The sequence below is a fragment of the Roseovarius sp. genome, from assembly GCF_027019125.1.
In the GTDB taxonomy this organism is placed as follows: Bacteria; Pseudomonadota; Alphaproteobacteria; order Rhodobacterales; family Rhodobacteraceae; genus Roseovarius.
Map to the genome: position 1 here is coordinate 1 of NZ_JALUXE010000027.1, position 56,232 is coordinate 56,232.

Consider the following 56,232-nt stretch of genomic DNA (forward strand, 5'->3'; position numbering starts at 1 on the left):
CCGCCCCCGGCGTGATCCCGATATCGTCCAGTTGCTCGCCCACGATAAAGCGGAAATCGGCATTGGTCAGCACCATGGGGGCGGCAAAATCCGGCCCCGACAACCGCTGCGCCGAGGCCTGGAACAGTGTCACATCGCCCAAAAGTGCCACGAATTGTTTCGGATAGGACTTGCGCGACAGAGGCCAAAGCCGCGTGCCAGACCCGCCACAAAGAAGAACCGGAGTAATCATAGGATGTCGTCTCAACCCCGCAATAAATCACCAGAGGTATCCCCAATCGGGCGCGTGTTATCAAGGTAAAACTGGAATGAAATCATGATCCGGGCGGGGCGACCATGCCTTCGGTGTTGGCTTTGTCCCCTCGGCCCGATCCAGTTTGAGGTAGCCTCTGGCCCAACCGGGAGGACCAGAGATGAAGCGCCGCACGCTCGCCCGAGACCGGATTATCGCCCGCCGGTCAGGAGAGCGGTGCCAATGAATAAGGCGATTGCGCCCCATAGGCGCGGCAGGTGTTGCATCCGAGATGTAACTGCCGTCAGTCCCTGCGTCGAAGCACCATGCCGGTCTGATACCCTTTGAGATTGTCGATGATGCCGACGCATTCAAAGCCCAGCGACATTCTGCGTATGAAGAAATCTGTGTGATACAGGGCCGCCAGTTGCCAGGGGGAAGACTGCAACGTGACGAAACCACGCTTGCGAAGATAGGCCTCGTCGACATTGTTTTCGACGACAAATTGGGGAACCTTCTTTGCCTTCTGCACATCGGCCGCGGCAACCTTGGCCAGGGCTGGAAGGCTTCTCTCCGAGGTGATTGTCAGTATCGCCAATCCATCGGGCGACAGGCACCGTGCCAGCTCAAGCCCCCAGGCCGCGCTCATATCCTTGATATGCGTAAAGACGGACCCCGCGAATATGAAATCGAAATATCCGTCCCGGACCGGCAGGTGAGGCGCCGTGGTATTCGGCGACACATGTCCCTATGAACCCTGATCCAATAATGTCGGACTGGAAAATTACTTTAGGGCATCGCAAAGCTGTTCAAGGACAATATCTCCGTAGTCAGCATTCATATGCCAAGCATCGTTGGCCATGCAGTACTCTACAGGCGTGGAGCCTGCCTTGACCCACGTTGGGTTCGGAGTGTCCAACATCGTGATATCCGAACTGATTTCATCCAAAATTGTGCGAATAATCCTAGGTTGCGTCTCCGCGTGCCACCGAAGGAATGAAAGGATTTTGTCACCGTATATATTAACGAGAGGGTTGTCTGCCTCTAACTTCGCGACGGCAGGTAGTGGGCGTGTCGCGCAAACAATCTGACCCGCAAAAGCATCTGCAAGTTGACGGACCGCCTTTATTCCAGCCTGCTGCCTAATGTTAGCAGTTGTGGCGATTTCCACCATATCGGCGGACAGTGGCATCGCATCCGGATCAAGCGGCACGCCTAATCCAGCAACGACAAATTGGCGGTAAGGGTGTGAGAAGTCTGCTCGGACGGCAGCGACGCCAAGGCTCGCCACAAGCACATAGTCATAACAAGATAAGTCTAACCCATCGACTTCCGCATTGCCAATGTTGCTATGAACAGCCGCAAGTTTCTGATCGGAAAATAACCGCCCTTGATCAATGCGGATCCTAGGACCTACGCCGCCAGGTATCGCAAAAAAATCTAAATCGAGACGTTGGTTCCTAGAGAACGCCGCACGTAAAGCGGCAACATGTGAGTTGCCAAGTATCAACCCTTTCATTTGCTGAATGCCTCCAGCAACGCTTCCTCGCAGCGAATGTCATCAATTTCTTCAAAATTGCGTTGCAGAGGGGCCTCCTTCGGGCAATCTTTTGATGATTCCAGTTGATCCACCCCGCTTAGCTTCAGACCAGCAAAGAAGTGCCGCATAACGAAATCAACCCCTGCAGTCGAGACTTCGCGCTGGTTCGGCATGAAAAAACTACCACGAAAGGGGTGGGTGCTGATGATCTCGTATGATGGAAAATACTCGACATCCTCAAATACGGATTCGAGATCTCCGGCTACCGCACGAAGAACCGACTTTGAATATGTCGTGGATACTAGCACGTGGTGCTTGTCCGCCGTGGCGACAAGCGGTACTGGCGAAACGGTCAATAGGAATTTAACGCCCTTATTGTGACGCCTGATGAGGTCAAATGCAGCCTCAATGTCTTGCAGGATTTCATTGTAGGTCTGATTGTGAAAAACGTGAAAGCGGGTGTCAAAAGTACCTGCTAGAGTTCCTGGACACGCAGCATATGTGAAACCAGTCTCTTTGTTCTTCCAGCATTCCGTCAATCCCAAGGTAAAAACAAAAAGGTTAACTTCGCTAAAGGTCTTTCGCATTGCGCTCAGCGTGTGTTGCCGAAGGGCACGGCATTCCTCAGCACTCGAAAAGCCATTCGGTTCAATCGCTGGGCGAAGCGGGTCATAATATCGACCGTTTGACTCCCATATCTCATTCGACAAAGGTGTTACATCAAAGGCTGCTTCAACCCACTGACGCAACGCCGCAGCTGTATAGATGTTTCCGGTTCGGAACGAGAATACGCCATATCCGTAGTCTCTTGCTATTTCTGAGGGAATTCCCGCTGGAGCGGGTTCAGAGTCCAGCCATGAGAAACCATTGCGCATCAATGCACGGCTTATGTGTTGAGCAAAGCATGACCCCGCAGTGGCGATGGTATTATCTTGGCTAATCGTGATCTTGGGCTGCCAAAGCTCGCTTATCTCGAGCATGTTCCGGTCCGCGATGGCGGGCCGCCAAAAAGACTTCTGGGGCAGCTTTTCATATGGATTTGTCATCGTCGACTCCGGTTTCAGTTGTCGCAACACACCAATGTCGATCAAAACTGCTCGCTGCCTAGGTGCAAGAGCTAAGTGTGCGCTGGTGCCGCGCGCTTAAACGCTGTTCTTCTTAATGCTCGGCTTTCGTCTGATTGGCACAAAAGAAGGCTCTTTTAGACTTTTTTAGAGAGAATCGAGCAAAAGTTCAACTATAGCAAAGCGGAAACCAGAACTAATAATTGGTTCTGAATTCAAGGCTTTGGCCTTGACTTAGACCGCAAGAAAGTCGCAGTTCTCTCTGTCGAAGACGCCCTGTTCTTCGTAGCCAATCCACGCTGACAAAATGCAAGACTTGTTGTGCTGAATTCTCTTGGATTGTGTTACAGTACTCGTGTCCAGCGTTCGCGTTCGGCCAGGAGCTCATCCAGTGACATATGCTCGATCAGGGACTGGCCAAGATCGAAGGTGCGCCCCGTGTTGAAACGCAATTCCCGCGTGATCAGGTCCCGCACCGGATATTGGTCGCCCCAGGCCTCTTCCAGCATGTCGAGCCGATCCTTGAGGCGGTCGGTGAAATCCGAAGAGGCCCCGACCGCGAAGGGTTTGCGGGCAATGACCATGTCGTCATAGGTGAACCGCGCGCCTTGCTGGCGGGCGCGGGTGAAGAAATGCAGGTCGCCCGAAATCTTGTACCGCGTGTCATATTCCAGTGCCTGCATCAGGTTTGTGCGAATGAAAGCGGCCTGGTGGTCGAACGTGGACCCTGCCCAGAACTGATCAGGGGGCCTATAATTGTGCACATTCCCCGTCTCGTCGCTGAGCGCCTTGCCTGACCAGATGTCGTCCGTCTGGGGATTGATCCTCTCGGCGACGCGACCCAGAACGCCATTGTCGACAAAGAAATCCGCCGCGTTCATGAAGATGCAGTAATCGCCCGTGGCCCGTCGCAGCGCCCGGTTCATCGCGTCGTAGATGCCGCCATCGGGCTCGATCGTCAGGCTGTCGATCAAACTGCCGAACCCTCGCAACACATCGGAGATGTGGTCGGTCGAGGCCCCGTCCTGCACGATGATCTCGAAATTGCCATATGTCTGGGCAAAGACGCTCTGCAAGGTGCGGATCACGCCGGGGGCATCGTTGCGCACAATGGTGATGACCGAAAAACGGATCATGCGGTGACTTCCTCTCGCAGGTTTTCTGCAACAAACTTGTCCAGAGCGAGGGAGTAGTCCGCATTGTCCATGGCGCAGGTATCCCTGCGCGAAACATGCTCGGCGAGACGCGCCAGATCCAATCCCCGCGCGATAAAGGTCTCAAGTGCATGGCGGCTGCGGACAGCAATATTGCGCTCTGCGAACCGGCCAATCATCGCGTCATACGCCGGCAGGAGCGCATCTTTCGGTGCGTTTGCCTGCGCAAGAGCGGACAGGAAAGTCTGCGACAGTGCCCGGGCATGACGCCCGTCCTCGACCCCGGACAATCCCGGGCTCAGGCGGTTATAGACGGTGCCAGCCGTGCCGCGTGCGCGAATCCACGTCCGGCTGCGCGCCGCGAGCCGCAGCTTGAGTTCCCAGTCCTCGTAAAGATGACGGGTCATGTCATAGCCACCCGCCTCGAAATAGAGCTTGCGCGACAGGGTCATGTCGCGCGGGATCTGTGGGGTGCGCGCCATCAGGGCCGCCCATGCCTCGGGGCCGGTCCGGCCGTTGTAGGCGGAGACACTCTGGACAAAGCTCTGGCCGGGCCGCACCAGCAGGATATCGCTGAAGGCGACCGCGCTTTCGTCTCCGGCGAGGGCGGCAGCCTCCTGAGCGTTCTTGCTCGGCCAATAGAGATCGTCGCCATCGAGCTGGGTCCAGAAATCCGTCGTCAGCTCCCGGATCCCGAGATCGCGGGCCGCCGAGGGGCCGAGATTGGACGGCAGGGCAAGCACGCGCACGCTGCTGTAGCGCGCTTCCAACTCGCCCAGAATCTGCCTTGAATTGTCGGTCGAGCGGTCATCGACCACGACGATCTCGTCAAAGGGCAGGGTCTGGTTCAGGCAGGACAGGACCGCGTCGGCGACGGTGCTCTGGTTGTTGTGGCAGGTGATCACGGCACCGAACCGCTTGCCGCCCTTGATCGCGTCCACGGTCTCGGCGGGTTTGCACAGATCCTCCGGGTCTCCCTCGTGATGCTGGGCGATCACCTCCGCGAGCGCGACCGGATGGGCAGGCCGCTTCGCCAGTGACAGGAACGGGCTGCTGGCCCCGTTGAGCATCATGCCGCGCAACTGGATCGGGCATTTGCGCCCCAGGTCGCTGCCGGCGAGAGGAAAGGAAAAGCGCCCGCCCAGATACCGCGAGACGGTCTTTTTCGTACGCGCGAGCGCGGTCTGCGCGCCGAGGCGCGGCACCAGCACCTGATCGGTGTAATAGTTGATCTGCGGTGCGAGAACGCGGATGTCGTGCTGGGTCAGGCTGGTGGCCTTGATGGTCGGGCCCGCGGGTTTGCTCAGCCCCATGAACATGCCAAGATTGCGCAGGCCCACGAAATCCATCAGCGCCTCGAGCATGGCTTCGGGCGTCTCCTGAAAGGCCTCGTAACAGAAGGCAAAGACATTCTCGGGATAGTCCTGCGCCACCGCGAGGGTCTCTTCGGTAAAGGCCTGCCACCACTGCGCATACCACTCGATGCTCAGATCCGGCTGGCCGAGGCGGGTCACATCCGCGCCGCGCGCAGCCAGCTCATCGCGGAACCGGGGCCGGTCATCGGGGTGAAATTCCTCGCCGAAGAACGAAAACATGCCGAGGCTGGAATTGATCGTGTCGACCGGGTTGCGCAGGCAGGCGACGATCCGCAGATCGGGAAAGCGCGCAAGATAGCTGCGCAGACGCCCCGAGCCGCGGATCACCTTGGTCAGATGCGCGTCCGGTGCTTGCTGCGGGTTGCGGTCCCAAGGGGCGTCGAAGAGGTGATCGGCAAACGGATCATGCAACGGATGCCCGCCCTCAAGAAACAGCGGCACGCCGGTATGCACCATCAATCCGAAATGGTGCAATTGCGACATGTCAAAGGGATTGCCCTTGGCCTCGGGGCTGCGGATGTTCCACAGATAGGGCTCATAGCGGAAATTCACCCGACGGTCGGCAAGCAGCAAGAGTTTGGCGAGTTGCTGATAAATCAGCGTTGTCCCCGAACGCCCGATGCCGCTGACCACGATCCGCTGCACGGCCGGGGGCATGCTGGGCGGGTCCTCCGGCAGATCTTCGTGGCCCGGGGCGATGGTCCTGAAGAGCGCACGCAGCAATGCCGTGCGCTCTTCGGAAAGATGCCCGCCGCTCTCGACCGCCGCGCGCCGCGCCGCCATCAAGGCGTCGATCGCGCGATCCTTGTCTCCTGACAGTGCGTGCTCCTGAGCCGCGGTCACAGCGTCCCAGAATGGCATCTTACGGTCTGACAACGCCATTTTCCCTTCCGTCCTTACGATCAAACTAAATTTAGAGTCAAATTACGACGTAAACATTTCGCCCACAGTGAAAATGGAATTTTTCTGCAGGTGCAACATGATCCTGCCAATAAACACAAAAACCGCCTGAATCGAGGGAACTCTGCGCCAGTATCCCAAAAAACTGCTATAATTTCAGCGATTTTTTGCCACCACATCTCCGGAAACGGGACGCGGTCCCGTCGATTGCGGTCCAGATCTGACAGGGTGCACACCCGCCTAAAAGGGCATCGCGACGGGCCAAAGTCATGTCGATTGCATCAATCAGAGGCGAAGATGTCCTCACCAGAGGTTAACGTGTTGGCTGGATTTGGCAGAATGTCATGTCCAACCTGTTGGTTCCAAGGTCGGTCGGCCTGCGGCGTTGAGGTCCATCTGCCTGACGGGCCAAGTCGCGCCTGATCGGCGGACATCCGCTCGCTTCTTGCTGCCAAGCTGACCACGCAACCGGGTTCACGCCCCACGCGGCGCAGAAACCGCGGTGGACTCCCGCGCCACACCGGCCAAGCCGGTGTCAGGCGGCTGTAAATTCGCGCACGAAATCGCTGGCGGGCTTTGCGCGTATGTCGGCGGGTTTGCCCACCTGCTCGATGCGCCCCATCGACATGACGACGACGAGATCGGCCAGTTCCATTGCCTCCTCCTGATCGTGGGTCACGAACACGGTGGTCAGGCCGGTGCGATCGTGGATCTCGCGCAATCCCTGCCGCAATTCCTTGCGCACCTTGGCGTCGAGCGCGCCAAAAGGTTCGTCGAGCAGCAGCATCCGCGGCTCGATGGCAAGCGCGCGGGCCAGTGCCACCCGCTGTCGCTGCCCACCCGAGAGCTGATTGGGATAGCGGGGGCCGATGTCGGGAAGCTGGATCAGGTCGAGAAGCCGGTCCACCCGACGCCCGATCTCGACCTCGGTCGGGCGCTCCTTGCGCGGCCTGGCGCGCAGGCCATAGGCGATGTTCTCGAACACCGTCATGTGCTTGAAGAGCGCGTAGGACTGAAAGACGAAGCCCGCCCGCCGTTCCTGCACCGACAGGTCGGTGGCGTCCTGTCCGCCAAAAAGCACCCGGCCCGAGGTCGGGAATTCCAGACCGCCGAGGACGCGCAACAACGTGGTCTTGCCCGACCCCGACGGCCCGAGCAGCGCCACCAATGCCCCCGACGGGATGAACAGCGACACCGGGTGCAGCGCCCGCGTGGTGCCGAATTCCTTGGCCAGGTCTTCGATCTCGATGTTCATGGCAATGTCCTTTCTCAATGACGCCGCGTGGCTGCCAGCAGGTCCGCATGGCGCCATTCGAGCAGGGATTTCAGCAGAAGGGTCAGCAGCGCCAGCATCGCCAGCACGGCGGCCAGCGAGAAGGCCGCGACCGATAGGTACTCGTTGTAGAACATCTCGACCATGGTGGGCATCGTCGCCGTCTCGCCCCGGATCTTGCCCGATACAACGGCGACCGCGCCGAACTCGCCCATGGCCCGCGCATTGCACAAAAGCACGCCATAGAGCAGCGCCCAGCGGATGTTGGGCAGCGTGACGGTAAAGAAGGTGCGCCATCCGCTCGCCCCCAGCGTCAGCGCCGCCTCTTCCTCGGCGGGGCCCTGTTCGATCATCACCGGGATGAGCTCGCGCGCGACAAAGGGAAAGGTTACGAAGAGTGTGGCCAACAGGATGCCCGGATAGGCAAAGACGATGGGCATGTCGTTGGCGATAAACCATCCCCCGAGCGTGGAGTTCGCCCCGAACAGCAGCACCAGCATCAGGCCCGCGACGACCGGCGAGACCGAGAATGGCAGGTCGATCAGCGTGATGAGGAACGCCTTTCCCGTAAAGTCGAATTTCGCGATCGCCCAGGCGGCCGCGATGCCGAAGACCGCGTTCAAAGGCACGGCGATGGCGGCGATGGTCAGCGTCATGCCGATCGCCGCCCGTGCGTCGGGCAGCGACAAGGCCGCGCGTACCCCGCGCCAGCCCTCGGCCAGTGCCTCCGCAAAGACCGTGACGAGCGGCGCAAAGAGAAAGAGCGCCACGAACAGGATGGCGAGACCGATCAGGGCGGCGCGCGCGACCGGCGGTTCGGTCGTGACGGGCACAGGGCGGGACAGCGTGTTGTCAGACAAGACCGATCCTCCGTCTGCTCCAGGTCTGGATGATGTTGATGACAAGCAGCATGGCAAAGGAGATGACCAGCATGGCGATCCCGATCGCGGCAGCCGCGTCGTAATTGTATTCCTCGAGCCGGATCACGATCAGCAGCGGCGCGATCTCGGTCAGGTTCGGGATGTTGCCCGCGATAAAGATGACCGAGCCGTATTCGCCGACCGACCGCGCGAGCGCGAGGGCAAATCCGGTCAGCAGCGCAGGCGTCAGCGTCGGCAGGATCACCCGGCGTAGGGTATACATGCGGCGGGCGCCGAGCGTGGCGCTGACCTCTTCGAGGTCCGGTTCCAGTTCCTCGATCACCGGCTGCACGGTGCGCACGACAAAGGGAAACCCGATGAAGACGAGCGCGACCCAGATGCCCAGTTCGGTATAGGCAACCGTGATCCCAAGCGGTGCCAGCGCCTGCCCGAAGACGCCGTTCGGCGCGTAGAGCGCGCTGAGCGCGATGCCCGCAACAGCCGTCGGCAGGGCAAAGGGCAGGTCCACTGCTGCGTCGACAAGGCGCCTTCCCCAGAAGCGGTAGCGCACCAGCACCCAGGCCAGCAAAAGTCCGAAGACCAGATTGAACAGTGACGCAATCAGCGCCGCGCGGAACGAGAGCGTCAGCGCCGACCAGATCCGGCGGGAATTGACCATGTCCCACACGTCACCCGGGCCAATCATCAAGCCACGCCCCAGCAACGCGCCGATGGGAAGCAGGACCACGATCGACAGCACCGTCACCATGATCCCAAAGCTCAGCCCAAACCCCGGCAGGGGTGAGGGCGAGCGCAGAATACCCGCCCTCATGTCTCACTCCTCGTAGATCTGGTCAAAGATGCCGCCGTCGCCGAAAAACTTGGGCTGAACCTCGGGCCATCCGCCAAAATCCTCGACCGTGACGAAGTTCACTTCTGGAAAGCGCGCCACGTCCTCGGGGGCTGCCGCCGAGGTGTCCCAGGCGCGGTAAAAGTGCTTCAGCGCCAGCGCCTGCGCTTGCGCGCTGTAAAGATGTTCCAGATAGGCTTCTGCCGCCGCACGCTGCGCGTCCGAGGTGATGTTGCCATCGACCAGCGTCACAGGCGGTTCGGCCAGAATCGAGACCGAGGGCACGACGATGTCGAAGGCATCTTCTCCGAGGCTCTCGAGCGCAAGAAACGCCTCGTTCTCCCAGGCCAGCAGCACGTCGCCGACGCCGCGTTGGGTAAAGGTCGTGGTCGATCCCCGCGCTCCGGTGTCGAGCACCGGCACGTTCTTGTAGAGGTCGCCGACAAACTCGGCTGGATCAAGCCCCTTCTGCTTGGCATAGCCCCAGGCCGCGAGGAAATTCCACCGCGCGCCGCCCGATGTCTTGGGATTGGGCGTGATCACCTGAACATCCCCTGTCACCAGGTCGTCCCAGTCCTCGATCCCCTTGGGGTTGCCGTCGCGCACGAGGAACACGATGGTCGAGGTGTAGGGCGAAGAGTTGTGCTCTAGCCGTGACTGCCAGTCGGCGGGGATCTTGCCGGTGCGCTCGGCGATCTGGTCGATGTCAGCCGACAGCGCCAGTGTCACGACGGTCGCTTCCAATCCGTCGATCACGGCGCGCGCCTGTGCCCCGGCACCCCCATGGGACTGGCGGATGGAAACGGGCGCGTTGCCCTGCGCGGTCCACCAAGCGGTGAAGAGCGCGTTGTATTCCCGATAGAACTCGCGGGTCGGATCGTAGGAAACATTGAGGATTTCGACACCATCCTGTGCAGCAGCCGGGCCCGACCCAGAGAAAGTCAGGCCAAGCACCGCGACCGCGGCCAGAAGACCGCCGCGCAGTTGCCCGCCGGTCAGGGTCTTGCGGAACGCGCTTTGAATATTGACCGTCTCACTCGTATTCCGGGTCGCAATCGGGCGACCGGACAGGCGCGCGTGGCCTGCGTCGATCTCGATCCGGCCATCGCCGAGACTTCGAACGAAGGTTCCCTGGGCAAGCGTATGCCCGCTGATCTGAATGGTGCGATACATGGTCTGTCCTTTGCCGATCCCTGTCGAACTCTGGTGTCAGGTCGGCGGGGAGGGCAGTCCGGGAGGGATCACCCCGACCCGTAAACGCCGCCAGCGCCACCTGACACCAAAATAACGACAGACTTGCTCGTGATTAGCAAAGGAAGAATCACGCTCTTTTTGGTCGTGATTTTAGAAGATCATTCTCCGGCACCGGGCTCCGAATAGCCAAAGCTTTCCAGCGGCCGTGCATCCTCTTGCAGATCGGCAACCGTGAGCGATTCGATCATCAGGATGTAAGTGGCGTAGAAGCCGCCAAAGACGGCGCGCACCCTGCAGCTCTGCTCGTCCTTGCAATCCTCGCAACGCTGGTAGGCCTTGCGCGACAGGCAGGGTAGCGGGGCCATCGGCCCGTCGATCAGGCGCAGAACCTCGGCCAGCGACACCCGCCTCGGCTCCTTGATCATCTCGTAGCCACCCTTGCGGCCACGCCTGCTGCCGATCAGACCGGCACGCTTGAGATCGAGCAGGATGTGTTCGAGAAATCGCTTGGGCGCGCCCGACCGATCCGCAATCTCCTCGATACGCAGCGCCTCGGCCTCTCCGGCCTTTTCGTCGGCGAGCACCATGAGGGCTTTGAGCGCGTACTTGGTCTTGTGGGTGATCATCGGCCCTAAATGGTTCTAGAAACTGCGACTAACAAGATCAACATTATCAGGTTTTGAGCACAATGCGAGGGCGAACATATTAACACGATAAATATGATCGACATTTTGTAGAATTATGGCATCCTTGTCCCGACTCGGTGGTGACGGCCTGTAAGGGCCAGAGAGGGGGCGCGATGACATTCGACCGGATCGACCTGAAAATCCTCGACATCCTGCAGCGGGATACGACCATTCCGGTCGCCCGCATCGCCGATCAGGTGGGGCTGTCGCAGACGCCCTGCTGGAAGCGTATCCAGAAACATGAGGACTCCGGCGTCATCCGCGCCCGCGTGGCCCTGCTGAGCCCTGAATTGCTCGGGCTGTCGCTGACCGCATTCGTGATGGTGGAAGCCATCGAGCATTCGACGGAATGGCGCGCCGAATTCCTTGCCGTCACCGAGACACTCGAGCCGGTGCGCGACATCTATCGTCTTGCCGGAACCCATGACTTCATGCTGCGTGTCGTCGTGCCCGACATGCCGGCCTTTGACCACTTCTACGAAACCCTGACGTCGAGGATCCGGTTGCGCAGCGTCAGCTCGGTCTTTGCGATGGAGCAGGTCAAATGCAGCACGGCATTGCCGCTGTCGGGTTTGATCGCAGACCCGCATTGGCGGCGGGGTCAGGCCTGACCCGCTGCACACCCGGCCTCAGGCGGCACGATGCCGATGCCCCGCAAACAGCACCTTCGCGGTCGTCCATCAAGCATCGCTGCGCGCAAACCGCTCTGACAAGAGCGCCCGGACTCCGCGGTATTTTTACGAGCTATTGTCCAGCAGCGGACAATTTTCAACGCTTTGGCGTGTCACAGTCTTTCTGCAGGCGAGGCGCAGACAACGGGTCCGCCTGCACAGATAGGCTGCAAAAGGATCGCGTCGGGCATGGTGGGCACTCTCGGAATTCAAGAAAACCTCGCCGCGCGCGACATGGCTGCAAGATCGGCGATGACCACCCCCTCATGGCGTGCCGCGCTGATCGGGGCGCTGGGCCTCGGTCTTGCTGGTCCAGCCGTTGCAGGCGAACTGGAGACCCGCGCGACCCTCTATCTCTGGGCCTCCGGCCTCACGGGCACCCAGGCTCTTGCCGGGCTCCCGCCCACGGATGTGGATCTGGGCTTTGACCAGATCCTCGACAAGGTCGATATGGCGGCGGCTGGGCTTGTCGAAGTCCGGGGCGACCGGGCCGGTTTCCTGGGCGAATTGAATTACGTCAAGCTCAGCGCAAAGGCGGCAGGCCCGGGCGGGGCACTCACCGGAGATCTCACGTCCAAAGCCACCTTCGCCCTTCTGGCCGGCACCTGGAAGGTCGACGAGACCCCCGCGCGGCGGGTCGATCTGATCGGCGGCGTCAAGTATTTCCGCTTCAGCAATGCGCTCACCCTTGCTCCGGGGCCGGTGGCGGCCTCCGGCCATGCCGACTGGGTCGACGCGACGGTCGGCGTCAAGGCGTCCTTTGCCCTGTCGGACACTTGGTCGCTCAAGACTTGGGCGATGCTTGGCGCGGGCGGATCAGACCTCAGCTGGGATGTGCTGGCGGCCTTCGACTACCAGATCAACGACACATGGTCCGCCTCGCTGGGATATCGTGCCACGGGGGTGGATTACGCCTCGGGCTCCTTTTCCTATGACATGCGCCAATACGGGCCGATCATTGGCTTGACGCGGCGGTTCTGACGGGCCGCCCGCGCTGGGCGCGTGCGGCACTCTCTCGCGCCGCCGCCTCGGGTTCTGCCTCACCGGAGCACGCAGCGGAACCCGATATGCGTTGTCGCGGTGTCGATCGCCTCGGGCTGGCGGGCAGCGGGGCGGTAGCGGCGGCAATAGTTCGGTGCACAGAGATGCGACCCCCCCTTGAGCACCTTGCGCGGCATGCGGGCGGGGTCGTCCGGATCAATACTGTCCTCGCGAGAGACCTTCGCCGCGCTGCCCGGCCCGCAGCAGGCCTTGCCGGTCGTCGTGGCTGCAGGCTCGGCATACCAGTCCGCGGTCCATTCCCAGACATTGCCGATCATGTCGTAAAGCCCGTATCCGTTGGGCGGAAAGGCCCGCACCGGAGAGGTCCGCGCATAGCCATCCTCGCGCAGGTTCTCCACGGGGAATCGCCCCTGCCAGGTATTCGCCATGTGTCGCCCGCCGGGGGTCAACGATCCCGGCCAAGCAAATTCCGCGCCCTCCAGCCCGCCGCGCGCCGCAAACTCCCATTCCGCCTCGGTCGGCAGCGCCTTTCCGGCCCAATCCGCATAGGCCTGCGCATCGGCATGGGTGACCTGCACGACCGGGTGATCCCCGAGCCCCTCGATAGAGGAGCCGGGACCGTAAGGATGGCGCCAATCGGCCCCGACCACATAGCGCCACCACGACATCGACCTTGCCGCCAGGGCCGGCGCGGCCGGCGGCACAAAGACCGCCGAGCCCGGTTTCAAAAGCTCCGGCAGCGCGCCGGGATAATCCTCGGCGCGGGGCGGGCGTTCGGCGGCCGTGACATAGCCTGTCGCCGCCACGAAAGCCGCGAACTGATCATTCGTGACAGGCGCCACATCAATGGCGAACCCCTCGACATGCACGGTCCGGGTGGGGGCCTCCTCGGGATAGTGATCGTCCGAACCCATGCGGAAATCACCGCCCGCAAGACAGACCATATCCGTCAGTGGCACCCGTGGCCCCGATGCGTGCGGCGACAGACCGGCCCCGTCCTGCGGCTCTCCCGCGTCCGGACCGCGTGTCAGTCCCATTTGACGATGATCTGCTGCGGCTCCGCCGCATTCGGCGGTGTTCCGAAGGTGAGCTTGATCGCCTCCGGGATAAGCATCGGCGGGACCATCTCTCGCGCGATCTGCAACACCTCGCCCTGCATACGCGCCACGACCCCCGGCATCTGCTCTGCGAGGTTCGTGGTCTCGCCGGGATCGGTGGACAGATCGAACAGTTCGACACGCGGCGGAAGTCCCGCAGCCCAGACAAGTTTCATATTGCCGTCGCGGATCGTGCCGCTGCCGGGATCGACGTTATAGACAAGCGTGCTGCGCGGGGTCTCTCCACTCTCCTTGATCGCTGCCCACATATCCATCCCGTCGAGCCGCGCGCTCTTTTCAAGCGACGCGCCCGCGACGGTGGACAGGGTCGGAAGCATGTCGACCACATGCATCATGCCGGTCACCTCTCCGGCGGGAATGACACCGGGCCAGTTCATCAGCGCCGCCACCAGCGTGCCGCCCTCATAGGTCGTGCCCTTGCCGTCGCGGTAGGGGCCATTGTCGGCGGGCAGCTTGCCAACAACCTCGGACTCGCCCGCGAAGGCCGCCGTGGTGACGCCGCCATTGTCGCTCTGGAACACGATCAGGGTGTTCTCGCGCATGCCCTTCGCCTTGAGCACGGCAAGCAGGCGACCGATCTCGTCATCCATGGCAGAGATCATCGCCGCATAGGTCCGGCGCTGCTCGTCCGCGATGTTCGGATAGCGGTTCAGATATTCCTCGGGCGCCTGGAACGGGGTATGAGGCGCGGTGAAGGCGAGGTAGAGGAACAGCGGGGCGTCGCCGTCATGGGCCTCGACAACCCGGGCGGCTTCCTGCCCGAAGAGCGTGGTGGCAAAGCCGTCCTCGTCGATCAATTCCTCGTTGCGATACCAGTCCTTGATCCCGTGCGACTCGTGCTCGAAATGGTCGATCTCACCGACCAGCGCGCCATAGAAACTGTCAAAACCCCGGCTGCGCGGCCAGTATTTTATATCGGCATGCCCAAGATGCCATTTGCCGACCATGGCTGTGCGATACCCGGCCTCTTTCAGGGCCTGCGGCAATATGTATTCCTCGGTGGGCAGGCCGTAGCTGCCGCCCGACGGGATAACGCCAAGTTGCAGGCCATAGCGCAGCGGATAGCGCCCGGTCATAAGCGCGGCCCGTGTGGGCGTGCACATGGGCTGGGCATAGAATTCGGTCAGCCGCGCGCCACCCGTGGCAAGCGCGTCGATGTTCGGGGTGAGAATGTCAGAGCCGTGATAACCGACGTCCTTCCACCCCTGATCATCAGAGATGATGTAGATGATGTTGGGTGGGGTCTCGCCAGCGGCGATGGCGCGCTGGGACACGCCCAGGGTTGCCGCGGCGGTCATGGCGGCCCCGCCCGCGAGGAACCCACGGCGGCTCACACGGGCCTGTCCGGCTCTGTGTTCGGGCGCTCTCGTCCCGTCAGCGTTTTGTGTCATGGTCATGTGCTCCCCTGTCGGTTTTCATGGGTCGAGACGAGGCCGCGCCCGGTATGGGCAACAGCGCTCAGGTGAATGCGGATAATCGTTCTTCGAGCCGGGCAGGCTGAAGCACCGTGATGGTCCCGTAGCCGGGCTCGATCAGCCCGTCCTTCTTCAGCCCCGCGAGCAGGTTGGCCAGAAGCGAGCGCGAGACATTGCAGAGCTCGGCAAGCTCGCTCTGGCTGATGTCGATGGTGACGGGCGTGTTGTCGATGCCTTCGGCGATGGCGGGCCCGCCCCAATGCGGCGAGAGCATCCGGTTCAACGAGGCCAGCACACGGGCTTCGGGATCGCGCAGGCAGAGGTCCTCGCGCAGGCCCAGAGCCCCAACCATGTGAAAAAAGGTCAGCAGTCCGACCCAACGCCACGCGTCGGGCAGTTGCGCGGCAATGGACAGAAAGGCCCGCCCGGGCAGATGTACCATCTGCGTGGTCCGCGTTGCGCGCAGCCCGACGGTGCGCGGCTCGCGGGCAAGCATGGAGCCTTCCCCGACCCAGAACCCGGTCGAGGCAAAGACCCCGGCGCGCGGGCCGTTCACGCCATGGGTAAAGATGACGTGCAGCCCGCCTTCGACCACGCCCCAGAGCCCGTCGCCGGCATCGCCCGGGCGATAGATCCACTTGCCCTTCTCGAACTCATAGAAATTCACATTGCGCAACACAGCGTCCTGAAACTCGACCGGCGTTGCCGCGAGCCATCCACATTGCCTCAAAAGGGCAAATCCAACCTTGCGTCCGAGCATCTGCAATCCCTCTTCTGCTATGAAATTATGGAAAGTCTTACGCGCGACTGTCCGCCCGTGCACATTCCCTCAAAAAAAATCCTGCAAACATGGATCCTACGCTAGACTGCTGCGCACGGGGAACACCGCGCACAATAAGGGACAGGGACACATGACGCTCGAAATCATCGGGGCCGGTTGGGGCCGCACCGGCACAACCTCGCTCAAAATGGCGCTCGAACGCCTCGGCTACGGCACCTGCCACCATATGTGGGAAGTGGCGCAGGATCAGGCCCGGCTCGTGCCGCTGTGGAATGCGGCGCTTGATGGCACTCCCGACTGGACATCCTTGTTCGAGGGCAACCGCGCCGGGGTGGACTGGCCCGTCGCGGCATTCTGGCGCGAACTGGCCGACGTTTACCCCGAGGCCAAAATCATCCTGACCACCCGCAGCGCCGAAAGCTGGTATGCGAGTTTTTCCAAAACCATCCGCAATGTGTTGGACAATCCCGAGGAGATGCCCGAGGCGGTCCGTCCCGGTTTCCGGATGGCCCGCCGGTCCGTCTTGCTCAGCCTCGGAGAAGACTGGTCCAAAGACACCCTCATCGCCCGCTTTCTCGCCCACGAGGCCGCCGTCAAGGCAAGCGTGCCACCAGAGCGCCTGCTGGTGTTCTCGTCGCAGGATGGGTGGGACCCCTTGTGCAGCTTCCTTGGCGCTGCTGTCCCGGCCGAGCCATATCCGAGAACCAACAACGCCGAAGAGTTTGTTTCAAGAGTCGGCGAGATCAGGCAAATGGATGATCCCGGCACCGCAAAGAGCTGACAGACCGCGACCGGGCTGTCAGCCGCCTCACCCAGATGCGAGAACCGCGCGACAGAACCGGCGCGTTCCGGGCGCCCTTCACATACGTGAAAGGCCACGCCTCATCTCAGGATGACCGGGCACTTCCGAAATCCGAAACCGCAAAGTCGATCAGCGCGCGCACTTTGCGGGGCAGCGTTCGGCCCTCAAGGTAAACGGCAGCGATGTCACCGCGTTCCCCGAGAAAATCGTCAAGAAGCCCCACCAGGTCGCCGTTGTCGAGCGCACCGCGCAAGGTGAAACTCGGAACATAGGCGATCCCAAGTCCACGGCGTGCCAGCTCAATCGCGGCACTTGCCGAATTGACGTGAAACCGGCCTTCGACCTGCGCCAGAACCTCCCCGCCACTGTTCTCAAAGACCCAACGCTTGGGGTTCTTGCGGTTGGTGTCGATGATGCAACTGTGTTCCGAGAGATCTCTTGGGGTTTCGGGCCGCCCGACCCGCGCAATATAGGCCGGGCTGGCGACAGGCAGGCTTTCGAACGTGCCCAGTCGTCGGACCTTGAGAGAGGATATGTCAAAACGACCAATCCGAAACGCAAGGTCGATCCCCTCTGCGGCAAGGTCGCTAAAGGCATCGCTCAGCCTGAGGTCAATGGTGATCCCGGGGTGAATCTCGGCAAACCGCGCCAGCATTCCCGCAATGTAGACTTCGCCAAAGGTGATCGGCGCGGAAATCCTCAGAACGCCTGACAACCCCTTCGAAGAGTCCGTGACATCGGCCAGCAAGTCGTCGAGATCGTCCAGCAGGGCAGGGGCGCGGGCCAGCAGATCCGATCCGGCCGGGGTCAGGCCCACCTTGCGGGTGGTGCGCTGAAAGAACCGCACGCCGAGGCGCTGCTCGAGTTCGGCCACATATTTCGAGGTCAGTCGGTTCGAAATGCCCAGCTGCGTTGCCGCTCCCGTGAAAGAGCCGGACTGCGCGGTGGCGACGAATGCGCGGAGCTGATCAAGAAGGTCCATCTGGATATTGCGAACAGAACGTGGAATGTCATTCTCTATATTCACCATTTTGTGGGTTATCTGCAAGGCGTATGCTCCTTCACAGACAGGCTGTCCCCGGACGGCTTTCAACGAAAGGATACGGATATGACCACGCGCACGAACTCCGACTATGCCGCCTTCGCCCTTCGCATCGCGAGCGGCTCCCTCTTTGTCGCCCATGGCTGGCTCAAGGTCAGCGTCTTCACTGTCGCCGGAACCGTCGGCTTCTTCGAGAGCCTCGGCCTGCCGGGGCTTCTGGCCTATTTCACCATCGCTGCCGAAATCGTCGGCGGCATCGCCCTGATCCTCGGCATCGGCACGCGTCTTGTCTCGCTGGCTCTGATCCCGGTGCTTCTGGGCGCCACCTGGGTGCATTCCGGCAACGGCTGGCTGTTCTCGTCCGAGGGCGGCGGCTGGGAGTTCCCGGTCTTCTGGGCCGTGGTGCAGGGGGCGATCGCATTGCTCGGGGGCGGAGCCTTCGCGCTGAAAATCCCGGCGCTGCAAAGGGCACTGGGCCAGTTCGCCTGAACTCTCCATAAATGCCGGGCGGCCAACAGGCCGCTCGGACAACAATCGAAAGCGGCCCGCCATGCGCACACACAGCTTGCAAGATCTCAAGGATCGTTTCGCCCCCTCTGACCGGATGCCGGTCGTCTTTCTCGGGCATGGCAGCCCGATGCATGCGATAGAGGACGGCCCGTTCAGCCGGTCCTGGGCGCTTTTGGGTCAGAGCCTGCCGCGACCCAAGGCGATCCTTGTCGTCTCTGCGCACTGGATGACCAACGGCACGACACTTGTGGATGTCTCTGCCATGCCACGCACGATCCACGATTTCTACGGGTTTCCCGAGGCGCTGTATCAACAGCGGTATCCGGCCCCCGGACAACCCGATCTGGCGCGCGACGTGATATCGCTTCTCCACAGCCACCGCGCCGTCGGGGACGATACCTGGGGCCTCGACCACGGCGCCTGGGCTGTCCTCAAATATCTCTATCCCGAAGCCGACGTTCCGGTCTTTCAGGTGTCAATCGACATGGGGCGGGGGCTAAAGCATCAACTGGAGATCGGTCGCGATCTGTCTGAGCTGCGGGACCGGGGCGTTCTGATCCTCGGTTCGGGCAATATCGTCCACAATTTGCGGGCCATGCGCCGGGACGGCGCGCCACTGGCCTTCGCGCAGGATTTCGATGCGCTTTTCTCTGACCGCCTCGTAGAGCGGGATTTCCGCGCGCTGGCGGATGCAGAAGGGATGGGCGCCCTCTTTACGGCGGCACATCCCAGCGTGGATCATTACCTGCCAGCGCTGACAATCGCCGGTGCGTCAGACGCGCGCGATGAGCTGACTTTCATGACCGATGCCATCGACCTCGGATCGGTGTCGATGCGGTCCTTCATCTTTCACGCGACCTGAGAGGACTGGCCATGCTGGTTGACGGCAAATGGATTGAAAACTGGCAGCCGGTGCAAAAGGCCGACAAGGACGGCCGCTTCGTGCGCCAGACCTCCAGCTTTCGCAACTGGATCACGCCAGACGGCGCGCCCGGACCCACCGGCAAGGGCGGGTTCAGGGCCGAACCCGGCCGCTACCGGCTCTTTGTGGCCCTGATCTGCCCCTGGGCGTCGCGCGCGCTGATCGCGCGCAAGCTGAAGGGGCTTGATGACATGATCCCGGTGACGGTGGTGAACCCGACCTTGACCGACCAGGGTTGGCGTTTCGGCGACTATCCCGGCACCGATGCGGACCCGCTGTTCGGGTCGCGATTCATGCACGAGATTTACACCCGGGCCGATCCCCATTTCACCGGGCGCGCGACCGTGCCGGTGCTCTGGGACACGGCGCTGAACGTGATGGTGAACAACGAAAGCGCGGACATCCTGCGCATGTTCGACATGGCATTCGAACATCTCGTCCCATCCGACCTGCGGCTCTATCCCGCAGAACTGGCCGCCGAAATCGACGCTCTGAATCCCCGCCTCTACGACCTGCTCAACAACGGCGTCTACAAGGCAGGGTTCGCATCCTCCCAGCCCGCCTATGAAGAGGCGCTGGAGGGCGTGTTCACCATGCTGGACGAGCTTGAGGGCCGACTGACCGGCGACTACCTGTTCGGGGACAGACTGACCGAGACGGACATTCGCGCCTTCGTGACGCTGATCCGGTTCGACGCGGCGTATCATGGCCTGTTCAAGACCAACTGCCGCTCCATCAAGGATTATCCGCGCTTGTCTGCCTATGTCTCGCGGATACTCGCCCTGCCGGGCGTGTTGGAAACGGTGAACATGGATCACATCCTGCACGGCTACTATTCGATCAAGGCGCTCAATCCCAACGGGATTGTGCCCAAGGCGCCCGATCACATCGCGAACCTGTTGCGCCTCTGAGGGCACCACCTGACAATGGCAGCGGGCGAGGGTTTCCCCCGCCCGCTGCTTTTCAATTCGGCGCGCCGCGTGCCCTCAGCCGACGGTGCTTCCAAGCCAGAGCGTGATCGCCGGGAAGGCGACCAGTATGGCAAGACGCACCACATCGACGGCGATAAAGGGCACGAGACCCTTGAAGATCCGAACAACCGGAACTTCGGGCAGAACGGCCTTGAGAACGAACACATTCATGCCGACGGGCGGCGTGACCAGTGCGATTTCGGTCACGACGATCACGATGATCCCGAACCAGACCAGATCGAACCCCTGCGCCACGACAATCGGCGCAAAGAGCGGCACGAAGATCAGGATGATCGCCATCGAGTCCATGACGCAACCCAGTACGAGAAACACGAGCATGATCGCGAAGATCAAGCCATAACCCTCAAGGCCCGTGGACTGCACAAGAGCAAGGATACCTGCCGCAAGCCCGGACAGGGTCAGCAGTTTGGACAGCATCAGCGCCCCGAACAGCACCGTGTAGAGGGACACGGATGTGTAGGCCGTGTCGATGATCACCCGGCGCAACATCGCCCAGCTCAACCGCCCGTGAAAGGTGGCAATCAGGATCGCAAGGCCCGCACCCATGCCGGCGGCTTCGGTCGGGGTAAAGAGCTTGGCATAAAGGCCGCCGATGATCAGGCCGAACAGCAGGACAAAGGGCCAGATCCCGGACAGAGCGCTGAGTTTTTCCGGCCAGGGCGTCTTTTCACCCTGTGGGGCATGGCTGGGGTTGCGGGCCGCGACGAACCGGATCGCGATCATGTAGAATGCAAGCCCGAGCAGCCCCGGGATCACACCCGCGATGAACAGGTCCCCGATATTGGTCTGGGTCAGGATGCCATAGACCACCATGATGATCGACGGCGGGATCAGAATTCCCAGCGTGCCACCGGCGGCGATGGTGCCCGAGGCAAGCTCGTCTGAATATCTGTACTTCTTCATGCTGGGGTAGGCGACCTTGGCCATGGTGGCCGCAGTCGCATAGCTGGAACCGCAAACCGCCGAGAACCCGGAACAGGCGACCATCGTCGACAGGGCCAGACCGCCCCGCACATTGCCGACAAAGGCATAGGCCGCGCGGAACAGATCATGGGCGATCCCGGTCTTCGAGATCACGTTGCCCATCAGGATGAACATCGGCACAACGGCCAGGTCGTAGGACAGGACCGCATCGGAAATCGTCAAGGGCAAGAGTTGCAGCGCGATGTTCCAGTTGATCGCAAATCCGATCCCGGCCACTGAAACGGCAAGCAGCGAAAAGGCGAGGGGAACCCGCAGAAAGGCCAGCAAAATGGCCGCAAGCATGGCAATCGAGCCGACGATCATAGCACTTCCTCCTCGTGTGTTTCTGCGGGATCGACCATCGGCCCGGTGAGGGCGACGGCCAGCGCGGCCAGAGCGGACAATGCGCAGCTTGCGGCCATGAAGACGTAAAGCGGGCCGCGAGGCACACGCAGCGCCTGGCTCACCTCGGAAATGCGCGATGCGTTCACCCCGTGCTTGACGAAGAGCCAGGCGACAAGTGCCAGCACCGCGGTGACAAGGGCGCCGATCAGGACGCGCCACCATGCCATCCAGGGCTTGTTCACAAGCTTGTCCGCCAAGTCGATCGTCAGATGCGCCCCGGCTGCCGTCACCAGCGGCAGGCCGGCAAAAACAACCAGCGCCATCAGATGTTCGGTGATGTCATTCGCGCCGTAAATCGGCTTGCCGACGATCCTGCGGCCGATCACATCCGCGAAGGTCAGCGCGACCATTGCCAGAAGGAACAGCGCCATGACTGTTTCAACCCCCCGGCGTATCTTCCATGCCATGGACAGCATGATCCCGTCTCCTCCCTGAAACTCGGGGGCCGGGAAACCGGCCCCCGCTGTGCTGCTACTGCGACACGGGCGCGGCAGTTTGCGGCGCGAGCGACGTGTAGGTATCGTTGTAGAAGTTCAGCATCGCCTGCGGGTCGTCGACACCGGCGGCCTTGGCGGCCTCGACCCAATCGGCAACCATCGCGTCATAGATGGTATCCACCGCCGCGATCAGTTCGGGCGAGGCTTCCACGATGTCATGCCCGGCCGCGCTCAGCTTTTCGATCGCTGCGGGGCTCTGCATGTCAAAATTCTTGCCCCATGCCGCAGAGAGCTCTTCACCGATGATGCCCTCGATGGCGGCTTTGTCCTCGTCGGACAGCCCGTCCCATTTTGCACCGTTCATGACGACGAAGAAGGTCGCGTCGTAAAATCCGTTCGGAAAGATGGTGTGATGCTCGAGACTGTCCTCGAGGCGGAAGTTGACCACCGATTCCATGGTGTGAAGCGAGCCGTCGATGACGCCGCTTTCCAGCATCTCATAGGCCTTGGTTGCCGGGGCCGCGACGGGAACCGCGCCGAGCGAGGTCAGCAGCTTTTCCTGGATCGGCCCGCCCATGCGGAACTTGACGTTGGCCATGTCGTCGAGCGAGGTCACCGTCTTGGACCCATGGTGAAGCTGGCCGCCACCGAACATGCCGACGGCAAGCATCTTCACACCAGCGAAGGCCGCGTTATCGCCGAGATAGGCCTCATAGGTCTGCCACAGCGCCCGGCTCTGCGCCTCGGCATTGGTGCCGGCATTCGGAAACTCGGCAAACCAGAGCGAGACAAAGCGCTCGGGCTCGTAGGTGAAATTGCCCCATGTGATGTCGGCCACACCGTTGCGGGCCAGCTCCCAGTGCTGCGGCGGGCTGGCCAGCGGCGCAGGCAGGATCATGACGTTGACGCGACCTTGGGTGACTTCGGCGACCTTTTCCGTAAAGGGCACGAGGAAATCGGTATGAATGAAATGGGTCGGCGGTACCCAGGACGACATGGTGAGTGTCTCGGAGCTGGCCATCGTTCCCGCCACCATAGCGGTTGCGGCGACAGCGCATTTGAACATGGATTTGGTGAAGGCGATCATCTGGTTCCTCCCTTGGATGATGTCTGGTTCAGGTCAGGTGGTGAGAGTTGAGCGTTGCGCGCGTGCGGTGCTTTGCCAGATCGGCAAAGATGGCAGCCCCGACAGGGATGATGTCCGGGTCGAAGACGAATTCGGGATGGTGAGGGGCATAACCGCCCTGACCGATGAAGAAATACGCACCGGGCACGAGCGCCGAGAGTTCCGAAAAATCTTCGGATGCCATGAGGCTGCGGGCGTTCTCTGTGACACGCTCCGATCCAACGACCCGCGTTGCCGCAGCCACGGCGGCGGCGACGCAAACGGGATTGTTCACCGTCACGGGCACCATGCTGTTCACCTCGATCTCGATGAAAACGCCAAAGAGCAGCTCGGTCGCGCGGACCGCGTCCTTCAGCAAATCGGCCAGCGTATCACGCACGTCGGTCGCGGTCGTGCGCATTGTCCCTTCGATCCGGACGGTATCGGGCAGGATATTGCGGGCGGTTCCACCCTGGATCAGACCAAAGGAAATCACGCCGGTATGGCGGGCATCAAAACTTCGGGTCGCGGCCTGCTGAACGGCTGCGATCAGGTGGGCGGCGGCTGCGATGGCATCCTGCCCGGTATGCGGCATCGACCCGTGCGCCCCTTGCGCCCGGATCGTGATATCAATGTTGTCCGCAGAGGACAGAGCCGCTGTCGTCGGCACGCCGACCTGACCGGCGGGCAGGTCCGGCGAATTGTGCAGGGCATAGACCTCTTCGCAGGGGAACCGCTCAAAGAGGCCGTCCGCGATCATCGCGCGTGCGCCGGTCAACAGTTCCTCGGCGGGCTGAAAGATGAAACGAACCGTGCCATCGAAATCCCGATGCGCCGCAAGATAGGCGGCGGCGGTCAGTGCGGTGACCATATGGCCGTCGTGCCCGCAGCCGTGAAACCGGGCGGGAATTTCGGACGCGTAGCCGACCCTGGCCTTTTCCTGCATCGGCAGGGCATCCAGCTCCGCCCGAAAGGCGATGCAACGTCCGGGCGCTTCGGGTGACGCATCTTGACCATGCAGCGTCCCGACGACGCCCGTGCCGCCGATGCCCGTCGCGACACTGTATCCGAGGGCGGCCAACCGCTCCGCGACAAAGGCCGCCGTCCGCACCTCCTCGAAACCGGTTTCCGGGTGGCGATGCAGGGTTTGCAGCCACTCCTGCGATGTTCTGCGTTGGGTCTCGTACCAGGTGGGAAACATCTGCGCGGCCTCCGATTCATCTCAATGTGAGAATATTGCACGGAGATACTTGTCCGGCAAGATAGTTTCTTGTTAAGACTATTTCATATGGAAATCAGGGTAAGACGTGATACCTTTTCCGTATCGACCAAAGGAGAAGCGGATCGTGCAGACCGACAAGACATTCAAGAATGAGCGCCTGACGTACAGGTTGAACATCGTCGCGCAAGAAGCGATCCAGGCCAATGACGAGATCTTCCTGCGCGAGACCGGATGCCGGATCCGCGACCTGCGGGTGTTGCGTCTGATTGATGACCGGCCGGGCACGACTTTCGCGGAAATCGCTAAAATAACTGGTTTTGAACGAAGTTTGACATCACGAATCATTCAGAACCTGATCGGCGCCAACCTGATCGAGCGCGAAAACTCCAGCGAAGACGCACGGGTGTTCCTGCTCTCCACAACGCCAAGGGGCAAGGAGGTTCGACAAGTGGCGCGCCGCCTGTCCGATCGGCTCGAGGTGATCCTGACGGACCCGCTCTCCTCACAGGAGATGCGGGCCTTCAACGAAATCCTCGCCCGTCTCGGGGCCTGGGTGACCTCGGAAGATTATCGAAATGCTCTGGCCCAAGAGTGGCATAAAGATGCAGTTTAAAATAATCTTGATTTAAGACTAAATTCAATCTAGAGCTTTTGCAGCCTACCAAGCTGTCACAGGAGAGGCCGAACTCTCGGCGCCGAAGGAGCAACCCCCCGGAACCTCTCAGGCAAAAGGACTGTGATTGGCATGGGCGTCTGAAGCGCGCGGCGGAGCCTCCGCATCCCGCGACAGAGGGGATTGGACCTGTCATCCGGCAGGACGAAACCTTGGGTCGCGGGAGGATGCCATGACCAGAATTGCCGTAATCGGCGCCGGAATTACCGGCGTGACCACTGCCTCGAGCCTGATGGACAGGGGCTATGATGTCACCTTGTTTGACCGCAATCGCTATGCCGCGATGCAAACCTCCTTTGCCAATGGCGGGCAGTTGTCCGCGTCGAATGCCGAAACCTGGAACCGTTGGTCCACGGTTTTCAAGGGCATGAAGTGGATGATGACGCGGGGCGCGCCGCTTCTCGTCAATCCCAGGCCAAGCTGGCACAAATACAGCTGGATGGCCGAGTTCGTGGCGTCGATCCCGCAATACCGGGCCAACACCGTCGAGACGACCCGCATGGCAATCGCTGCGCGGGGTCTGTTGCGGGAAAAGGCCGCGCGCCATGGCTTCGACTTCGACTGTGAAGATCGCGGCATTCTGCATGTCTACACGGACAAGACTGAATTCGACCACGCCACCGAGGTCAACAAGCTGCTCGCCCAGGGCGGGCTTGCGCGTCGCGCCGTGGCGCCCGAGGAAATGCGCCAGATCGAACCGGCGCTCCGTGGCGATTTCTACGGCGGCTACTACACCGAGAGCGATTTCACCGGCGATATTCACCGCTACACGACGGGTCTTGCCAGATCCATCGAGAAGGGTGGGGCGGTGCTGCGCTTCGGCACTGATGTCGATGACCTGAAGGTGGACAAGAACGAGGTGCGCCTGACCTGGAGCCGGAACAACGAAAGTCAGACCGAAACATTCGACGCCATCGTCGTCTGTGCAGGCGTCGAAAGCCGCGACCTGGCGGCGCAGCTCGGCGACCGGGTGAATGTCTATCCGGTCAAGGGCTATTCGATCACCGTTCGCCTCGATGATGAAGACAGCCAGCGCTCTGCGCCCTGGATCAGCTTGCTCGATGACGAGGCCAAGGTCGTCACCAGCCGTCTGGGCAAGGACCGGTTCCGCATCGCCGGCACCGCAGAGTTCAACGGTTATAATCTCGACATTCGGGATGACCGGGTGCGCCCGCTGGTGAAATGGTGCGAACGGTTCTTCCCGGGTGTCAGCACCGAACACGCGATTCCATGGGCGGGCCTGCGTCCGATGATGCCGAACATGATGCCGAAGGTTGGGCAGGGCAAACGGGAGCGCGTATTCTATAACACCGGCCATGGGCACTTGGGGTGGACCCTGTCGGCGGTGACGGCCGAGATGGTGGCAGAGACGGTCGCAGGGTCCCGCACGGTGAATCTGCCCTCCGGCAGACCCGCAGTCGCCCCCGCCACTCTGAGAACACAGAGGGCCATCTGACAAACACACCGTCCCGTGGTGCCATGCGCACCACACATCCGGCGCAGCCCTCGGGCATCTGCGCGTGACTGTCCACGCTTCGCCGCCTCTGGCCCCTGTGCCTTTTGCTCCGGGGCCAGTCGTCAGGTCTGGTGGATATATGTTCCGGGTGCCTGTTCCAGCGCGGGATAGGCCGGGTCTGCGCCGGGTGTGCGCGCAGGCACGGTCCCGCTGCTGTGACGGGCCAGCCAGCTTGCCCATTCCGGCCACCAGGACCCGGGGCGCGGCTCATGCGCGGCAAGCCAGGTGTCGGGATCGCGATACAGCGCCCCCGCTGGCCGGCGGCCGATCCGATAATGCCGTCCCCGATGCCCCGGCTCTGACAGGATGCCGCTGTTGTGCCCGCCTTTGGTCAACAGGAAATGCAGATCACAACCGGTAAAAAGGGCTGTCTTGTAGACGGACCGCCAGGGCGCGATGTGGTCGGTCTCGGTGCCGATGACAAAGAGCGGCACTGAAATATCCTTGAGCGCGATCACCTTGCCCTCCACGGCAAACCGACCCGCCGAGATGCGGTTCTCCAGAAAGATCCCGCGCAGGTATTCCGAATGCATCCGGGCGGGCATCCGTGTCGTGTCATTGACCCAGACCGTGACATCGGTGGGCAAATCCGGCTCTCCCAGGAAATAACGCCGCACCGCGCGCGACCAGATCAGATCCTCAGACCGGATCGCGGCAAAGGCGCCCGACATCTGTGGCCGATCCAGATAGCCCTGCGACCACATCAGATCCTCAAGGAATGCGACCTGACTTTCATCAAGAAACAACAGCAATTCGCCCGCTTCGGCGAAATCCACCTGGGCCGCCATCAATGTGACCGATGCCAGCCTGTCATCGCCATCGCGCGCCATCGCCGCCGCCGCGATGGCCAGCAGCGTGCCGCCAAGGCAATAGCCATTGGTATGCACCCTTTGTCCCGGAACGATCCCGTTGATGACCTCGAGCGCCTGCATGATCCCCTGCTTGCGATATGCCTCTAGGGACAGCTCGGCATCGTCCGCGCCCGGATTGTGCCAGGAAATGCAGAACACCGTATAGCCCTGCCCAACCAGCCACCGCACCAGAGAGTTCTCGGGCGAAAGATCGAGAATATAGTATTTCATGATCCAGGCTGGCACGATGAGCACCGGTTCGGCCTGCACCTTTGCCGTGGTCGGCGTATACTGGATCAATTCCATCAATGCGTTGCGATAGACCACGACGCCCGGCGTGCTGGCCAGAACCTCGCCAAGCGCGAACGCCTCTGGCACCGGCCGATGTTCCTGCGCCAGAATATGACGGGCGTCATCGGCATAATGCGCAGCCCCGTCGATCAGGTTGCGCCCCCCGCTCGCCAGCGTCTTGTCCAGAATTTCCGGATTGCCCAGCGGGAAATTCGACGGCGAGACCGTATCGAGAAGCTGCCGCATCAAAAAGCCGGTCCGATCCGCATTCTGCCGGCGCAATCCGCGCAATTCCGAGGTGGCCGCATGCCACCAATCCTGCGTTGCCAGAAATCCCTGTTGCCAAAGGGCAAAGGGCGGCTTGTCCCAGCCTTGATGCGACCAGCGCGTGTCATAACGCCCCGGCTGAAACGGCTTGTCCGCCGTCTGGCCAAACATCTGCGCGGCGGTGAAATGCATCAGCTTCAACGCATTTGACTGCGCCCGTTCCACCAGTTCCAGTTGCCGCCCCGGCGCGCGGCCCAGATGCATCGCCCAATCGCTCCACGCGTCAATCATCGCATGTGGCGACAACCCGCCTGTAAACCGGGCAAGGCTTGCCATGGCGGCGCGATCCAGCGCGGCATGGGGGTGCGGGTCGCGTTTCTCAGCGGACGGCTCTTGGGCAGGCGTCTGCACCAGGGGCTCCACCACGGACAGGGGCTTGGTCGCCGCCGATCTGGGCAACGGTGTCTTGCGTAGGGTTGGTTTGCGGGCCATGCTGCACTGCTCTCCTTGGATCTGAGGGGGCCAACCCGGCCTTTGTGGTCGTCTGATCCGCGTCTGTGACGGTCCAGCGCAAAAGACCCGGACAACTCGTAAGGCACACACGACGCGCCCGCCGCCCGGAGGTCAGCGGCAAGGAACCATTCCGCGACAGAGTATCCACCGGATTTCAGAGCTTGCCCCTGATATGAATCAAATACGCGCGCGACAGGGCGCGGTCCAACGCAAGCCCCCAATCGGCCTCAGCGGCCACTCCGGCCGATACCCGGTCAGGACGCGCCGCGTTCCGCCTCGTCAATCAGCCCGCGCACCCAACCCGTGACAAGCCGATTGATCGGCAACGCCAATGGCCAACACAGAATCAACGCCAACATTACGAAATTGATCGTCACCGCCGGTGCCATGAACGGGTTGAGCAGCGGGAAAGCCGCGCGCATCATGCCGGCACCTGTGCCCGCGCCAGACTGCGGGCCACCAACGCCGCCGCCCCGGGCGCACAGCCGAGCGGGTCCATCAAAACACCCTGAAACTCCGCCAGAGCCAGCGCATCCGGAATATCGTCCAGCACATGCCCGCCCTTGGCGGCAAAGAACGGCAGGCAAATCGCCCGCGCCCCCAGATCAAACGCCTGATCCGCCAGATAGGGCGGTTCCTCGACAAATCCCACCCGCAGTTCGGCCACTGGCAAAAGCTCGGCCAGGGCTGCGGCAAACGCCTGCGTGTCCCGCGCCGTCTGCGGGCTGCGCCCCGATCCGTGCGCCGCCAGAAACACCCGCACCTCCGGCGCGTGCCAGCCCTGTTCGGTCATCACGTCGGCCAACAGCGCCGCCGCCAGCCCCGGCAATCCGGGGTCAAGACCAAAGGGCGGCAAGACCTCCGCCTGCACCCCCTCCAGTCGCTGCATCAACGCCTCGCCGGTGAACCAGCCCCCCGTCATGAAATAGGGAAAAATCCGCGCGCCTGCCCCGGCATCGGCCAGCGCCGCCTCCAGCGCGCCGGGCTTGGCCAGGGTGGCCGATCCCACATGCCAGCCGGGCAGGGACCGCGCGACGTTCGCGGCAAATTCTGCCAGCGCCGCCTCTGCCGGGTCCGGATCCGAGGGCTGGCCGTGGCTTACGATGATGGCCGCGTGTTCAACGGCTGGTTCCTTCCGAGAATGTAATCTTGGTGCAGACATTCCATTTCCCCGAGGGTTTGACCGTGGTCTTTCCGACCATAAGGGGCGCGGACGACGCGGCCAAGGTCACGACCGGATTCGTATCGGACACGCCCCCGTTCTTTACCCTTCCTTACCTTCTCTCCGGCTGTCACGCGGCATCTCTTCTGTTGCACGTCGTCGCCCGCCTGCACGTCACATGGCAGGACACCCCCCGCAGTATCGCGCCCGGGGCTGGCCGATCGGTCTCGATCTCGGCTCCCCCTGATTTTGCGTCGGCATTTTCCGCCTGCTCTTGTCCGGGCAGGATCTGGCCGCTGAACCGCCCTGCAAACCTTACAAAATCGCCTGTAGGTTTGTAAGGTTTGCAAGGTTCAAACCCGGAAATGAACCGCCAGGGACTCGGGCAGATCGAACTCTTCCAACACCCGCGCGCGCCCGTCCTCCGACATTTTCAGCGCTGTCTTGGTGACGATCCGATCCAGCTTTTCAGGGGTTTGCGAGGGCGCAAAAGGGGCGAAATACCATTTGAGAAAGGTAAAGCAGATTACATCCTCCAGGGCTTGCACCTCCGCATCCCGCTTGATCCCCTCCTTGCGGATCATTTTCTGAGCGCGATCAATGTCTTGGCTGTCATATCCTGCGTCTTGCATGATCTCGCCCACACGGGTTGCATGATGCTTGGCAAGGGTGGTGCGCCATGTCAGATAGCCCGCGCGCCCTTCTGGAAAATCCTGTCTTTTCAATATCCAGCGCTCGATATGCTGGCCCCGCGCGGCAATCTGCAGGGCCTCTGATGCGTTGGGGAATAGCCGGTCACACTCCGCGCTCATCCGTCGCCCATAGAGCCACGCCGCCGGTTCTCCTTCGCGTGTATCCGGGTCATGCCGGTTGGCCGCATCAATCGCGGCAAAGGCAATTTCCAATTTATTCACAATGTGTTACTCCCTGCCTCTGCCGGATCTTGCGCGGCTTCGCCGTCCGCCAAATCCGTCTCGCCCCCCGCGCAGCTGCGCAATGGGAAAGCCGTCAAAAACGTATCTGCAACCGCCACCGGCGCAGACCGCAAGAGCATGGTTTCCCCTGTAATCTCAAAGATTTCGGCGCATTTCATGCTTTGTCCTGACTTGTTGGTTCATGGCTCCGTCGGCCCATCGCACGCCCCAAATCGCGGGTTTCGCTGGGGCGAATTCGGCAGTCTTGAAAAACGTAGTGTCGGACAAATACCCACCCCTCCGAGCGTATCAGGGGCTAAATCGGGGCGTCAAGCGGCGTGAGGCATCTACATCCTGCGTGGCACGGGGGGCGGTGCGGGCACTCCGACGGTGAGTGTATCGGTTGGGGCAGAGCGCCGGAAATCCCGGGGGCGGGATTGCCTTTCTTCGCGGACTGGCCTTTATTCCACTGCAATCGCCGCATGGCGACAGGGTTCATGGAATGGATGAGAGGGAGCAGGACATGGCGCGAACGGTCATTATCGAAAAGGCAGGCGGGGCTGAGGAGTTGAAGCTGGTCGATATGCCGGTGGGAGAGCCGGGATCGGGTGAAATCCGCATCCGGCATATGGCCTGTGGCTTGAATTTTATTGATGTTTATCAGCGCACTGGCCTTTATCCGCTCGCCTATCCGCATGCATTGGGAATGGAGGCGGCAGGGATTGTCGAGGCGGTGGGTGAGGGCGTTACGCATCTCAAACCCGGTGACCGCGCCGCCTATGCCGCAACCCCGCCGGGGGCTTATGCCGAGGCGCGGGTGATGCCTGCATCGCAGGTCTGTCCCTTGCCAGAGGGAATTTCCTTTGAGGATGCTGCCTCGATCATGTTGCAGGGGATGACGGTGGAATATCTCTTCCACCGGGTCTGGCCACTCGAGGCGGGACAGACGGTGCTGTTCCATGCCGCCGCCGGGGGTGTCGGGCTCTTGGCCTGCCAATGGGCGCGCTCGGAAGGCATCCGCTTGATAGGGACCGCTGGCACGGACGAGAAATGCCGCCTTGCGATGGAGAATGGCGCGTCGGCCTGCATCAATTACCGCGATGCTGATTTTGTGTCTGAAGTCAAAGCGTTGACCGAAGGCAAGGGCGTGGATGTTGTGATGGATGGGGTGGGCAAGGACACGTTCGATCGCTCGCTCGATTGCCTTAAGCCATTGGGCATGATGATGTCCTTCGGCAATGCCTCGGGTCCGGTAGAGCCTGTCAGCCTGCTCACGCTGGCGGCCAAGGGATCGCTCAAACTGACGCGCACCACGCTGTTCACCTTCCTCGCCGATCATGCCCGTTGTCAGGATATGGCCCGGCACCTGTTCGACAAGGTCGAGAGTGGCGCGGTCAAGGTCAACATCGGTCAGCGCTTCCCGCTGGATCAGGTCGCCGACGCGCATCGCGCGCTGGAGGGACGGCAAACCATAGGCTCGACCATCCTGACGCTCTGACCCTCGATGATCCGCTCGCTTAGCCGTGATCTGCGCATGGCTTGACGCATGCGCGGCAGAGGCCTAGCGTTTGGCCGCAACAACAACGGCCCGGAAACCGGGTGATACACAGGGAGTGGACTATGAGAAAGCTGTTGGGAACTGTCCTGACCAGCGCAGCCTTTGCGCTGGTTGGCACTGCGGGGTCTGCCGAGACCTTGCGTCTTTTGACCTGGGGCGGCTATGCGCCCGAGGCTGTGGTCGCGGCCTTCAAGGCCGAGACGGGCATCGACGTTGAAGTGACCCTGTCCAACAACGAGGACATGATTTCCAAGCTGCGCGCCACGGGTGGGGCAGGTTTTGATCTGGCGCAGCCGAGCCAGGACCGTATCCTTGGCCCGCAGCAGGAATTCGGCATCTACAAGCCGCTCGACCTGAGCCAGATCGACAAAGAGCAATTCATCGGCGATCTCTACGATGCCTCCGTGGCCGCAACCACGGTTGATGGCGCGGCCTATGGCGTGGCGCATATCTGGGGCGTGTCGGGCTTTGCCGTGGATCGCTCTGTTGCGGGCGACATCAAGACCTATGCCGATCTCTGCTCTGCGGACTACGCAGGCAAGATTTCCATGCGGACCAAGCGCATTGCCCTACTCGGCTTTGCCTTTGCTGCCGGAGAGGACCCGTTCGCGGCCTATTCCGATCCCGCGAAATACGAGGAAATCATCACCGCTGCCGCCGACGCGATGGGCGAATGCAAGGCCAATGTGAAGGCCTATTGGAGCGGTGCCGACGATCTCTTGGCGATGATGCGCTCGGGCGAGGTTGTGGCCGCAGAGGCGTGGGATGCCACCGGGTTCAAGCTGAATGCCGAGGATTCCAAGTGGAATTTCGTGGCGCCCTCGACAGGCGCCTTGGGCTGGATCGACACTTTCGCCCTTCCCGCCAAGGGCGAGAATGACGCGGCGGCCTACAAGTGGATCAACTTTGTGATGCGCCCTGACATTGCGGCACAGATCGTCAATCAGGCGGGGTCGTTCTCGGCCTCCAAGGGCTCTGACGATCTCGTCGATCCGGCGCTGCGCGCCGCCTATCAAGAGGCGTTCCCGCCCGAGGTGATTTCCAACATCAAGTGGTTCCCGCCGATCCCCGCAGGCCTTGAGGACATCGAAGGCCGTCTGCTGGATCAGATCGCCGCACAATAACCATCAGGCGACGCGGCGGGCCAACCGCCGCGTCGACCCCGAAAGGTCAAAAGACGTGGACAGCTTAGCCGCCGATCTCGAATGCCGTAACCTGATCAAGCGGTTCGGCGCTTTCACTGCTGTGGACGATGTGTCCTTTGCAATTCCCAAGGGATCGTTTTTCTCCATCCTCGGCCCGTCCGGCTGTGGTAAAACCACCTTGCTGCGGATGATGGCCGGATTTGCGCGTCCGGATTCGGGCGATATCCTGATCAAGGGCGGGTCGGTTCTGGATACACCGCCCAATCGGCGGCCCGTGAACCTTGTGTTTCAGCATCTGGCGCTCTTTCCCATGATGACCGTGGCCGAGAATATCGCCTATGGCCTGCGCCGTCGCGGCACGCCGCGCCCCGAGATCGCTCGCGCGGTGGCGGACGTGCTGGAAAGGGTGGGCCTCGCGGATGCCGGGCCCAAGCGGATCGACCAGCTCTCGGGCGGACAAAAGCAGCGGATCGCGATTGCGCGGGCCATGGTTCTGGACCCGGCGGTTTTGCTGCTGGATGAACCCTTGGGCGCGCTTGATCTCAAGCTGCGCGAACACATGAAGATCGAACTCAAGCAGTTGCAGCATGAGTTTGGCACGACCTTCGTCTATATTACCCATGACCAATCCGAGGCGATGATGATGTCGGATCGGGTGGCCGTGATGAACGCCGGACGCTTCGAACAGGTTGGCACGCCGGAGGAGTTGTATTTCCACCCTCAAACCGCCTTTGTCGCGGGCTTCGTGGGGGATGCCAACAAACTGCGCGCCAAGGTGATCGCGGCGGATGGCACAGGGTGCAAACTGGCCACCGATCAGGGGCTGACCCTGACCGCTGCCAACCCCCGGTCGGGCGCGGCCGAGTTGGGCGGTCTGTTCGACATCTTCATTCGTCCCGAATCCATCGCGGTGGGCGTAGCTGCGCAGGATAGCACCAATCGGCTGGAGGCGGTGATCGAGGACGTGCTGTTTAACGGCGCGCAGAGCCGGATTTTGGCGCGCCTGCCGGGGGGCGACGTGATCGAGGCACTCTTGCCGCAATCGGGAGAGGCCGAACCGTTGCGGCGCGGGGCCTCTGTGGCGCTCGGGCTTGGGCCGGCGGCGGTTGTGTCCTTTGCGGCGGCGGGGGCGTGATGCGCGAGGGCAAGCTGGTCTTCTGGTTGCTGTTCGCGCCCTTTGCGGCGTGGATCGCGCTCTTGATCGTGATTCCGCATATCGACATGCTGATCCTGTCGCTGCGGGAAAAGGTGGCCCCGCGTGTCTATGAAACCGGCTTTCGCAACTATGCGGATTTTGCGGCAACCTGGGTCTATCCATGGACGCTGCTGCGCACGGTGGTCTTTTCGATCATTGCCACGGGCCTGACATTCCTCATCGGCTTTCCCGTCGCCTATTACATCGCCAAGATCGCGCAGGGCCGCACCAAGGCGGCGCTCTTCATGCTGTGCCTTTTGCCGTTCTGGGTGTCCGAGATCGTGCGGGTATTTGGCTGGATGCTGCTCTTGCGGGAGACCGGACTGATTTCCAACGCCTTGCAGGGGTTGGGTCTGACCTCCGGGCCCGTCGAGTTGCTCTATAATGACGCGGCCATTCTGATTGGCCTGGTCTATACCTCGATGCTCTTCATGATCGTGCCGCTGATTTCCACCATCGACGGGATGGACGATGCGCTGGTCGAGGCGGGCTATGATCTGGGTGGCAATGGCTGGACCGTGATGACACGCATCGTCATTCCCTATGCCATGCCCGGGATCATCGCAGGCTCTATCGTTGTGTTCATGCTGGCGCTTGGCAATTATCTCACGCCGACCCTCTTGGGGGGCAAGAGCGGGCAGTGGTTCACGGCGCAGATCTATGCGCAGTTCATTACCCGCTTCAATTGGGAGCTGGGATCGGCCTTTGGTTTTATCCTCCTCGCCACCTCAAGCGCGCTTGTGTGGCTCTTGCTGCGCCTGTCGGGTCAGTCGCTTTCGAATACGCTGGGGCGCTAGGATGCTGGCTTCTCTCCCTCGTTCGCCGTTCCTGCGTTTTGCCTACGCGGCCTATGTGGCGCTGTTCTTTGTCTATATGGCGCTGCCTTTGGCCGTCGTGGCGGTCTTTGCCTTCAACGACAGCCAGTTTCCCGGCTTGCCATGGGAAGGGTTCACGCTGGATTGGTTCATCGGGGCAGAGCAACCCCGCTTGGGCCTGATCAACGACCGGCGCATTGTGGCAGGCTTTTTCAACTCGGCCTTCGTCGCGTTCTGGGTAACGGGGCTGTCGCTGACGGTTGCGACCACGACTGCCTTTCTCTTTGACCGGCACGATTTCAGGTTCAAGGAATTCGCCTATCTGATGATGCTGGCACCGCTGGTCATTCCGGGGGTGATCCTTGGTATCTCCATCCTCGTGTTTTCGTCCACGCTGGCTGAGGCGGTAAATAGCGTGACTGGTTACGAGATTTCTGCCCTGCGACCGGGGCTCTTTCTGGTGATTCTCGGGCAGTTCTCCTTCATCACCACGATTGCGACGCTTGTCATCGCCGCGCGCCTGCGCCGCTTTGATCGCACGCTGGAGGAGGCGGCGCTGAACTTGGGCGCGACGCCTGCGGTGGTGTTCTGGACCATCACCCTGCCATGGTTGCGGCCTGCACTCTTTGGGGCGGGGATCGTGGCCTTTTTGATTTCCTTCGAGAATTTCAACACCACCCTGATCCTGAACGGGTCGAATGCACCGCTGACGGTGACGATGTTCGACCGGATGCGCGAAGGCTCGACCCCGGTGCTCAACGCCGTGTCGGTCACGCTGATGGTGGGATCTGGGCTCTTGGGGCTTTTGGGTATTCTCGTCCAAGGGCGCGGGCAAAAGCCGTAATCCGCGATGCCGCAACGCGGCAATCTTTCTGCGATTGCAAATAAAATGGGCGGTGCGCCTTGGAACTGCTCAAAAAGCGGCAATATCGGCCGGTTGACCGACCTGCTGCACGCTCTCGCTAGAGCAATTCGTGTCAAATCTGTTTGCTTTCACATGCCTGAAACGGCTCAGACCCTCTCAGGGCGGTGCCGGTCCAGACGGACCGCGCCCTTCCACGGAGAGGTGCAAACAACATGCTGCGTCGCCAAAATGACGGTGGGGGACCTGAAATTGCACAACGCCACGACGCGCGCAGCCCGGACATGGGAGCTCCGAAAGACATGACGACAAAAACATTTATGGCAAGCCTCGTCGCAACCACCATTCTGGCGACGGCCCCGGTACTCGCACAGGATTGCCCCGTCAAGGTGGGCGTTCTGCACTCGCTTTCGGGCACGATGGCAATCTCGGAAACCACGCTCAAGGACACGGTCCTGATGCTGGTTGACCAGCAAAACGCCAAGGGCGGGCTGCTGGGTTGTCCGATCGAGGCGGTCGTGGTCGATCCGGCCTCGGACTGGCCGCTCTTTGCGGAAAAGGCGCGCGAATTGCTGACCGTGAACGAGGTCGATGTGATTTTCGGCTCCTGGACCAGCGTCAGCCGCAAATCCGCCCTGCCGGTGCTCGAGGAATTGAACGGCCTCATGTTCTATCCGGTGCAGTACGAGGGCGAAGAATCCTCGCGCAACGTGTTCTACACCGGCGCCGCACCCAATCAGCAAGCGATCCCGGCAGTGGATTACTTCCTCGAAGAGCTGGGCGTCGAGAGCTTTGCGCTGTTGGGAACGGACTATGTCTATCCCCGCACCACCAACAACATCCTTGACGCCTATCTGAAATCCAAGGGCGTCGCGGCCGAGGACATCTTTGTCAACTACACCCCCTTCGGTCATTCCGACTGGGCGACCATCGTGGCGGATGTCGTGGCCTTGGGCGCGGGCGGCAAGAAAGTGGGCGTGATTTCCACCATCAATGGCGATGCGAACATCGGCTTTTACAAGGAACTGGCCGCCGCCGGTGTCAGCGCCGATGACATTCCCGTTGTCGCCTTCTCGGTTGGCGAAGAAGAGCTGTCAGGCCTCGACACCACCGAACTCGTGGGGCACCTTGCGGCGTGGAACTATTTCCAGTCCGCCGATACCGAGATCAACGCCGAATTCGTCAAGGCGTGGAAGGCCTATGCCGGTGAAAACCGCGTGACCAACGACCCGATGGAGGCGCATTACATCGGCTTCAACATGTGGGTGAACGCGGTCACGCAGGCAGGCACCACCGATGTGGACGCGGTGCGCGAGGCGATGTGGGGGCAGGAATTCCCCAACCTCACCGGTGGCACGGCTGTCATGCTGCCGAACCATCACCTGACCAAGCCGGTGCTGATTGGCGAGATTCGGGCCGACGGGCAGTTCGACATCATCAGCCAGACCGAGGAAGTACCGGGTGACGCCTGGACCGATTATCTGCCCGAGAGCGCACCGCTCACGAGCGATTGGAAGGATCTGGGCTGCGGTATGTACAATACCGAAACCAACACCTGCGTGCAGATGACATCGAACTACTGACGCGGACCGGGCGCGCGGCGCTGATGCCGCCGCGCGCCTCTCCTCCCGAACAAGGCCTTCATCCAGATGCGTTCGATTCCCTCCCTCGCCCGGCTTGTGGCGACAGTGCTTGCCCTTGGCCTCTTGTCCGTGTTGCGGCCCGTCGTGGCACTGGCGCAGGACGGGTTGCAACCGCTCTTGCAAGAGTATCAGGCCGAGATCGCCAAACCGTCGCGCAGCACCGTTGAGAAGGTATTGAGCGGGTTGATGGCCGCCGATCGCCCCGGCACCGCCGAATTCCTCCTGCGCTGGCAGGATCGCGAGGTTTATGCGCGACCCACCGATGGTCTGTTTTTCTACGCCGAAGAGACCGGCGATGCGCTGCGATTGATCGACATCGACAGCGGCGCGGCCGTGGCCGAGGTCAGCAGCCGCGAGGTCAGCCAGATACGACCTAATTCCGGGGTGCGGGCAGTCATCGCCGCGGCCCTTGTGCCTTTCGAATTGAACGCCGCAGATCCGGCGCGACGGGCGGCGGCGCTGGATGCGATCGCCCGTAGCGGTGATGCCAGCCAGATCGACCCGCTCAGCCAGTCCATCGAGACCGAGACCGATCCCGCGCTGAAACAGCGCAAGGAGCGGCTCTTGACCCTCTTGACCGCGCAATTTGCATCGGCGCTGCCCTATCGTCTTGCGGCAATCGAAGGCTTGGCGGGGGATACCAGCATCGAGGCGCGCAGCGTGCTCAACCAGTTGACGGCGCGGGTGCCGGGGGTGGGCACCGCGCTGCCAACCGGGGCCAACATTGCGAACGTGCTCGAGGTTGGCACAGATATTTCCGAGGTCGAGGCCTATGACAGGCTAGTGGCCGCCAATCTTGCGCCACCTCGCCAGAGCGCCACGGATCGTCGTGATGTGCTGGCTCAGCATATCGTCGATGGGGCGGTGGGGGGCGTGCCCTTGCACCTGCTCAATACCGATGCCGCCCGCGCCCGCGCCTACGAGGCGCTGGAGGCCGCGGGCACCGTGCCCCCACGCGCCGCCGAGGATGAGGTGGCGCGCGCGGTGGCGGCGCATGTGTTCTACGAGGCCTATGCCGAGCCCAACCCCGAAGTGACGACCGCCGCAGAGGAGGCCCTGTCCGCCACGTCGCGCGCGCTCGGTCTTTATCAGACGCTCGATCTGGTGCTGGATGGGCTGTCGCTCGCGTCGATCTTTTTCCTCGCGGCCATCGGTCTTGCCATCACCTTTGGCGTCATGGGCGTCATCAACATGGCACATGGCGAGTTCATCATGATGGGTGCCTATACCGGCTATGTGGTGCAGCTTTTCATTCCCGATTACACCGTCAGCCTGATTGTCGCCCTACCGCTCGCCTTTGTCGTGACATTCGGTGCGGGCGTGGCGATGGAGCGGCTGGTGATCCGGCATCTCTATACCCGGCCGCTGGAAACGCTGCTTGCGACCTTTGGCATCTCGATTGCCTTGCAACAACTGGCCAAGAACATCTTTGGCACGCAGGCGCGCCCGCTGACCGCGCCTGATTGGTTGAGCGGCGCGCTGACGTTGAATGACATCGTGAGCATCAGCAATATCCGCGTGGCGATCTTCGTCCTTGCGCTCATCTTTCTGGCGCTGCTGCTCTTTATCCTCAAGCGCACAAGGCTGGGGCTAGAGGTGCGGGCAGTCACGCAGAATCCCGGCATGGCGGCCAGCATGGGCATCGACCCGGACCGCATCAACATGCTGACCTTTGGTCTTGGCTCGGGCATCGCGGGCATCGCGGGCGTGGCGATTGGTCTCTATGCACAGGTCACCTCCGAGATGGGTGCCAATTACATCGTCCAGAGCTTCATGACCGTCGTCGTGGGGGGCGTCGGCAATGTCTGGGGCACGCTGGCCGGGGCCTCGCTGATCGGCTTCCTGCAAAAGGGGATCGAGTGGTTCAACCCCTCGAACACCCTTGCGGCGCAAACCTATATGATCCTCTTCATCATCCTTTTCATCCAATTCCGGCCCAAGGGCATCGTCGCCCTCAAGGGTCGCGCGGCGGGAGACTGAGCCATGAGCACATCCGAGATTGCTCCGCGCAGGCGGTTCTTGGCGGAAAACCCGTCGGTCCTGTGGTTCCTAGGCTGTCTCGCACTCTTTACCCTGGGCGTGACGGTTTTGTCCGAGGGGTTCGGTCTTGCCCTGATTTCCACGTCAATGGTCAAGATTCTCGGCATGACGCTCTGCCTTTGTCTTATCGCCGTGGCGATGGATGTGGTCTGGGGCTATTGCGGTATCCTCAGTCTCGGGCATTTCGCATTCTTCGGGCTTGGGGGGTATGCCATCGGCATGTGGCTGATGTATGCGCGCACCCAAGGGATCGTGGTGGAGTCCCTCTCGGCAACGCCCATTCCACCGACCGAGATCGAGATCGAGAATGCCATCGCCAGCCAGATTTTCGGCGTGGTGGGCAGTAACGAGCTGCCCTGGCTCTGGGGGTTTGCCCATAGCCTTGCTCTGCAGCTGATGATGGTGGTTCTGGTACCGGGCCTTTTGGCGCTGGTTTTTGGCTGGCTGGCGTTCCGCAGCCGTGTCACGGGTGTCTACCTGTCCATCCTCACGCAGGCGATGACGCTGGCGCTGTCGCTCTATCTTTTTCAGAACGACACTGGATTGCGCGGCAACAACGGTCTCTCGGGGTTGCAAAACATCCCCGGCCTTGACCATTTGCCCCAATCCTCCCTGTCGCTGTGGTTCTTCTGGGCCTCAGCTCTGGCGCTGGGGCTGGGTTATCTGGTGTTTGCCTGGCTCGTGTCGGGCAAGTTCGGCTCGGTCATCCGCGCCATTCGCGACAATGAGGCGCGGGTGCGGTTTCTGGGCTATGACGTCGAGAGCTACAAGCTGGTGATCTTCACCCTGACCGCTGTTGTTTCGGCCATCGCGGGCGCGCTTTACTATCCGCAGGCAGGGATCATCAATCCGGCGGAAATTGCCCCCATTGCCTCGATCTACCTCGCGGTGTGGGTGGCCATCGGCGGGCGCGGGCGGCTCTATGGGGCCGTGATTGGTGCGGCGGTCGTTAGCCTTGCGTCTAGCTGGTTCACTGGTGGCGGCGCGCCCAATATCGACCTTGGGTTCTACACGCTCAATTGGACGGATTGGTGGCTCGTGCTCTTGGGCTTGGGCTTTGTCGCGGTCACGCTGTTTTTTCCGCGCGGCATCGGCGGCCTCTTTGACATGATCGTGAGAAAACCATGACCACGCTTCTAGAAGTTTCGGGCGTCTCTGTCACTTTCGATGGGTTCCGTGCGATCAACAACCTGTCGATTCAAGTGGCAGAGCCAGAGTTGCGCGCCGTGATCGGGCCCAACGGGGCGGGCAAGACGACCTTTATGGACATCGTCACCGGCAAGACGCGGCCTGATGAGGGCCGGGTGATCTGGGGCGAAAAGAGTGTCTCGCTCTTGGGCCTGAGCGAGAGCCAGATTGCGCGGGCCGGCATCGGCCGCAAGTTTCAGAAGCCGACGGTCTTTGAGGCGCAGACCGTGCGCGAAAACCTCGCCATGGCACTCAAGGCCAGGCGCGGGCCGTTCGACGTGCTGTTCCATCGCCGCTCTCGGACCGAAGCCGCCCGAATTGCGGAACTGGCCGAGGAAATCGGCCTGCTGGACGCACTGCCGCGCCGCGCCGGAGAGTTGAGCCATGGGCAAAAACAATGGCTGGAAATTGGCATGCTCTTGGCGCAGGACCCGCGTCTGCTGCTGGTGGACGAGCCTGCCGCCGGGATGACGCCCGCGGAGCGTGAACATACGACCGATATTCTCAAACGCGCGGCCCAGACCCGCGCCGTGGTGGTGATCGAGCATGACATGGAGTTCATCCGCCGTCTTGGGTGCAAGGTGACGGTGCTGCACGAAGGCTCGGTTCTGGCCGAAGGCAGTCTGGATCACGTGACCCAAAATCAGCAGGTGATTGATGTCTATCTGGGGAGATGAACAATGCTGAGCGTCGAGAACCTCACGCTGCATTACGGCGCGTCGCAGATCCTCCATGGCGTCAGCCTGACCGCGCGGCCGGGGGCTGTGACGGCGGTGATGGGCACCAACGGGGTGGGCAAGACCAGCCTCCTCAAGGCGATCGCCGGGCGCCATCCCTACTCGGGCGGCAGGATTTCCCTCGATGGTGTGGCGCTGGATCATCTGAGCGCGGCGCAGGCGGCGCGGGCGGGCATCGGCTATGTGCCGCAGGGGCGCGAGGTGTTTCCGCTTCTGACCGTGACCGAGAATCTCGAAACCGGCTTTGCCTGTCTGCCAAAGTCGGAGCATCGGATTCCGCCACGGATCTATGATCTCTTTCCGGTGCTGGAACAGATGAAGGACCGGCGCGGGGGTGATTTGTCGGGCGGGCAGCAGCAGCAACTGGCCATCGCCCGCGCGCTGATTGCGCGGCCCCGGGTGCTTTTGCTGGATGAACCCACAGAGGGGATCCAGCCCAATATCATCAAGCAGATTGGCGAGGTGATCGGCCTTTTGCGCGACGAAGGGGAAATCGCCATCGTTCTGGTCGAGCAGTATTTCGATTTCGCTTATGGGCTGGCGGATGATCTGGTGGTCTTGAACAGGGGCGAGGTGCGGTTGTCCGAACCTGCGGCGACGGTGGAGCGCGCGCGGCTCTTGCGTGAGGTGTCTATTTAGTGGGCGGTATGCATTAAAAATAGGCATTGGTGGGCGGCGCGTGGGTTTCAGGCTGGATTGGCGCGCGCGACCACTGGCAGGCCGTGACGCAACGAGTAGCCTCTGTGCTGTCGAAACCCGGAATCTGCCATGACCGCCTGTCCTGCCCCCTTGCATCAGCGTAGCCACGGCGCGGCCCATGTAGGCCTCTTGCCCGGCCCCGCGGGGGCACGGCTTGATCGTCTGCATCAGGCGGGATCGGCCAAGGCGTTTGTCCATTCCGGTGCATCTGGCCCCGAGGTGGTCTTTCTCAACACATCCGGAGGGCTGGCGGGGGGCGATACCTTGGCCTATTGCCTTGATCTGGCGGCGGGATGTCAGGCGACCGCCACCACGCAAACAGCCGAGCGCGCCTATCGCAGCACGGGCGGGCCTGCGCATGTCACTGTCCGGCATGTTGTCGGGGCGGGCGCGCATCTCGATTGGTTGCCGCAGGAAACCATCCTCTATGACAGCAGCGACCTGCATCGCGAGACTACTATCGATCTGGCCGAGGATGCCTCTTGCCTGATGCTTGAAGCCGTCGTTCTGGGCCGTGCGGCCATGGGCGAAACCTTGGAAGACGTCACCCTGCGCGATACCCGCCGGATCATGCGTGCGGGCCGCCCTGTGCTGATAGAGCCGTTACATCTGGTCGCTGGGGCGTTGACCGCAGGCCCTGCTGTGTTGGGCGGGGCGCGGGCCTTTGCCACGCTTGCTCTGGTGGCGCCCGGGGCTATGGATGCGGTCGGGCGCGCTCGGGCGGAGTTGACCGAAGAGGGCGTGACAGGCGGTGCCTCAGGTTTTGACGGCAAGTTGGTGATCCGCCTCATGGCGGGTGATGGGTGGCCGCTCAAGCGCCAGATCATGCGCCTTTTGCGCGCTCTGCGCCCTGGCCCATTGCCCCGCGTTTGGCAGAATTAGGAGAGACACGCGATGAACCTCACGCCCCGCGAAAAGGACAAGCTATTGATTTCGCTGGCCGCGATGGTCGCGCGCGGCAGGCTTGCGCGCGGGGTCAAGCTCAACCACCCCGAGGCCGTGGCACTGATCACCGACTTCGTGGTCGAGGGCGCGCGCGACGGGCGCTCGGTTGCCGATCTGATGGAGGCGGGCGCGCATGTGATTACGTCTGATCAATGCATGGAAGGCATTCCGCAAATGATCCATGCCGTGCAGGTCGAAGCGACTTTTCCCGATGGCACCAAACTTGTCACCGTTCACAATCCCATTCGCTGAAAGGATCTGATGATGCGCTATCCCGTTGCCTTTTTCCTGCTCACCCCCACGCTGGCGCTGGCCCATTCCGGCCCTCATCTGCATCCGCATGGGATTGACGCGCTGTGGGTGGCTGTGGTCGGTGTCATCGCGGCGGCAGGGGGCTATGTCCTGGCCAAGGTGCGGAAATGATCCCCGGCGAGGTGCTGTGCGCCGAGGGCGAGATCACCCTTAACGCGGACGCGCCCGTGACCGTGCTGATGGTCGCCAATACCGGCGACAGGCCCGTTCAGGTGGGTAGCCATTATCACTTTGCCGAGGCCAATAGCGGCCTTTCGTTCGACCGAACTGCGGCCCGTGGGCAGCGCCTAGATATTCCCGCCGGCACCGCCGTGCGGTTCGAGCCCGGCCAAAGCCGTGAGGTGCGGCTTATCCCCTATGGCGGTACGCGGCGGGTGTTCGGCTTTAACCAACAGGTGATGGGAGACCTCTGAATGCCCCATGCGATCCCCCGCTCCGCCTATGCCGCCATGTATGGCCCCACCACCGGCGACCGGCTGCGCCTTGGCGATACCGACCTCATCATCGAGGTAGAACGCGATCTGACCACCTATGGCGAAGAGGTGAAGTTCGGCGGCGGCAAGGTGATCCGCGACGGTATGGGGCAGAGCCAGACCACGCGTGCGGGCGGGTCCATGGACACCGTCATCACCAATGCGCTGATCGTCGATCATCAGGGGATCACCAAGGCCGATGTCGGTCTGCGCGACGGCCTCATTGCCGCCATCGGCAAGGCGGGCAATCCCGATACGCAATCGGGCGTCGATATCGTCATCGGACCGGGAACCGAGATCATCGCAGGAGAGGGCCGTATTCTCACCCCCGGCGGGTTCGACGCGCATATCCACTTCATCTGTCCGCAGCAGATCGAGGATGCGCTGCATTCCGGCATCACCACGATGCTCGGCGGCGGCACCGGCCCCGCCCATGGCACGCTCGCCACCACTTGCACACCGGGAGCGTGGCATATCGGGCGAATGCTGCAAGCACTGGACGGCTTTCCGATGAATTTCGGCCTCTCGTCCAAGGGCAACGCGAGCCAACCCGAAGCATTGGTCGAGATGGTCCGCGCGGGGGCCTGCGCGATGAAGCTGCATGAGGATTGGGGCACCACGCCCGGCGCGATTGATTGCTGCCTGAGCGTCGCCGACGACATGGACGTGCAGGTGATGATCCACACCGACACGCTCAATGAAAGCGGCTTTGTGGAGAATACGCTTGCCGCCATCAAGGGCCGCACGATCCATGCCTTTCACACCGAGGGCGCGGGCGGCGGCCATGCGCCCGACATCATGAAGGTGGTGGGCTATGATCACATCCTGCCGTCGTCGACCAACCCCACCATGCCCTATACCGTCAACACGATCGAAGAACATCTCGACATGCTGATGGTCTGCCACCATCTCGACAAGGCGATCCCCGAGGATGTGGCCTTTGCCGAGAGCCGTATCCGCCGCGAAACCATTGCGGCCGAGGACATTCTGCACGACATGGGCGCGTTTTCTGTCATGGCCTCGGACAGCCAGGCCATGGGGCGCGTGGGCGAGGTGATCATCCGCACCTGGCAGACGGCTTCGAAGATGCGCAAACAGCGCGGCCGTTTGGCAGAAGAGGCGGGCGACAACGACAATGTGCGGGTGAAACGGTATATCGCGAAATACACCATCAACCCCGCCATCGTCCACGGGATGAGCGCCCATATCGGAAGCGTCACGCCCGGCAAACGCGCCGATCTGGTGCTGTGGGACCCGGCGTTCTTTGGGGCCAAGCCGGAAATGGTGCTGATGGGCGGCTCTATCGTGCTGGCGCAGATGGGGGACCCCAATGCGTCCATTCCCACGCCGCAACCCGTCTATTCGCGGCCGATGTTCGGGGCCTATGGGCGTGCGGTCGAACGCTCTGCCGTGCTCTTTGTCAGCGCAGCGGCGCAGGCGGACGGGATTGGCGCTGCGCTCGGGCTGGCCAAAGAGACCGTGGCCGTTGCCAATACCCGCAAGATCACCAAGCGCGACATGATCCACAACAACCTCACGCCCGAGGTCGAGGTGCATCCCGAAACCTACGAAGTGCGCGCCAACGGTGAATTGCTCACCTGCGAACCGGCCTCGGAGTTGCCCCTCGCACAGCGCTATTTCATGTTCTGAAGGCCCATCCATGACCGATCTGCCCGTAACCCGCCGCCTGCTGCATCACGCGCCCGACTGCATCGCGGACACCGTCTTGCTCGATTATGACGCGCGGCTGATGCGGCGCAAACGGCTGGTGGGGCGCGGCGGCCTTGCGTTTCTGGTCGATCTGGCGGAGGTGACGAACCTGGACGATCACTGGGGCTTTGCGCTGGAGGATGGGCGCGCGGTGGGCGTCGAGGCGGCCCCCGAGGATCTGATCGAGGTGCGCGGAGATCTGGCGCGGCTGGCCTGGCATATCGGCAACCGGCACACGCCCTGTCAGATCGGTGCGGATCACCTGACGATCCGGCGTGACCATGTGATCGAGGCGATGCTGGCGCATCTGGGCGCGGATCTGACCCCCGTCACCGGTCCGTTCCGCCCCGAAGGCGGGGCCTATGGCAAGGGGCGCACCATGGGGCATGATCACGGCGGGCATGATCACGGTCACACTCATAGCCGCGCCTGATGCTCACCCCCGCCCATCTCACCCTTGTGCACTGGCTCTCGCCCGCCTTTCCGACCGGGGCTTTTGCCTATTCCCACGGGCTAGAGGCCGAGATCGCCTCGGGTGTGGTTTACGATTCTGCCAGCCTTGAGACCTGGCTCGGGAATATCCTGCGCTTCGGCGCGGGCTGGCAGGATGCGGTGCTGCTGGCGCAGGCGCTCGAGGGAGAGTGCGACGCGCTTGACGATCTGGCCCGCGCGCTGCAACCCTGCGCGGAACGCTTGCGGGAAAGCCAGGAACAGGGGGCCGCTCTGGCGCGGTGCGTGGCAGGGATGACAGGCCGTCATCTGCCCGCGCGCCTCTTGCCCGTATCGGTCGGAGCGGCGGCGGCCGGGTTGGGATTGCCCAAAAGGGATGTGATCGCGCTCTATCTGCAGGGCTTTGCCGGCAACCTCGTGACCATCGCCATTCGGCATGTGCCTCTGGGTCAGACCGAGGGGCAGGCGGTTCTGGCGCGGCTTTTGCCCTCTATTCATACGCTGGCAGAGCATGCCGCCAGCGCGACACTGGACGACATCGGCACCTGTACGCTGGCGGGCGATCTGGCGGCGCTGCGCCACGAAACCATGGACGTAAGGATATTCCGCACATGACAGGCAAGAGCATGAACGGCCCGCTGCGCGTGGGCATCGGCGGCCCGGTGGGCGCGGGCAAGACGACGCTGACCGAAATGCTGGCCCGCGCACTGGCGCAGCACTGTTCGATGGCGGTTATCACCAATGACATCTACACCCGCGAGGATGCCGACTATCTCATGCGGGCACAGGTGCTGCCCGCCGATCGCATCCGGGGCGTGGAAACCGGCGGCTGCCCGCATACGGCCATCCGCGAGGATGCCTCGATCAATCTGGCGGCGGTGGATGACCTGTCGATCGCCTTTCCGGATCTCGATCTGATCCTGATCGAGTCGGGCGGCGACAACCTTGCTGCCACGTTCAGCCCGGAACTGGCGGATATAACCCTCTATGTCATCGACACCGCCGCCGGTCAGGACATTCCGCGAAAACGGGGGCCGGGCGTCACGAAGTCGGACCTGCTTGTGGTCAACAAGACCGATCTTGCCCCCTATGTGGGTGTCGATCTGGGGCGGCTGGACGCGGACACTGCGCAGGCCCGGGCAGGCAAACCCTATGTGCTGGCGCAATTGCGGCGCGGTGTGGGGATTGACGCCGTGGTCGATTTCATCGTGCAGGAGGGGGGATTGCAGGTGCAACCAGCGCTGGCCATGGTGGCTGGCGCGCAGCGCGGCTAAGAGGCGATCCCGTTCAGGAATACCTGGATTGCCAGTTTTTGCCGCGCTTCAAGACCTTCGGGCGTGACAAGACAGCCGGGATCGAGCAGGGATTCGAGCGGCCAGGGGCGCAGCATATCGAACAGCAAAAGCGCTGCGGCGGTCGTATCCGTGACGGCGATCTCACCCCGCCCGAGACCACGATCCAACTCGGTCTTGAGGATCAGCATATCGCGCCGCATCAGGGTTTGCACCAGATCGCGCCCATTCTCCGGCACGCGTGGCACCTCCGCCACGAAGGCGCGCAGGATCTCAAGCGGCAGGCCGTAGCCGTGATGCCGACCTTGGAGCAGCAAGCGTTCCAATCTTTCGGCTATCGGTAGGGCGGTGTCGCTGTCGGGCAGGGGGCGTATGAACCCGTTGGCCACCTTGTCGATATAGGCGCGAAAGAGCGCGCTGCGGCTGGCAAAGGCGGTGTAGAGCGTCCGCTTGGACATGCCCGCACGCGAGGCGATCGCCTCCATCGTGGCCCCTTCCAGGCCGCAATCTGCGTGCACCGCCTCAAGCGCCGCAAAAATGGCCTCGCGCCGATCTTCGCAACTGCACGTGACGGGACGGCCACGACGTGTTTTGCTCTGGGCTTGGTCGTGCTGCATACTATTCTGAACCTTATGGCCTTATTTTCGCACAACGGTTGTGCGCATGGCCTGATGCTGTTGCCATTTTCCAGATTGTCATATTTATAAAACTCAAGCGTTTTATATCGACCGGACGTTGTTCTGCCAATCCATATCGTGAAAGGGTCCCTGATGGCTGCGTTTCCCCGAATGATCCGCCTGCTCGCGCTTTTTGCCTGCCTCGTGCCGGGGGGTGTCGTGGCGCAACAGGGGCAGGGGCCCACACCCGTTACCGTTGTAACGCTTGCGCCGCAGGACGTGACCCTGACCTCTCTCTTGCCGGGGCGGGTTGCGGCCTCGGCAGAGGCCGAGGTGCGCCCGCAGGTCAACGGGATCATCACCGAGCGGCTGTTCGAAGAGGGCGCAGACGTAACCGAGGGTGATCCGCTCTATCAGATCGACAAGGCCACGTATGAGGCCGCCGTGCAGCAGGCCCGCGCCGGGGTGGCGCAGGCCGCTGCGCAGTTGCGCGCAGCAGAGCGCGAGGCGCAGCGTCTGGTCGAATTGCAATCGCGCAACGTCGCCAGTGAACAGGCTCTGGACGAGGCCACATCGACCCGCGATGCTGCAGCGGCAGGGCTCGAACTGGCCGAAGCGCAGCTTAATTCCGCCGAAATCGAACTGTCGCGCACCACCATTCGCGCGCGGCTTTCCGGGCGGATTGGCCTGTCGCTGACGTCGCAGGGTGCGCTTGTGACCGCAAGCCAGTCACAGCCTCTGACCGTGATCCGCAATATCAACCCGGTTTACGTCGATGTGACACAATCCGCCGCTGATTTGCTGAGGTGGCGACGTGGCGAGACCGAGCGCGATCTTGCCGGCGCAGATGCGACGGTGCGCCTCAAGCTGGCAGACGGCTCGGATTACAGCGAAACCGGAGAGCTCAAGGCGGCGGAACCGAATGTAAATCCACAAACCGGGGTCGTCACGCTGCGAATGCAGTTCGACAATCCTGATCTTCTGCTTTTGCCGGGGATGTATGTGCAGGTGGAAATGCCCGTCGAGGTCGCCCGCGATGTCTATCTCGTGCCGCAAGAAGGGGTGGTTCGCGACCGCCGCGGGCGGCCATTGGCCTGGGTGGTCAAGGAAGACGGTGTGATCGAGGAACGCGCGCTGAGCGTCATTCAGAATCGTGGCAATGCCTGGGTGGTGGAAGAAGGGCTGAACCCCGGTGATCGCGTGATGGTGGCCGGGTTCCAGAAAACCGCCCCCGGAGCCACGGTCGTCCCCGAAGAACGCGCCGCCGCGCCGCAACAGTAACCGACCGGGCAGAGGATATTCCGCATGGCCAGCTTTTTTATCGACCGCCCGGTGTTCGCCTGGGTCATCTCGATCCTCATCATGGGGGTCGGGGTTCTGGCCATCCTGATCCTGCCTGTCGCGCAATATCCGCAGATCGCGCCGCCCTCTGTCACGGTGACGGCCACCTATCCCGGTGCCTCGGCCGATACGGTGGCCAACACGGTCACGCAGGTGATCGAACAGCAGATGACCGGCCTTGATGGCTTGCGCTATTTCTCGTCGCGTTCCACCTCGGCTGGCAGCGCAGAGGTGACGCTGACCTTCGAGACCGGCACCGATGCCGACATCGCGCAGGTGCAGGTACAGAACAAGCTGGGACAGGCCACGCCACTCTTGCCCGAAATCGTGCAACGGCAGGGCATCACGGTCGAGAAATCCTCGGCCGGGTTCCTGATGGTTGTGGGCATGATCTCGACCGATGGCACGCTCGAACAGGTGGACCTGTCGGATTACATGGTCACGAACCTTGTGGACGAACTGAGCCGGATCGAAGGCGTCGGATCGGTGAACGTGTTTGGCGCGCAATATGCGATGCGGATCTGGCTCGATCCGTCCAAGTTGGCGGGGTTTGGCCTGACCCCTTCGGATGTGGTGGCGGCGGTTTCGGCACAGAATGCGCAGATTTCTGCGGGGTCCTTTGGTGCGCGCCCCACCGTTGAAGGCCAGCAGCTCAACGCCACGATCACCGCGCAATCGCTGCTGAGCACGCCTGAGGATTTTCGACAGATCGTGCTGCGCGCCGAGACTGACGGCGGTTTGGTGCTGCTCGACGATGTGGCACGGGTCGAGATCGGGGCAGAAAACTATGCCACCACTGCGCGGTTCAACAAGGATCCGGCGGCGGGCATGGCGATCACGCTGGCACCGGGGGCGAATGCCCTCGACACTGCGCGCGCGATCAAAGACCGGATGGCCGAATTCGCCCGCTTCTTTCCCGAAGGCGTGGATTACGTGATCCCGTATGACACCACGCCGTTTGTCGAGATTTCGATCAAGGAAGTGGTCAAGACCCTGTTCGAAGCGATTGGCCTCGTGTTCCTCGTGATGTTCCTTTTCCTGCAAAACCTGCGCGCGACACTCATTCCGACGCTCGCGGTGCCGGTTGTCTTGTTGGGAACCTTCGGTGTGCTGGCGGCGGCGGGGTTCTCGATCAACACGCTCACAATGCTGGCCATGGTGCTGGCCATTGGCCTCTTGGTCGATGACGCGATCGTGGTCGTGGAAAACGTCGAGCGTATCATGGAGGAAGAGGGACTGTCCCCGCGAGAGGCCACGCACAAATCCATGGGCCAGATCACTGGCGCGTTGGTGGGCATTGCCATGGTGCTCTCGGCGGTTTTCGTGCCGATGGCGTTCTTTCCCGGCTCCACGGGTGTGATCTATCAGCAATTCGCAATCACCATCGTGTCGGCCATGGCGCTGTCGGTGGTGGTGGCAATCACTCTGACGCCCGCGCTTTGCGCGTCCTTGCTCAAGGCCAAGGGGCATGCCCCGGCGCACGGACCGTTTGCATGGTTCAACGCAGGGTTTGGCAAGCTCACCAATGGCTATGGCGGCACGGTCGGCTGGTCGGTGCGCCGCCCGGTACGGGTGTTCGTGGTCTATCTGGCGCTCGCCTTGGGCATGGCGCTGATGTTCTTGCGCACGCCCACCGGATTCCTGCCCGAAGAGGATCAGGGCATTCTATTTACCCTCATCCAGACGCCCACCGGATCGAGCGCGGAACGGACGCTGGAGGTGGTCAAGCAGGTCGAGGATTATTACCTCGAACAGGAAACCGATGTCGTGAACTCCTTGTTCGGCGTCGTGGGGTTCAGCTTTTCGGGCAATGGGCAGAACATGGGTCTGGCCTTTGTCCAGCTCAAGGATTGGAAAGATCGGACTGAGCCGGGCCAGAGTGTGCAAGCGCTTGCCGGGCGCGCCTTTGGCGCCTTCAGCCAGATCCGCGATGCGATGGTATTCCCGGTGGTGCCGCCTTCGGTGATCGAATTGGGCAACGTGTCGGGGTTTGATTTCTACCTTCAGGCGCGGGCCGGGCAGAGCCATGCCGATCTGATGGCGGCGCGCAATCAACTGCTGGGCATGGCGGCGCAAAGCGATCTGATCGCCTCTGCCCGCCCCAACGGGCTAGAGGATGCGGCGCAATACAATCTCGACATCGACTGGCGCAAGGCCGGGGCGATGGGGCTGACGCCCACGGATGTTGGGCAGCTTCTCCAGATTGCCTGGGCGGGCAGCTATGTGAACGACTTCCTCGACCAAGGCCGGATCAAGCGGGTTTATGTGCAGGGCGAGGCCGATGCGCGGGCGCAACCCACCGATATCGACAAATGGCGGGTGCGCAATGCCAGCGGCGGCCTGGTGCCGTTTTCGAACTTCGCCGAAGGGCGATGGGATTATGGCGCGCAGGGGCTGTACCGCTACAATGGCATCCCATCGGTGCAGTTGCAGGGCACGCCGGCGCCCGGGGTCTCGACCGGCGAAGCAATGGCCGAGATGGAGCGTCTGGTGGCGCAGTTGGGGCAGGGCTATGAGCTGGCCTGGACAGGGCTGTCTCTGGAAGAGCGCGAGTCGGGCAATCAGGCGCCGCTCCTCTACGCGCTATCCCTGGCGGCGGTATTCCTGTCGTTGGCGGCGCTGTACGAGAGCTGGTCAATCCCCTTTGCGGTCATGCTGGCCATGCCCATCGGCATCGTTGGCGCACTGACCGGCGCGTGGATTGGCGGGTTTGAGAACGGCGTGTTCTTTCAGGTTGGATTGCTCACCGTGGTGGGTCTGACCGGCAAGAACGCAATCCTGATCGTGGAATTCGCCCGAGATCGTTATGAGACGGGCGAGAGTATTTTCGAAGCCGTGACCGAAGCCGCGCGCCAGAGGTTCCGCCCGATCATCATGACATCCATGGCTTTTTCGCTGGGCGTTCTGCCGCTTGTGTTGAGTTCGGGCGCAGGGTCTGGCGGGCGCAATGCCATCGGGTCCGGCGTGCTGAGCGGGACAATCTCGGGCACTGTGCTCGGGGTGGTGTTCGTGCCGCTCTTCTTTGTGATCGTGACGCGCCTCTTTGGTCGGGGCAAGCCGCGCGATTGACGGGGCGCAGTTCCCGGCTATCGCCGGGGACTGTCACATGATTGTCGCCTGAGCATTCTAAACGCCTGAGCAACCCGGCCTTTAAAGGGCCGGCGCCAAGCAAACTCAGGAGCCAAGAATGACCTATCCCCTCCAAAGCCTGTCCCGTCGTACCGTGCTGGCAACTGGTGCCGCCGCGCTCGCAACCCCGCTGATCGCGCGCCGCGCGCTTGCCTCTTCTGGCGAGGTCAACGTTTTTGCCTGGGGCGATTACTTCCAGAACGGCGAGATTCCCGAAGCCTTCACCAAGGCCACCGGCATCAAGGTGAATGTCTCGACCTATGGCTCCAATGAAGAGGCCGCGTCCAAGCTGCGCGCCGCTGGCGGCAAGGGTTTTGACATCCTCTTCCCGTCGGTCGACACCCGCCCCAACTATGACGAGGGCAATCTCTTGGCCGAGATCGACGAATCCAGGCTCAAGGTGGACCGGATCGAGCCCGCACTCTGGCGGTCGTCGCTGGAACTGGGCGCAGCGCATCGCGGCAAGCGTTATCTGGTGCCGTTCGATTGGGGCACCGAGGGTATCACCTGGGACTCGAGCGCCGTTGATGTTGCGCCGGCCGATCTGTCTTATGCCCATCTCTGGGCGGACGGGCTGAACGGCAAGGTGGCCATGCGCCAGAAATCGGTGCTCATCACCCTCGCAATCTATCTCGACTCGATTGGCGAAGTGCCGTCGAACCGCGCCATGGACCTCTACAAGACCGAAGCAGATACGCGCCGCATCTTTGATGCCTGCGTGGCCTTTGCCGCCAAGAACAAGGCCAATATCGGTGCCTATTGGAACAACGCCACCGAGGCCACCGGCGCCTTTACCGATGCGGGCTGCACCATCGGCCAGACATGGGATACGACCGGCATCAAGCTGCACATGGACGTGGACCCCAAGTGGCGCTATGCCGCCCCGAAAGAGGGCGCGCTTGCATGGATGGACACCGCTGCGATCCCGTCGGGGGCCGAGAATGTCGATCAGGCCTATGAATTCCTCAACTTCCTGATGAGCCCGGAAATCGGCGGCATGTTCGCAAACGCAACCGGTTACAATTCGGCGGCTGTCGGCGCATCTGCACATCTGAGCGAGGCCAACAAAGAGGCCTTTGCCTTTGCCTATCAGAATGGCGCGATCGAAAACCTGTGGTGGTGGCCGATGTTCACGCCCTGGTTCTCGGCGGTGCGCGAAGAGTATTCTGAAAAGCTGACCAACGCCTGAGGCGACAGGGTGGCGCGGGGTGATGTCCCCGCGCCCATTTCATGGACAGACCAAGATGACAGTTTCCGCGCGCGGGATGGAGATCACCCTATCCGCTGCCGCCGTCCGATTTGGCGACTTTCAGGCCGTGCATCCCACGGATCTGACCATTCGGGCGGGTGAGTTCTTTTCGATCCTCGGACCCTCGGGATGTGGCAAGACCACGATCCTGCGTCTTGTGTCGGGCTTTCTCGATCCGTCCGAGGGCGATGTGTTGATCGGTGGCCGGTCCATGAGGGGTATCGCTCCCTCGGATCGTCCGACCGCGCTGATCTTTCAGAATCTCGCGCTTTTTCCCTTGATGCCAGTGTGGGAGAATGTGGCCTTTGGCCTTGAAATGCGCGGGTGGAGCAAGGCAAGGCGCCGGGCACGTGCGATCGAGCTGCTCACGATGGTGGCGCTTGGCGATCATGCCGATAAGCTGCCCTCGGAATTGTCGGGTGGTCAGCGTCAGCGCGTGGCGATTGCCCGCGCTCTGGCGGTTGAACCTGCGGTTCTGCTGCTGGACGAACCGCTTTCGGCGCTCGATCTCAAGCTGCGCCAGCATATGCGCACAGAGCTCAAGCAATTGCAGCGCGAGACCGGCATCACCTTTGTCTATATCACCCATGATCAGGGCGAGGCGCTGACCATGTCTGACCGGGTGGCGGTGATGAATGCCGGACGGCTGGTGCAACTGGGCACGGCTGACGACCTCTATGACCGCCCGGCAAACGCCTTTGTTGCCACTTTTGTCGGGGAAACCAACCGTCTTACCGGGCGCATCGATGCGGTAGAGGGGAAGCGCGCGCGCATCGCCACCCCCGAGGGCCCCTTTGTCGCGCCCAATCCGGCGGGTTTGGGGGTGGGAAATCACGCGTTTCTTTTCCTGCGGCCAGAACGGTTGCATGTGCTGACCGAAGGCGACAGCCGCGCCAACATGCTGGCCGGCCGCCTCGTTCGTCGGGATATGGAGGGGGCGTTCTCGACCCTCGTGATCGATACAGGCCAGAGCCATGTGACCGTGCACCGTGTGAATGGGGGAGATGCCCCTCTTGTGGAGGGGGCCGTGTCCCTTGGGTTTTCGCAAGATGCTGGGGTGATCCTGCCCTTGGGCGAGACCGCCAATGACTGAGCTGCGCCGCGCTTTCGGTGCGCCCTTGTCGGCGCTGATCGTTTTTCTGGCAGGCGTCTGGATTCTGGGCCTGATTGCCGCGCCGCAGATCATCATGATCGAACAGTCGTTCTGGACCATGCAGCGCCCCGAGGGCGCGGCCGAACTGTCGGTCAGAATCGACGCGCTCTACAATCGCCTCGATGTTCTGGCGCTGGATCACGCCGCAGCCGCCGATGACGCGGCCCGCGCCGCCATCGACGCCGAGCGCGTTGAGGTGCAGGGCGAAATCACCGCACTCGAAGCCCAGGAAAGCACGCCGGTCAAGACCTGGACACTGTCAAATTACGCACAGATGGGGCAGGCGCATCTGGCCATTTTCGCCAAGACGATCCTCGCTTCTCTTGCCGTGACGGCGATTGCCTTTGTGGTCTGCTATCCCATCGCCTTTGCCATCGCCAAACTGGAGCCGCCGCGCCGGGCGGCGATGATCATGTTGGCGCTGGTGGTGCCTTATGCAATCAACGAACTGCTGCGGGTTTTCGCCTGGCAGATGATCCTGAATTACAGCGGGCCGCTCAACGCGGCACTGGGGTTGGTGGGGATTGGTCCGATCCCCTTTCTCGAAAGCGGCACAGGCGTCTTTGTGGCCATGGTCTATGCCTATATCCTGTTCATGGTCTTTCCGCTCTACAATGTGCTGGAAACGCTCGACACCAATCAGATCGAGGCGGCGCGGGATCTGGGGGCCGGACCGCTTCAGATTCATCGCCGCGTGGTGTTGCCCCATGCCCGGCCCGGTATTGCCGTGGGCTGTATCATGACCTTCATGCTGTCGGCGGGGTCTTATGCGGTGCCCTATATCATGACGCGCGGCACCGCGGATCCGTGGTTCACGCAGCTGGTCTACAACCGCTTTTTCCAGGCAACCAATTGGAACGTGGGGGCGGCCTATGCTCTCAGCCTGCTGGTGGTCTGCACCGGATTCATCTTTGTGATGATGCGTCTGCTCAAGGTGCGGCTCAAGGATATCGCAAAATGAGCGGGCGGGGCAGCG

The 56,232-nt window shown here is 62.0% G+C and carries 56 protein-coding genes and 1 riboswitch (1 of these 57 only partly in view); of the genes, 32 read left to right on the forward strand and 24 right to left on the reverse strand.

Annotated elements, in window-relative coordinates:
- From MVC20_RS08240 to MVC20_RS08290, 11 genes are all read right to left on the reverse strand, one after another.
- Positions 1-232 (reverse strand): sugar phosphate nucleotidyltransferase (locus MVC20_RS08240; protein WP_297540245.1); only part of this gene is annotated, 232 nt, incomplete at its 3' end.
- A 304-nt stretch (positions 233-536) separates the two neighbouring features.
- Positions 537-974: a methyltransferase domain-containing protein gene (locus tag MVC20_RS08245; RefSeq protein WP_297540247.1), complete on the reverse strand. Its 438-nt coding sequence runs from the start codon at positions 972-974 to the stop codon at positions 537-539.
- 42 nt (positions 975-1,016) lie between these two features.
- Positions 1,017-1,751, reverse strand: a complete 735-nt coding sequence (locus MVC20_RS08250) for a hypothetical protein (RefSeq protein ID WP_297540249.1) — start codon at positions 1,749-1,751, stop codon at positions 1,017-1,019.
- A complete protein-coding gene (locus MVC20_RS08255) occupies positions 1,748-2,818 on the reverse strand; it encodes a GSCFA domain-containing protein (protein WP_297540251.1) in 1,071 nt (356 codons plus the stop codon). Before MVC20_RS08255 ends, MVC20_RS08250 begins: the two co-directional genes overlap by 4 nt.
- A gap of 362 nt (positions 2,819-3,180) precedes the next feature.
- Positions 3,181-3,972: a glycosyltransferase family 2 protein gene (locus MVC20_RS08260; RefSeq protein WP_297540253.1), complete on the reverse strand. Its 792-nt coding sequence runs from the start codon at positions 3,970-3,972 to the stop codon at positions 3,181-3,183.
- The gene (locus MVC20_RS08265; RefSeq protein WP_297540255.1) at positions 3,969-6,227 is read right to left on the reverse strand and encodes a glycosyltransferase; all 2,259 of its coding nucleotides are present in this window, start codon (positions 6,225-6,227) and stop codon (positions 3,969-3,971) included. Before MVC20_RS08265 ends, MVC20_RS08260 begins: the two co-directional genes overlap by 4 nt.
- 574 nt (positions 6,228-6,801) lie before the next feature.
- Positions 6,802-7,521, reverse strand: coding sequence for a sulfate ABC transporter ATP-binding protein (cysA, locus tag MVC20_RS08270; protein ID WP_297540257.1), 720 nt, complete (start codon positions 7,519-7,521; stop codon positions 6,802-6,804).
- 14 nt (positions 7,522-7,535) lie between these two features.
- Positions 7,536-8,384: a sulfate ABC transporter permease subunit CysW gene (gene cysW, locus MVC20_RS08275; RefSeq protein WP_297541418.1), complete on the reverse strand. Its 849-nt coding sequence runs from the start codon at positions 8,382-8,384 to the stop codon at positions 7,536-7,538.
- A gap of 7 nt (positions 8,385-8,391) precedes the next feature.
- Positions 8,392-9,231, reverse strand: coding sequence for a sulfate ABC transporter permease subunit CysT (gene cysT / locus MVC20_RS08280; RefSeq protein ID WP_297540259.1), 840 nt, complete (start codon positions 9,229-9,231; stop codon positions 8,392-8,394).
- A gap of 3 nt (positions 9,232-9,234) precedes the next feature.
- Entirely contained in the window at positions 9,235-10,422 is a 1,188-nt protein-coding gene (locus tag MVC20_RS08285; protein WP_297540261.1) for a sulfate ABC transporter substrate-binding protein, read from the reverse strand.
- Between the two features lie 179 nt (positions 10,423-10,601).
- On the reverse strand, positions 10,602-11,069 hold the full coding sequence (locus MVC20_RS08290) for an Rrf2 family transcriptional regulator (protein WP_297540263.1): 468 nt from the start codon (positions 11,067-11,069) through the stop codon (positions 10,602-10,604).
- Between the two features lie 173 nt (positions 11,070-11,242).
- On the opposite strand from MVC20_RS08290, the gene MVC20_RS08295 reads away from it, so the two are divergent.
- Together MVC20_RS08295 and MVC20_RS08300 are read left to right on the forward strand one after the other, a co-directional pair.
- A complete protein-coding gene (locus tag MVC20_RS08295) occupies positions 11,243-11,740 on the forward strand; it encodes an Lrp/AsnC family transcriptional regulator (protein WP_297540265.1) in 498 nt (165 codons plus the stop codon).
- Positions 11,741-12,034: 294 nt separating this feature from the next.
- Positions 12,035-12,781, forward strand: a complete 747-nt coding sequence (locus tag MVC20_RS08300; RefSeq protein ID WP_297540267.1) for a hypothetical protein — start codon at positions 12,035-12,037, stop codon at positions 12,779-12,781.
- Positions 12,782-12,840: 59 nt separating this feature from the next.
- Here MVC20_RS08300 and MVC20_RS08305 read toward each other — a convergent pair whose 3' ends face one another.
- From MVC20_RS08305 to MVC20_RS08315, 3 genes are all read right to left on the reverse strand, one after another.
- Positions 12,841-13,839 carry a formylglycine-generating enzyme family protein gene (locus tag MVC20_RS08305; RefSeq protein ID WP_297540269.1) on the reverse strand — a complete coding sequence of 333 codons (999 nt, stop codon included), beginning with the start codon at positions 13,837-13,839 and terminating at the stop codon, positions 12,841-12,843.
- Positions 13,830-15,317: a sulfatase-like hydrolase/transferase gene (locus MVC20_RS08310; RefSeq protein ID WP_297540271.1), complete on the reverse strand. Its 1,488-nt coding sequence runs from the start codon at positions 15,315-15,317 to the stop codon at positions 13,830-13,832. The genes MVC20_RS08305 and MVC20_RS08310 overlap by 10 nt, the downstream gene beginning before the upstream one ends.
- Positions 15,318-15,378: 61 nt before the next feature.
- Positions 15,379-16,095: a Crp/Fnr family transcriptional regulator gene (locus MVC20_RS08315; RefSeq protein WP_297540273.1), complete on the reverse strand. Its 717-nt coding sequence runs from the start codon at positions 16,093-16,095 to the stop codon at positions 15,379-15,381.
- A gap of 151 nt (positions 16,096-16,246) precedes the next feature.
- Between MVC20_RS08315 and MVC20_RS08320 the strand changes: the two genes are divergently transcribed.
- The gene (locus MVC20_RS08320) at positions 16,247-16,897 is read left to right on the forward strand and encodes a sulfotransferase family protein (RefSeq protein WP_297540276.1); all 651 of its coding nucleotides are present in this window, start codon (positions 16,247-16,249) and stop codon (positions 16,895-16,897) included.
- A gap of 106 nt (positions 16,898-17,003) precedes the next feature.
- On the opposite strand, the gene MVC20_RS08325 is transcribed toward MVC20_RS08320, so the two are convergent.
- Positions 17,004-17,900: a LysR family transcriptional regulator gene (locus MVC20_RS08325; protein WP_297540277.1), complete on the reverse strand. Its 897-nt coding sequence runs from the start codon at positions 17,898-17,900 to the stop codon at positions 17,004-17,006.
- Positions 17,901-18,026: 126 nt separating this feature from the next.
- Between MVC20_RS08325 and MVC20_RS08330 the strand changes: the two genes are divergently transcribed.
- The 3 genes from MVC20_RS08330 (at position 18,027) to MVC20_RS08340 (ending at position 20,303) form a co-directional block, all read left to right on the forward strand.
- Positions 18,027-18,449: a DoxX family protein gene (locus MVC20_RS08330; protein ID WP_297540278.1), complete on the forward strand. Its 423-nt coding sequence runs from the start codon at positions 18,027-18,029 to the stop codon at positions 18,447-18,449.
- A gap of 61 nt (positions 18,450-18,510) precedes the next feature.
- On the forward strand, positions 18,511-19,332 hold the full coding sequence (gene ygiD, locus MVC20_RS08335; protein ID WP_297540280.1) for a 4,5-DOPA dioxygenase extradiol: 822 nt from the start codon (positions 18,511-18,513) through the stop codon (positions 19,330-19,332).
- Between the two features lie 11 nt (positions 19,333-19,343).
- Positions 19,344-20,303 carry a glutathione S-transferase C-terminal domain-containing protein gene (locus MVC20_RS08340; protein ID WP_297540282.1) on the forward strand — a complete coding sequence of 320 codons (960 nt, stop codon included), beginning with the start codon at positions 19,344-19,346 and terminating at the stop codon, positions 20,301-20,303.
- A gap of 75 nt (positions 20,304-20,378) precedes the next feature.
- Here MVC20_RS08340 and MVC20_RS08345 read toward each other — a convergent pair whose 3' ends face one another.
- The 4 genes from MVC20_RS08345 to MVC20_RS08360 all read right to left on the reverse strand — a co-directional run bounded on the left by MVC20_RS08345 (position 20,379) and on the right by MVC20_RS08360 (position 24,495).
- Complete coding sequence (locus tag MVC20_RS08345) at positions 20,379-21,671, reverse strand: TRAP transporter large permease (protein WP_297540284.1); 1,293 nt, start codon at positions 21,669-21,671, stop codon at positions 20,379-20,381.
- Positions 21,668-22,123 (reverse strand): TRAP transporter small permease, encoded by a 456-nt coding sequence (locus MVC20_RS08350; RefSeq protein ID WP_297540286.1) that lies wholly within the window; start codon positions 22,121-22,123, stop codon positions 21,668-21,670. Before MVC20_RS08350 ends, MVC20_RS08345 begins: the two co-directional genes overlap by 4 nt.
- Positions 22,124-22,223: 100 nt before the next feature.
- A complete protein-coding gene (locus tag MVC20_RS08355; RefSeq protein ID WP_297540288.1) occupies positions 22,224-23,276 on the reverse strand; it encodes a TRAP transporter substrate-binding protein in 1,053 nt (350 codons plus the stop codon).
- Between the two features lie 28 nt (positions 23,277-23,304).
- Complete coding sequence (locus MVC20_RS08360; RefSeq protein WP_297540290.1) at positions 23,305-24,495, reverse strand: amidohydrolase; 1,191 nt, start codon at positions 24,493-24,495, stop codon at positions 23,305-23,307.
- A gap of 145 nt (positions 24,496-24,640) precedes the next feature.
- Here MVC20_RS08360 and MVC20_RS08365 point away from each other — a divergent pair, with 145 nt between their 5' ends.
- On the forward strand, positions 24,641-25,129 hold the full coding sequence (locus MVC20_RS08365; protein WP_297540292.1) for a MarR family winged helix-turn-helix transcriptional regulator: 489 nt from the start codon (positions 24,641-24,643) through the stop codon (positions 25,127-25,129).
- 49 nt (positions 25,130-25,178) lie between these two features.
- Positions 25,179-25,263: riboswitch (glycine riboswitch) on the forward strand.
- Between the two features lie 98 nt (positions 25,264-25,361).
- Positions 25,362-26,645, forward strand: coding sequence for a D-amino acid dehydrogenase (locus tag MVC20_RS08370; RefSeq protein WP_297540294.1), 1,284 nt, complete (start codon positions 25,362-25,364; stop codon positions 26,643-26,645).
- A gap of 122 nt (positions 26,646-26,767) precedes the next feature.
- Here the strand turns inward: MVC20_RS08370 and MVC20_RS08375 are convergent, their stop codons facing one another.
- The 4 genes from MVC20_RS08375 to MVC20_RS08390 form a co-directional block, all read right to left on the reverse strand.
- Positions 26,768-28,606: an alpha/beta fold hydrolase gene (locus MVC20_RS08375; RefSeq protein ID WP_297540296.1), complete on the reverse strand. Its 1,839-nt coding sequence runs from the start codon at positions 28,604-28,606 to the stop codon at positions 26,768-26,770.
- A 275-nt stretch (positions 28,607-28,881) separates the two neighbouring features.
- On the reverse strand, positions 28,882-29,052 hold the full coding sequence (locus MVC20_RS08380) for a hypothetical protein (RefSeq protein WP_297540298.1): 171 nt from the start codon (positions 29,050-29,052) through the stop codon (positions 28,882-28,884).
- Positions 29,049-29,789, reverse strand: coding sequence for a CbiX/SirB N-terminal domain-containing protein (locus tag MVC20_RS08385; RefSeq protein ID WP_297540299.1), 741 nt, complete (start codon positions 29,787-29,789; stop codon positions 29,049-29,051). Before MVC20_RS08385 ends, MVC20_RS08380 begins: the two co-directional genes overlap by 4 nt.
- Positions 29,790-30,142: 353 nt before the next feature.
- Positions 30,143-30,703 carry a DUF4202 domain-containing protein gene (locus MVC20_RS08390; RefSeq protein ID WP_297540301.1) on the reverse strand — a complete coding sequence of 187 codons (561 nt, stop codon included), beginning with the start codon at positions 30,701-30,703 and terminating at the stop codon, positions 30,143-30,145.
- Between the two features lie 523 nt (positions 30,704-31,226).
- Here MVC20_RS08390 and MVC20_RS08395 point away from each other — a divergent pair.
- From MVC20_RS08395 to ureG, 18 genes are all read left to right on the forward strand, one after another.
- Positions 31,227-32,201 (forward strand): quinone oxidoreductase, encoded by a 975-nt coding sequence (locus MVC20_RS08395; protein ID WP_297540302.1) that lies wholly within the window; start codon positions 31,227-31,229, stop codon positions 32,199-32,201.
- A gap of 122 nt (positions 32,202-32,323) precedes the next feature.
- Positions 32,324-33,385, forward strand: coding sequence for an extracellular solute-binding protein (locus MVC20_RS08400; RefSeq protein WP_297540304.1), 1,062 nt, complete (start codon positions 32,324-32,326; stop codon positions 33,383-33,385).
- A gap of 55 nt (positions 33,386-33,440) precedes the next feature.
- Positions 33,441-34,541 carry an ABC transporter ATP-binding protein gene (locus MVC20_RS08405; protein ID WP_297540306.1) on the forward strand — a complete coding sequence of 367 codons (1,101 nt, stop codon included), beginning with the start codon at positions 33,441-33,443 and terminating at the stop codon, positions 34,539-34,541.
- On the forward strand, positions 34,541-35,398 hold the full coding sequence (locus MVC20_RS08410; protein WP_297540308.1) for an ABC transporter permease: 858 nt from the start codon (positions 34,541-34,543) through the stop codon (positions 35,396-35,398). Before MVC20_RS08405 ends, MVC20_RS08410 begins: the two co-directional genes overlap by 1 nt.
- A 1-nt stretch (position 35,399) precedes the next feature.
- Complete coding sequence (locus tag MVC20_RS08415; RefSeq protein ID WP_297540310.1) at positions 35,400-36,260, forward strand: ABC transporter permease; 861 nt, start codon at positions 35,400-35,402, stop codon at positions 36,258-36,260.
- A gap of 338 nt (positions 36,261-36,598) precedes the next feature.
- Positions 36,599-37,861, forward strand: a complete 1,263-nt coding sequence (gene urtA / locus MVC20_RS08420; protein WP_297540312.1) for an urea ABC transporter substrate-binding protein — start codon at positions 36,599-36,601, stop codon at positions 37,859-37,861.
- A 66-nt stretch (positions 37,862-37,927) separates the two neighbouring features.
- Positions 37,928-39,901 carry an urea ABC transporter permease subunit UrtB gene (gene urtB / locus MVC20_RS08425; RefSeq protein ID WP_297540314.1) on the forward strand — a complete coding sequence of 658 codons (1,974 nt, stop codon included), beginning with the start codon at positions 37,928-37,930 and terminating at the stop codon, positions 39,899-39,901.
- 3 nt (positions 39,902-39,904) lie between these two features.
- Positions 39,905-41,089 carry an urea ABC transporter permease subunit UrtC gene (gene urtC / locus MVC20_RS08430; protein WP_297540316.1) on the forward strand — a complete coding sequence of 395 codons (1,185 nt, stop codon included), beginning with the start codon at positions 39,905-39,907 and terminating at the stop codon, positions 41,087-41,089.
- Positions 41,086-41,826, forward strand: coding sequence for an urea ABC transporter ATP-binding protein UrtD (gene urtD, locus MVC20_RS08435; RefSeq protein ID WP_297540318.1), 741 nt, complete (start codon positions 41,086-41,088; stop codon positions 41,824-41,826). The genes urtC and urtD overlap by 4 nt, the downstream gene beginning before the upstream one ends.
- A 3-nt stretch (positions 41,827-41,829) precedes the next feature.
- Positions 41,830-42,525, forward strand: coding sequence for an urea ABC transporter ATP-binding subunit UrtE (gene urtE / locus MVC20_RS08440; RefSeq protein ID WP_297540320.1), 696 nt, complete (start codon positions 41,830-41,832; stop codon positions 42,523-42,525).
- A 129-nt stretch (positions 42,526-42,654) separates the two neighbouring features.
- Positions 42,655-43,467 (forward strand): urease accessory protein UreD, encoded by an 813-nt coding sequence (locus tag MVC20_RS08445; RefSeq protein WP_297540322.1) that lies wholly within the window; start codon positions 42,655-42,657, stop codon positions 43,465-43,467.
- A 12-nt stretch (positions 43,468-43,479) separates the two neighbouring features.
- Complete coding sequence (locus tag MVC20_RS08450; protein ID WP_297540324.1) at positions 43,480-43,782, forward strand: urease subunit gamma; 303 nt, start codon at positions 43,480-43,482, stop codon at positions 43,780-43,782.
- 12 nt (positions 43,783-43,794) lie between these two features.
- The gene (locus tag MVC20_RS08455) at positions 43,795-43,953 is read left to right on the forward strand and encodes a hypothetical protein (protein WP_170062573.1); all 159 of its coding nucleotides are present in this window, start codon (positions 43,795-43,797) and stop codon (positions 43,951-43,953) included.
- Positions 43,950-44,255: an urease subunit beta gene (locus MVC20_RS08460; protein ID WP_297540328.1), complete on the forward strand. Its 306-nt coding sequence runs from the start codon at positions 43,950-43,952 to the stop codon at positions 44,253-44,255. Before MVC20_RS08455 ends, MVC20_RS08460 begins: the two co-directional genes overlap by 4 nt.
- Positions 44,256-45,965 carry an urease subunit alpha gene (gene ureC, locus MVC20_RS08465; RefSeq protein WP_297540330.1) on the forward strand — a complete coding sequence of 570 codons (1,710 nt, stop codon included), beginning with the start codon at positions 44,256-44,258 and terminating at the stop codon, positions 45,963-45,965. It begins immediately after the preceding gene.
- 10 nt (positions 45,966-45,975) lie between these two features.
- Positions 45,976-46,458: an urease accessory protein UreE gene (locus tag MVC20_RS08470; protein WP_297540332.1), complete on the forward strand. Its 483-nt coding sequence runs from the start codon at positions 45,976-45,978 to the stop codon at positions 46,456-46,458.
- Positions 46,458-47,090 (forward strand): urease accessory UreF family protein, encoded by a 633-nt coding sequence (locus tag MVC20_RS08475; RefSeq protein ID WP_297540333.1) that lies wholly within the window; start codon positions 46,458-46,460, stop codon positions 47,088-47,090. The genes MVC20_RS08470 and MVC20_RS08475 overlap by 1 nt, the downstream gene beginning before the upstream one ends.
- Complete coding sequence (gene ureG / locus MVC20_RS08480; RefSeq protein WP_297540335.1) at positions 47,087-47,749, forward strand: urease accessory protein UreG; 663 nt, start codon at positions 47,087-47,089, stop codon at positions 47,747-47,749. The genes MVC20_RS08475 and ureG overlap by 4 nt, the downstream gene beginning before the upstream one ends.
- Here ureG and MVC20_RS08485 read toward each other — a convergent pair.
- Positions 47,746-48,384, reverse strand: coding sequence for a TetR/AcrR family transcriptional regulator (locus MVC20_RS08485; protein WP_297540337.1), 639 nt, complete (start codon positions 48,382-48,384; stop codon positions 47,746-47,748). The genes ureG and MVC20_RS08485 overlap by 4 nt on opposite strands.
- 171 nt (positions 48,385-48,555) lie before the next feature.
- Between MVC20_RS08485 and MVC20_RS08490 the strand changes: the two genes are divergently transcribed.
- From MVC20_RS08490 to MVC20_RS08515, 6 genes are all read left to right on the forward strand, one after another.
- Positions 48,556-49,665 (forward strand): efflux RND transporter periplasmic adaptor subunit, encoded by a 1,110-nt coding sequence (locus MVC20_RS08490; RefSeq protein WP_297541420.1) that lies wholly within the window; start codon positions 48,556-48,558, stop codon positions 49,663-49,665.
- Positions 49,666-49,689: 24 nt separating this feature from the next.
- Positions 49,690-52,794 carry an efflux RND transporter permease subunit gene (locus MVC20_RS08495; protein WP_297540339.1) on the forward strand — a complete coding sequence of 1,035 codons (3,105 nt, stop codon included), beginning with the start codon at positions 49,690-49,692 and terminating at the stop codon, positions 52,792-52,794.
- Positions 52,795-52,912: 118 nt separating this feature from the next.
- Positions 52,913-54,043 (forward strand): extracellular solute-binding protein, encoded by a 1,131-nt coding sequence (locus tag MVC20_RS08500; RefSeq protein ID WP_297540341.1) that lies wholly within the window; start codon positions 52,913-52,915, stop codon positions 54,041-54,043.
- Between the two features lie 76 nt (positions 54,044-54,119).
- The gene (locus MVC20_RS08505; RefSeq protein ID WP_297541422.1) at positions 54,120-55,196 is read left to right on the forward strand and encodes an ABC transporter ATP-binding protein; all 1,077 of its coding nucleotides are present in this window, start codon (positions 54,120-54,122) and stop codon (positions 55,194-55,196) included.
- A complete protein-coding gene (locus MVC20_RS08510) occupies positions 55,189-56,217 on the forward strand; it encodes an ABC transporter permease (RefSeq protein ID WP_297540343.1) in 1,029 nt (342 codons plus the stop codon). The genes MVC20_RS08505 and MVC20_RS08510 overlap by 8 nt, the downstream gene beginning before the upstream one ends.
- Positions 56,214-56,232, forward strand: the start of a protein-coding gene (locus tag MVC20_RS08515) for an ABC transporter permease (protein WP_297540345.1). The gene runs 788 nt beyond the window's last position; only the first 19 of its 807 coding nucleotides appear in the window; its start codon is at positions 56,214-56,216; the stop codon falls past the right edge of the window. The genes MVC20_RS08510 and MVC20_RS08515 overlap by 4 nt, the downstream gene beginning before the upstream one ends.

What these genes read in the sequence shown, in the direction of transcription:
- MVC20_RS08460 (WP_297540328.1), top strand. Translation starts at nt 43,950, where the DNA reads ATGATCCCCGGCGAGGTGCTGTGCGCCGAGGGCGAGATCACCCTTAAC.
- MVC20_RS08315 (WP_297540273.1), bottom strand. Translation starts at nt 16,095, where the DNA reads ATGCTCGGACGCAAGGTTGGATTTGCCCTTTTGAGGCAATGTGGATGG.
- ureG (WP_297540335.1), top strand. Translation starts at nt 47,087, where the DNA reads ATGACAGGCAAGAGCATGAACGGCCCGCTGCGCGTGGGCATCGGCGGC.
- urtB (WP_297540314.1), top strand. Translation starts at nt 37,928, where the DNA reads ATGCGTTCGATTCCCTCCCTCGCCCGGCTTGTGGCGACAGTGCTTGCC.
- MVC20_RS08330 (WP_297540278.1), top strand. Translation starts at nt 18,027, where the DNA reads ATGACCACGCGCACGAACTCCGACTATGCCGCCTTCGCCCTTCGCATC.
- MVC20_RS08500 (WP_297540341.1), top strand. Translation starts at nt 52,913, where the DNA reads ATGACCTATCCCCTCCAAAGCCTGTCCCGTCGTACCGTGCTGGCAACT.
- MVC20_RS08385 (WP_297540299.1), bottom strand. Translation starts at nt 29,789, where the DNA reads ATGTCTGCACCAAGATTACATTCTCGGAAGGAACCAGCCGTTGAACAC.
- MVC20_RS08290 (WP_297540263.1), bottom strand. Translation starts at nt 11,069, where the DNA reads ATGATCACCCACAAGACCAAGTACGCGCTCAAAGCCCTCATGGTGCTC.
- MVC20_RS08260 (WP_297540253.1), bottom strand. Translation starts at nt 3,972, where the DNA reads ATGATCCGTTTTTCGGTCATCACCATTGTGCGCAACGATGCCCCCGGC.
- MVC20_RS08295 (WP_297540265.1), top strand. Translation starts at nt 11,243, where the DNA reads ATGACATTCGACCGGATCGACCTGAAAATCCTCGACATCCTGCAGCGG.
- MVC20_RS08400 (WP_297540304.1), top strand. Translation starts at nt 32,324, where the DNA reads ATGAGAAAGCTGTTGGGAACTGTCCTGACCAGCGCAGCCTTTGCGCTG.
- urtA (WP_297540312.1), top strand. Translation starts at nt 36,599, where the DNA reads ATGGCAAGCCTCGTCGCAACCACCATTCTGGCGACGGCCCCGGTACTC.
- cysA (WP_297540257.1), bottom strand. Translation starts at nt 7,521, where the DNA reads ATGAACATCGAGATCGAAGACCTGGCCAAGGAATTCGGCACCACGCGG.
- MVC20_RS08455 (WP_170062573.1), top strand. Translation starts at nt 43,795, where the DNA reads ATGCGCTATCCCGTTGCCTTTTTCCTGCTCACCCCCACGCTGGCGCTG.
- MVC20_RS08350 (WP_297540286.1), bottom strand. Translation starts at nt 22,123, where the DNA reads ATGGCGCTGTTCCTTCTGGCAATGGTCGCGCTGACCTTCGCGGATGTG.
- MVC20_RS08395 (WP_297540302.1), top strand. Translation starts at nt 31,227, where the DNA reads ATGGCGCGAACGGTCATTATCGAAAAGGCAGGCGGGGCTGAGGAGTTG.
- MVC20_RS08325 (WP_297540277.1), bottom strand. Translation starts at nt 17,900, where the DNA reads ATGGACCTTCTTGATCAGCTCCGCGCATTCGTCGCCACCGCGCAGTCC.
- MVC20_RS08255 (WP_297540251.1), bottom strand. Translation starts at nt 2,818, where the DNA reads ATGACAAATCCATATGAAAAGCTGCCCCAGAAGTCTTTTTGGCGGCCC.
- MVC20_RS08285 (WP_297540261.1), bottom strand. Translation starts at nt 10,422, where the DNA reads ATGTATCGCACCATTCAGATCAGCGGGCATACGCTTGCCCAGGGAACC.
- MVC20_RS08355 (WP_297540288.1), bottom strand. Translation starts at nt 23,276, where the DNA reads ATGATCGCCTTCACCAAATCCATGTTCAAATGCGCTGTCGCCGCAACC.
- MVC20_RS08415 (WP_297540310.1), top strand. Translation starts at nt 35,400, where the DNA reads ATGCTGGCTTCTCTCCCTCGTTCGCCGTTCCTGCGTTTTGCCTACGCG.
- urtC (WP_297540316.1), top strand. Translation starts at nt 39,905, where the DNA reads ATGAGCACATCCGAGATTGCTCCGCGCAGGCGGTTCTTGGCGGAAAAC.
- MVC20_RS08345 (WP_297540284.1), bottom strand. Translation starts at nt 21,671, where the DNA reads ATGATCGTCGGCTCGATTGCCATGCTTGCGGCCATTTTGCTGGCCTTT.
- MVC20_RS08375 (WP_297540296.1), bottom strand. Translation starts at nt 28,606, where the DNA reads ATGGCCCGCAAACCAACCCTACGCAAGACACCGTTGCCCAGATCGGCG.
- MVC20_RS08370 (WP_297540294.1), top strand. Translation starts at nt 25,362, where the DNA reads ATGACCAGAATTGCCGTAATCGGCGCCGGAATTACCGGCGTGACCACT.
- MVC20_RS08320 (WP_297540276.1), top strand. Translation starts at nt 16,247, where the DNA reads ATGACGCTCGAAATCATCGGGGCCGGTTGGGGCCGCACCGGCACAACC.
- urtE (WP_297540320.1), top strand. Translation starts at nt 41,830, where the DNA reads ATGCTGAGCGTCGAGAACCTCACGCTGCATTACGGCGCGTCGCAGATC.
- MVC20_RS08450 (WP_297540324.1), top strand. Translation starts at nt 43,480, where the DNA reads ATGAACCTCACGCCCCGCGAAAAGGACAAGCTATTGATTTCGCTGGCC.
- MVC20_RS08485 (WP_297540337.1), bottom strand. Translation starts at nt 48,384, where the DNA reads ATGCAGCACGACCAAGCCCAGAGCAAAACACGTCGTGGCCGTCCCGTC.
- ureC (WP_297540330.1), top strand. Translation starts at nt 44,256, where the DNA reads ATGCCCCATGCGATCCCCCGCTCCGCCTATGCCGCCATGTATGGCCCC.
- MVC20_RS08340 (WP_297540282.1), top strand. Translation starts at nt 19,344, where the DNA reads ATGCTGGTTGACGGCAAATGGATTGAAAACTGGCAGCCGGTGCAAAAG.
- MVC20_RS08250 (WP_297540249.1), bottom strand. Translation starts at nt 1,751, where the DNA reads ATGAAAGGGTTGATACTTGGCAACTCACATGTTGCCGCTTTACGTGCG.
- MVC20_RS08410 (WP_297540308.1), top strand. Translation starts at nt 34,541, where the DNA reads ATGCGCGAGGGCAAGCTGGTCTTCTGGTTGCTGTTCGCGCCCTTTGCG.
- MVC20_RS08305 (WP_297540269.1), bottom strand. Translation starts at nt 13,839, where the DNA reads ATGGGACTGACACGCGGTCCGGACGCGGGAGAGCCGCAGGACGGGGCC.
- MVC20_RS08510 (WP_297540343.1), top strand. Translation starts at nt 55,189, where the DNA reads ATGACTGAGCTGCGCCGCGCTTTCGGTGCGCCCTTGTCGGCGCTGATC.
- cysT (WP_297540259.1), bottom strand. Translation starts at nt 9,231, where the DNA reads ATGAGGGCGGGTATTCTGCGCTCGCCCTCACCCCTGCCGGGGTTTGGG.
- MVC20_RS08380 (WP_297540298.1), bottom strand. Translation starts at nt 29,052, where the DNA reads ATGATGCGCGCGGCTTTCCCGCTGCTCAACCCGTTCATGGCACCGGCG.
- urtD (WP_297540318.1), top strand. Translation starts at nt 41,086, where the DNA reads ATGACCACGCTTCTAGAAGTTTCGGGCGTCTCTGTCACTTTCGATGGG.
- MVC20_RS08300 (WP_297540267.1), top strand. Translation starts at nt 12,035, where the DNA reads ATGGCTGCAAGATCGGCGATGACCACCCCCTCATGGCGTGCCGCGCTG.
- MVC20_RS08495 (WP_297540339.1), top strand. Translation starts at nt 49,690, where the DNA reads ATGGCCAGCTTTTTTATCGACCGCCCGGTGTTCGCCTGGGTCATCTCG.
- MVC20_RS08360 (WP_297540290.1), bottom strand. Translation starts at nt 24,495, where the DNA reads ATGTTTCCCACCTGGTACGAGACCCAACGCAGAACATCGCAGGAGTGG.
- MVC20_RS08475 (WP_297540333.1), top strand. Translation starts at nt 46,458, where the DNA reads ATGCTCACCCCCGCCCATCTCACCCTTGTGCACTGGCTCTCGCCCGCC.
- MVC20_RS08265 (WP_297540255.1), bottom strand. Translation starts at nt 6,227, where the DNA reads ATGCCATTCTGGGACGCTGTGACCGCGGCTCAGGAGCACGCACTGTCA.
- MVC20_RS08445 (WP_297540322.1), top strand. Translation starts at nt 42,655, where the DNA reads ATGACCGCCTGTCCTGCCCCCTTGCATCAGCGTAGCCACGGCGCGGCC.
- MVC20_RS08310 (WP_297540271.1), bottom strand. Translation starts at nt 15,317, where the DNA reads ATGACCATGACACAAAACGCTGACGGGACGAGAGCGCCCGAACACAGA.
- ygiD (WP_297540280.1), top strand. Translation starts at nt 18,511, where the DNA reads ATGCGCACACACAGCTTGCAAGATCTCAAGGATCGTTTCGCCCCCTCT.
- MVC20_RS08470 (WP_297540332.1), top strand. Translation starts at nt 45,976, where the DNA reads ATGACCGATCTGCCCGTAACCCGCCGCCTGCTGCATCACGCGCCCGAC.
- MVC20_RS08490 (WP_297541420.1), top strand. Translation starts at nt 48,556, where the DNA reads ATGATCCGCCTGCTCGCGCTTTTTGCCTGCCTCGTGCCGGGGGGTGTC.
- MVC20_RS08505 (WP_297541422.1), top strand. Translation starts at nt 54,120, where the DNA reads ATGGAGATCACCCTATCCGCTGCCGCCGTCCGATTTGGCGACTTTCAG.